This is a genomic window from Mesorhizobium sp. M2A.F.Ca.ET.043.05.1.1 (assembly GCF_003952445.1).
GTDB lineage: Bacteria > Pseudomonadota > Alphaproteobacteria > Rhizobiales > Rhizobiaceae > Mesorhizobium.
Genome location: NZ_CP034446.1, coordinates 2693735 through 2748141, shown reverse-complemented (window position 1 = coordinate 2748141; position 54407 = coordinate 2693735). Strand labels below are relative to the sequence as shown.

The window sequence follows — 54407 nt, the reverse complement described above, 5'->3', positions numbered from 1 at the left end:
TCGCCGCCTATAATTTCAACCTGCGCATCGAAGGCCTGCCGCTCGTCGCCAGCATCGTCCTTTCCGGCCTCGTGGCCGCCGCGATCGGGATCGTCTTCGGCTTGCCCAGCCTGCGGCTGAAGGGCTTCTATCTGGCGGTGTCGACGCTTGCCGCGCAGTTTTTCGTGCAATGGGCGCTGACCAAGTTCAGCTGGTTCTCCAACGATTCGGCGTCAGGCGTCATCGACGCGCCGAAGCTTTCCATCGCGGGTATCGAATTCGACGGCGCGGTCGGCCGCTACCTCTTCGCGCTTACCGTCGTCGTCGTCCTCACCTTTCTCGCTCACCGACTGGTCAATTCGCAGACAGGACGCAACTTCATCGCCATCCGCGACAACGACACGGCGGCGCGCATCATCGGTATTCCGGTGCTGAAGACGAAGCTGCTCGCCTTCGCCATCTCGTCCTTCATCATCGGCGTCGCCGGCGTCATCTGGGCGTTCGCCTATCTGAGGACCGTGGAGCCGGCGGGCTTCGATCTCGACCGCTCGTTTCAGATCCTGTTCATCATCATCATTGGCGGGCTCGCCTCGATACGCGGCGCTTTCCTGGGTGCAGCGCTTATCGTCGTCTTCCCGCTGGTGCTGTCGCGCCTCGGCGGGTTCCTGCTCGGCGACCTGTTCGATTCCGGCGTGCTCGACATGAGCCAGCGCATCGTGCTCGGCGCGCTCATCATCCTCTTTCTGATCCTGGAACCGGACGGCCTGGTGGCCCTCTGGGACAGGATCCGAAGACGGCTCTCGCTCGCCTGGCAATCGAGCTGAGACCGGTTGGCAGACCCGCGCTCCAACACTGCAAGCATTCAGAAAATGAACCTGGGCCAAACCAAGGCCCATACTGGAGAACCTCGAACCATGACCTTCCTCAGCACAGTCAAGGCGGTTGCCATCTCGGCCGCGCTGGCCGTGTCGGTGGCCTTGCCGGCCGCCCACGCGGACGAACAATATTTCCCGCTGCAGAGCTATCGCGTCGGGCCCTATGCGGCCGGCGGCACCGGCTTCTTCGGCGGCTTCATCGACTACCTCAACCTGATCAACATCCGCGACGGCGGCGTCAACGGCGTCAAGCTGACCTGGGACGAATGCGAGACCCAGTACGAGGTCGAGCGCGGCGTCGAATGCTACGAGCGGCAGAAGAGCCACGCCGGCGCGGCAGCATGGAATCCGCTGTCGGTCGGCATCGCCTACGCCATGATCGACCGCATCACCGCCGACAAGGTGCCGCTGATCACGGTCAATCACGGCCGCACCGACTCCACCGATGGGCGGGTCTTCCCCTATGTCTTCCCGCTGCTGCTCAACCCCTATAGCGAGACCTCCGGCATCGTGAACTACATCGCCGCCAAGGAAGGCGGCATCGACAAGCTGAAGGGCAAGAAGATCGTCGTGCTCTATCACGGCTCGCCCTACGGCAAGGAGACGATCCCGATCTATGAGTTGCTGGCGCAGAAATACGGCTTCACCGTGCAGCAGATCGAGGTGCCGCATCCCGGCAACGAGCAGCAGTCGCAGTGGCTGACGATCCGCCGCGCCAAGCCGGACTTCGTCGTGTTGCGCGGCTGGGGCGTGATGAACCCGGTGGCGCTGAAGACGGCGGTCAAGGTCGGCTATCCGGTCGATCACATCATCGGCAATGTCTGGTCGAACTCGGAAGAGGACGTCATCCCGGCCGGCGACGCGGCCAAGGGCTACACCGCCATCACCACGCAGGCTTCCGGCAACACCTATCCGGTGGTGCAGGAGATCGTGAAGACCGTCTACGGTGCCGGCAAGGGCAACCTCGAGGACAAGTCGCGTATCGGTTCGGTCTATCATAACCTCGGCATCGTCAACGGCATCCTCAATGTCGAGGCGATCCGCATCGCGCAGGAGAAGTTCGGCCATCGCACGCTGACCGGCGACGAGGTGCGCTGGGGCTTCGAGCACCTCAAGCTCGATCCGGCCAAGGTCGAGGCGCTCGGCGCCAAGGACCTGTTCCACTCCATCAACGTCAGCTGGGACAACCACGAAGGCGAAGGCTACGTGACCTTCCAGCAGTGGGACGGCAAGAAGTGGAACGTCGTCTCCGACTGGATCGCCCCCAACTGGGCGCTTCTGCGGCCGATTATCGAAAAGTCGGCCGAAGCCTATGCGGCCGAGAAGGGCATCAAGCCGCGCACCGCAGCCGATGCCGAAGCGGTGGCCGCCACCAACTGATCCAACGTGCCGGGCGCCGGACTGTTTCTCCGACGCCCGGTCATCCACTTCGCAGACATCAGGGAAGCGCGCGATGCCGGGCAATGACGTCATCCTCGCCGTGGACAATATCCACGCCACCTACAATCACGCCATCACGGCGTTGCACGGCGTCAGCTTCGAGATCAGGCAAGGCGAGATGCTGGCGCTGCTCGGCGCCAACGGCGCCGGCAAGACCACCACGCTGAAAGCCGTCTCCCACCTGCTGCCGGCCGAGCGTGGCCAGGTCAATGCCGGTACCATCCGCTACGATGGCGAAGACGTCTCGCGGCGGAAGCCGGGCGACCTAGTGCGCGCAGGGCTTGTCCAGGTGCTGGAAGGCCGCCACTGCTTCAAGAGCCTCAGCGTCGAGGAGAACCTGGTTTCCGGTGGCATCGGTCGCAGCGGCAGCCGCGCCGAGATCAATCGGGATCTGGAACGGATCTATGCCTATTTCCCCCGCCTGCGGGAAAAGCGCCGGACCTTGTCGGGCCTGACCTCGGGCGGCGAACAGCAGATGACGGCAATTGGCCGGGCGCTGATGTCCCGACCGCGCCTGCTGGTCCTCGACGAACCGTCGATGGGGCTTGCGCCCCTCATCGTCCAGGACATCTTCCAGACGCTCAGGAAGCTGAACCGCGAGAGCGGCCTGTCGATCCTGGTCGCCGAGCAGAATTCGGCGGTCGCGCTTGGCTATGCCGACCATGCGACGGTGCTCGAGAATGGGGTCTCGGTTCTCTCCGGCGCCGCAGCCAGCCTGCGCCAGCGCGAGGACGTGCGCGCCTTCTATCTCGGACAACAGCCTTCGCCGGCTGCCCAACCAACCCATCTCCACGCCGTCGTGTGAATCGAAATCCCAAGGAGCCATAAAATGACTGTGTCCAACCTGAAGACCGACAAAGCCGCGGCCGCCGTGCCGCCCGTCGCCAGACCCGCCGAGCCCGCGCATATCATCAAGGACGACGCCGAAGCGATCACGGTCGCGCGTCGCCTCGCGGCAGAGTTTGTCAAGGATTCCTCCAAGCGTGATCGCGAGCGGATCTGGCCGGTGGCCGAGCTCGACCAGTTTTCACAGAGCGGCCTGTGGTCGATCAACGTGCCGAAGGCGTTCGGCGGACCGGAAGTGTCCTACGCGACCTTGGCCAAGGTGGTCGAGATCATCTCCGCGGCCGACTCATCGATCGGCCAGATCGCGCAGAACCATCTCGGCGTCGTCGCGGCCATCCGCACCGTCTCCGACAAGGACCAGCAGGCGCTGCTGTTCGCCGAAGTCCTGAAAGGCACGCGGTTCGGCAACGCCTTTTCCGAATTCGGCTCCAAGCGCGCCGCCGATTTCGAGACCAAGTTCACCGACGCCGGCGACCATGTCATCGTCAACGGCCAGAAATTCTATTCCTCCGGCGCGCTGCTCGCCCATCTGGTGCCGATCGTGGCGCTCGACGACGAGGGCCGCGCCTGGTACGCCATCGCCGATCGCGGCGCGCCCGGCCTGACCGTTATCGACGACTGGTCGAGCTTCGGCCAACGCACGACGCTGTCGGGCACCGTCATCATCGACAATGTCAAGGTGCCGAAGACGCATCTCGTGCCCGGCTACAAGGGTTACGACAAGCCGACCGCAGACGGCGCCATTTTCCAGATCATTCAGGTCGCGGTCGATACCGGCATCGCGCAGGCCGCGATCGACGAAACGGTTCACTTCGTCAGGACCAGGAGTCGCGCCTGGATTGACAGCGGCGTCGCCAATGCCTGGGACGATCCCTACACCATCCAGGCCATCGGCGACCTGACGCTCCGCCTGCATGCGGCCCAGGCGCTGCTGGAAAAGGCCGGCCACGCCATCGACCGCGCGGTCGCCGAACCGACAGCTGAGAGCGTCGCGCATGCGCAGATCGTCACCGCCGAAGCAAAGATACTGTCGACTGAGATCGCCATCGCGGCGACCAACAAGCTGTTCGAACTGGCGGGGACGCGCTCGACGCTCGCAGAGCACAATCTCGACCGCCACTGGCGCAATGCGCGCACCCACACGCTGCACGATCCAGTGCGCTGGAAGTATTCGATCCTCGGCAAGTATTTCCTCAACGGCGAGAACCCGCCGTTGCACGCCTGGAGCTGATCGCGCCGGCCCGCCGAGGCCGGCAGGCCTCGGCCACGCTTTCGCCAAGCGGCGGCCGGCAGGGCGGCCCAAATGTCAATCCGGAGCACCCTTGGAGGTCCGTTCCATGTCCAGCCCAGCAATCGTCGGCTTTTCCGGCAATATCACCCGTCCGTCGAAGACGCGCAGTTTCGTCGATCTCGTCGTCCAGGACATCGCCACGCGCCATGGCCTGACGGGGCACACCTATGACATCGACGATGTCGGTCCGTCGCTAGGCGCAGCCAAATGGTCGCGCGATCTCGATGACCGGGGGCAGGCGATCCTGGCGCAGGTCATTGCAGCCGACGTACTCGTGGTCGGCTCGCCGACCTACAAGGGCAGCTATACTGGGCTGTTCAAGCATTTCTTCGACCTGATCGATCCGTCGGCGCTGAGGGGCAAGCCCGTGCTGCTGACCGCGACCGGAGGCGGTGAGCGACATGCCCTGGTCGTGGAGCACCAACTGCGGCCGCTGTTCGGCTTCTTCGAAGCCTTCATGCTTCCGACGGCTGTCTATGCCACCGATAAGGATTTTACTGATGGCGTGCTCCGGTCCGATCTTATCCTGAAGCGGGCGGCGCAGGCCGTCGATGGGATCGCCGTTCTGCTTGCCGATAAATCGGGTGTCAGAGTGGCCGCCGAATAGTCATACGGCGGTGCTGCTGCGGTAAGCCGTAGAGTCTCGCTTGCTTGGCCAAGGACCGCATCAGGGCGGATGTAAGGTCTGCCATGCTGTCGATCTCCGCAAAAGCGGCCTGACTGCTTGCGGCCCCAAACCCGACTGGCAGCTTTGCGCCCAATGTCGGTCGTACAAGCAAACTCACTCGCTCCCCTAAGCAGACGGCGGCGCTGATCATAGTCCGAGATGCTTGTAGACAATTTGTTCGCGAGAGGCCAAGATAACCGGCGTCCGGTCGCGACCCTTCAGGATCGGCTCTTCCAGGCGGATCTCGGAATGGCCAATCTGGTCGAGCGGAATCTGGCGGCCGTCCCTGCTGAATGGGAACCCATCACGGCGAGGAGGGATTCCGGGCTCACGCGTCATCGGTTCTTTCCAACCGAACTGTTACCACCGGAACCCGGAACACTATGACTTGCTGCGACGTTGCGGTGATTCCTCTCGCACTTGCTGCGGCGTTTTGCCTACCCACTCCCTGAACGCACGAGTGAAGGCGCTGTGCTCGGAGTATCCGAGGAGCAAAGCAACATCGACGATCTGCAGCCGGGGATCCCGCAGATATGACGTGGCAAGCTGATAGCGCACGAAATTGAGCTCGTCGCGAAAGCCGGTGCCGGCGGTCCTCAGGCGACGCTGCAGGGTTCGAGAGGAGCAACAGAGCTTCACGCTAACCTTCTCGATATCCGGCTCTCCCTCGAGCAGCAGGTGGGCGATCGCTTTGCGAACCTGTTCGATGACTTCCGCCTCCTGCGGAAGCTGTGACAACAGGCGGTCTGCATGCTGTTCGAGAACCAGAATCAGGCCTGGGTCGGGACTCTTCAGTGGCGACGCTAGAAAGTCGAGGCCGACGCGAATGACAGGTTCAGGTCGCTCGAATTTGACAGGGCACCCGAAAAAGTCCTCGTAGGGTCGGATGTCAGTTGGCTCGAGGTGCGCAAACTCCACCGCCGACAGATTTGCGACGCCGCGCACTATGCTGCGGCAAAACTGCGTAAAAACCGCGAACCCCGTCTCGGTGACCAACCGCCCAGGACGGTACCGGCTGATGTCCCAAACAACGTCAACCCAACCGGGGCCAGCCCGCCGGGACATCGGAACCACATCGAAGATTAGCCGCTGGTAGCGTTCCAGCCGCTGAAGCGCAGCGCCGAGATTGTCGCAGGCGAGCAGCACCGGCCCAAGGATGCCAAGATGCCGGGCCGTGATCGTTTGGCCGACATGCAGGCCCAGTAGCGGGTCGCCCAGGTGCTGCTCGGCGCACGCCAACATCCGCTCCCAGCGATCCACGTCCACTCCACCCAGGCCGGTCGGATCATGCTCCGGCCAGGGCTCCCCAAGCACCGACTCGGGGGTATGTCCGTGAGCCTCCAGATACTCGTAGAGAAGTTGGGCATACGTCTCGGGCACCACCCGTCGGTGCAACGGTTTTCCCATTCCGATTGGCATTGTCATCGTGGCGCAAAGTGTCAAGCGAGTTGTCGGGAAGTGTCAAGACTACACCGCCTGCCTCATCGAGAATTGTGGTCCGACGACTCGATGGGGACCGCGATGCCTCAGCAATCCAGACAAAACCTGGAGCCGACCGATGTTCAGTTCACCTCGGGCGGCCTGAGCTGCAGCGCCTGGCTGTATCGCCCTTTGGGCGACGGGCCATTTCCCGTCATTGTGATGGGCCACGGCCTCGGCGGTACGAAACGGATGCGGCTGCCGGCGTTCGCCGAGCAGTTCGCGGCCGCCGGTTACGCATGCCTTGTCTTCGACTATCGGCATTTCGGCGACAGCGAGGGCGAGCCTCGCCAGCTACTCGACATCGGGCGTGAGCTCGAAGACTGGAAGGCCGCGGTCGCCTATGCACGCAGTCTCGATGACGTGGACCCCGCGAAAATCATTCTCTGGGGTTCCTCGTTCGGCGGCGGCCATGTTCTGTCCACCGCCGCCGACGACCCCAGGCTCGCGGCCGTCATTTGCCAATGTCCCTTCACCGACGGTGTCGCGTCGAGCCTCGCCATGAATCCCGTCACCTTGCTGAAGCTCACAGTCCTGGCGCTGCGCGATCGCATCGGATCGTGGCTGTGCGCCAGGCCGGTAATGGTCGCGACGGCAGGCCGACCGGGCACGACGGCCCTAATGAATGCGCCGGACGCCTACGACGGGTATCTCGGAATTATGCCACCCGAAGGCGGCGTCCCCAACCATGTCGCGGCGCGTTTTGCGCTCGACATCATCCGCTACTTTCCGGGTCGCCGGACGCCGCAGATACGCAGCCCGATCCTGTTCTGCGTTTGCGACACCGATTCGGTCGCGCCGGCGAAAACCACGCTGCGCCACGCCAGCCGCGCGCCGCGACATGAAATCAAGCGGTATGTCGACGGTCACTTCGACATCTACGTGGGGAAGGCTTTCGAACGAGTGGTCCGTGACCAATTGGACTTTCTGCGCCGCACCGTTCCCACGAATTAGTTCCCGACGCCACCAACCAGGTGCCCACGAATGACGTACGACCTCAACCGAAAAGTGGTTTTAATAACTGGCGCCGCCGGCGGCATCGGCTCGGCCACCGCACGGCAGCTCTACGCGAGGGGCGCATCCCTGGTGCTTACCGACATGCAGCAGTCGGCAGTCGACTGCCTCGCCCAAGAGTTCGATGGCGCGCGCGTGTTGCCGCTGGCGCTGGATGTCACCGATGCCGGCGCGACGAAGGCAGTCGTGCGCAAGACCATCGAGAAATTCGGGCGTCTCGATGTCGCCCTAGCCAATGCAGGGATCTCCTGGCGCGGCACGCCCGGCACCATCATGGGCTGCGACGAGCGGGAGTTCGAGCACATCGTCGAGGTGGACCTATTTGGCGTGTGGCGCACCATCAGAGCCGCGCTGCCGGAGGTTGTTCGCAACGAAGGTCAGATCTTGGTAACCTCTTCCGTCTACGCCTTCCTCAACGGCGTTGCCAATGCACCCTATGCCGCCTCGAAAGCCGCGGTGGAGATGCTGACGCGATCGCTGCGGGTCGAACTCGGCGGCACCACGGCTACGGCCAGCGTTGTCTATCCGGGCTGGACCGCGACGGCGATCGCCAAGCCCGCTTTCGGCGGAAACGCTCTCGCCACACGGATGAGCGAGGTTGTGCTCCCCAGCCCTCTGCGTCGCCCCATCCAGCCTGAACAGATGGCGCGGGCGATCGTGAAGGGAATCGAGTCGCGCAGTCCCCGCATCATCGCGCCGGGCCGCTGGGCGCCCATCAATTTGCTGCGTGGCGTGTTCAACGCCGTGATGGATTGGCACTTGCGGCGACACGCGCGCTTCCAGGGACTATTGCGCGAGCTGGAAGCGCAACAGCCTGCTCGCTCGCGGGTGCCTGCCATACAGGAGCCACGGCCAACGGATGAATGGATTTCCGCGTGACTTTTGACCTCAACGACCGCACGATCCTCATCACCGGCTCAACTGGCGGACTGGGTCGCGCGTTAGCCTCTGCGCTGCGCACCAAGGCGATCATCGCCGCCGGCGTCGAACGTCAGAGTCTTTCGTGCAACGTCACGATTTGAAGCCGCTCGCAACAGGGTCTAGCGACTGCAATGGATAGATCGTTAAACCATTGGCCAACGCAACATCTCTGTACCGTCAAAAAAGACCTCATTTCCCACTCCCGGGCTTTCGCGGACCATGACGACTGAATTTTCAGACGCGCGGTGGTCGGCACCCCATTTTCGGTGCTCTCGAAGGGCAGAATAAGTTCCGGTCTGACGGTAACTTCGACCAGATCTGGCTTTCGTTTTGCAGATTGATCGAAAACATCCATGATCAGCGTGAACTTTTCTTCCGCAAGATGCTCAAGGACGAACCACTGCTTTCGCCAGAAAAGATTGGCACGGACGGCGCCGACACATTCCCATCCGCGATCAAAGCATCGGTCGATTCCGGGCTGCTGAGAGGAAGGTTGGGACCGCTCCTCCACGAGGGAACGGTCCCATCATCCTACGCCGCCTGGACGGTGCCTCGGCCGACGAGGCTGATGTCGTCCGGATTGATGAGGTCTGAACTCGTCCAGCCGGAAAGATCATATTCGCTCATGCAGTCCTTCACGATCGATTGCATCGAAGCCAGATCTCCGGTCGCGGCGGCGGCGTTCAGCGTTTCAATTCTCAGGTTCTCATAGTTGCCGGCATAGTTTCGTTCATACAGTTCGTGTCGTCCGCCGAATTCGGTTCCGATGGCGTCCCAAAGCAGTTTCAGCAGCTTGACGCGGTCGAGCGCTGCGTAACCGTTCGAACCGCGCACGAAGCGGTCGAGATAGGGCCGGATCGCCTCGCTCTCGAAATCGGCCGAACTCGACGGCAGGTAGATCAGGCCGCTGGCGACGTGCCGTTCGATAAGCTCCTTGATCCTGGGGTAAGCCACCGGTGCCAGCACGCGGTAAGCAAGCCCGGCATTGAGGTTGGGGAGGTTGTAGCCGTCGGTACCGTCCCATGGAACCGGCGATTTGACCATGGCGTCGCCGAGCGCATGGAATGTGTTGCGCCATGCGATGACTTCGCCGACGCCTGCCTGGACGCCGCGAAAGTCCTTTGATCCCGTCGCCTCGACAGCCATCGAAAACAATCCGGCGATGAAGTCCAGTTTCACCGACAGGCGCGTCAGGCCATGCAGGGTGAAGCGAGGGACGAAGCCGGATGCCGGGAAGAACTGGTTGATCTTGTCGACGTCGCCATAGATGAAGATGTTTTCCCACGGAACCAGAACCTTGTCGAAGACCAGGATCGAGTCGTTCTCGTCCAGACGGCTGGAGAGCGGATAGTCGAAGGGCGATCCGGTTGCCGCCGCGTTGAACTCGTAGGACGATCGGGCGATCAGCTTGATGCCGGGCGAGTCCATGGGCGCGGTGAAGATCAGCGCGAAGGACTTGTCCTTGATCGGGATGCCGTAATGGGCGATGAAGTTGTAGTGGGTCAGCGCCGAGCCGGTCGCCACGACTTTCGCGCCCGACACCACCACCCCCTTGTCCGTTTCCTTGTCCACATGCATGAACACGTCGCGGACTTCCTCGATCGGGCGGTCCCGGTCGATCGGAGGGTTGACGATGGCGTGGTTCCAGTAGTCGAGACGTTCCTGGGTGCGGGCATACCAGTTGCGGGCGTTCCCGGCATAGTCTCCGTAGAAGGCCGAATTGGCGCCGAGCGTGCCAAGGAAAGAAGCCTTGTAGTCGGGCGAACGTCCCATCCAACCGTAGGAAACCTTCTGCAAATCGGCGATCGCATCGCGCGACCTGACCAGATCCTCGGTGGTCTTGGAGCCGAGGAAAAAGGGGTGCGTCAGCTTCCCCGAGCCGGTGTCCGTCAACACGCCGATCTCGTTCTTCTTTTCGTGGAAGCGGTCGTACCAGCGCGCAACCATGCGGGCCGAGTTGCGGAATGCCGGATGTTGGGTGACATTCTTGACGCGCTCGCCATAAATATAGATTTCGCGGCCGTCCTGGATGCTCTCCAGGAATTCGGAACCGGTGTAGGCATCGGTTCCTGGTGCTTGGGTATCAAGCACCGGCTTGGTAGCCAGATTATGCATATCCTGTACTCCTCCATTGGGCCGGACCGGGCATTCGCTAGCCGGTGTCGGGCTTAGAAAAGGGTTCCTCTTCCCTTTCGAGGCCGGAGGCTACGCGCCGATGAAGTGCTAATGATAGGTATCATGCGATACCGGATCGAGTATCGCTGGCGTCGCGACCTAGCATTAGATTTCTTACGTCGCGGGTGCCGAGAGGATGGCGCCCCGGTCGCGAACATGGGAGGAGACCATGGTTCACCCCAGACAAATCGAGACGTCCGTCCATCGTGAGAACGTGCTCAGGCTTCCCGCCAGCGTCCTGACGATCGGGTCGTTCGACGGCGTGCATCGCGGGCATCAGGAACTGATCGGAACGGCGGTCATCGCGGCCCGCACGCTCGGTGTCCCGTCGGTGGTCTACACGTTCGACCCGCCTCCCAAGGCGCTGCTGTGCGGCGTCCGGCCGCTGACGTCGATCGAGGACAAGTTGGCGAGGATCAGCCTGCTGGGACCGGACCACATCATCGTCGCTCGCTTCGACGCGGCGTATCGGGCCCGCACCGCAGGCGACTTCGTCGGCGAGATCGGCGCACTGACGCCGCGGGTCATCTGGGTCGGAGCAGACTTCCGGTTCGGTTCCTGCAAGAGCGGCGATCCGCTGCTCCTCGCTCGCTACTTCGACACCCGCATCCTTCCGGCCGTGCGTTGCCAGGCCGGAGAGATCGTGTCGAGCTCGCGTATCCGCGCCCTGATGGCCGCGGGACGCTCCGTCGAGGCCGAGATACTCGAAGGCTGGTCCGGCCGGTCATACGCGCCTGCTGTTCTTGCAAGCGGGGGTTCACATGTCACCGCTTGAGCAACGGACGTTCCGCGATGCATGCGGGCTTTTCGCCACGGGGGTCAACGTCATCACCACCCATTGGGATGGACACGACCACGGGATGACCGCCAATGCATTCATGTCGATCTCGCTCGACCCGCCGCTGATTGCGATCTCGATCGCCGAGAAGGCGCGCATGCTTGGAAAAATACAGGCCTCGGGCCGATTTGCTGTCAGTGTTCTGGCGTCCGGCAAGGACAAGATCGCCTGGCATTTTGCAGGCAAGCCCAATCCCGAGCTTCACGGCCTCTTCGATTCGCTCGACGGGCTGCCGGTCGTCCGCGGCGCGCTCGCCACCTTTTCGGCGGAAGTTCGCGACGAGATCCTTGCCGGCGATCACACGATCTTCGTCGGCCACGTCCGGGCGCTCAACTGGGACAGCAATGCCGATCCGCTGCTGTTCTTCAAAGGCAAGTTCGGCGCGCTCGAAGACACCCGCAAGGCCCCTGCAGGCATGCTGCAGATCGAAACTGAACTCATGTGGTGACGCCAAAAAGAAACCCACGCTGCCATTCAAGGAGGAAAATATGCGCAATGTGACCCAGCAAAACATCTCGGACGTTGTGATCGCAGCCTTGTCTTCGGATATCCCGGCGCGCAATCGCCAGATTCTTGAGAATCTGATCCGGCACATCCATGCCTTTTGCATCGAAACCAAGGTGACGCATGCCGAACTGATCCAGGCCTGCCAGTTCCTGGTTCGCGCCGGCCACATCTCGGATGACGCCCGCAACGAATTCATCCTGCTTTCCGACATCCTCGGAATAGAGGTCCTCGTCGACATGCTCGACCACACCATCACGGACGGCGAAAGCGAGTCGACTGTGCTTGGGCCATTCTATCGCGAGAATCCGCCGGTGCTGCCGAAAGGCGCCTCGATCGTCCAGAAGAGCTTCGAAGGCTGTCAGAGCGTGCGCGTCAGCGGCACAATCAGCGACACGTCGGGGCGGCCCATTCCGGGCGTCATCATCGATGTGTGGGAAGACGCGCCGAACGGTCTCTACGAACAGCAGGATCCGGAGCAGCCCGATTATAATTTGCGGGGCCGTTTCCTCACCGATGAAGAGGGCCGGTACGAATTCGTCGGTATCCGCCCGGCGCCATATCCAATTCCCTACGATGGGGCGGCCGGCGAGTTGCTGAACTATATGGGCCACCATCCGTGGCGGCCGGGGCATATCCACTTCATGATCCAGAAGGACGGTTACCAAAGCCTGGTCTCGCAAATCTACGACGCCGACACGAAGTACCTCGACAACGATGCGGTCTTCGCCGTCAAGGAAAGCCTGATCGGCAAGTTGCACAAAGCGCCTGCCGGCTCGGACACGGACCTGGTCATGGAATTCGACTTCAAGCTCAAGCCGAGGGCTGCCGAAATCGCCGTCGCGGCCGAATAACAGTCAGCAATCGACCCGCCTGGTGCTTGCCCAGGCGGGTTCTTCCGAGGGCAGTCGGTATGTCGATCAACGTCACCGAGAACATTCCACCGCGCGCCGCTCCCATCGAGCTTGGGCGCGACACGCGGATCAGATCGATTGTCGCGACCATCATCGAGGCGCCGACAGTCCGTCGCCACAAGCTTTCGAATACCGAGATAGCGCACCAAGGGTTCGTCCTCGTACGCGTCCAGCTTGAAAACGGCGTTACCGGGATTGGCGAGGCCTCCACGCTGGGAGGACCGCGCTGGGCTGAAGAAAGCGTGGAATCCATCTGGGCCGCCATTGCGAACTACCTCGAACCTGCGCTCGTTGGTCAGAACGCCATGCTGTTCGAAGCCAATGCCGTGCGCATGGCCAAGGCCGCAACGCGCAATTTCGCGGCAAAAGCAGCGGTGGAATCGGCGCTGTTCGACGCCGTCGGCCATACGCTCGGCCTGCCCGTCAGTGCCTTGCTTGGCGGACAGGTCAGAGATCGCATGGGTGTCATCTGGGCGCTTGCTTCGGGCGACGCCGGGCAGGAACTCGAGGAGGCGAGGGAAAAGCTCCGCCTGCGCCACCACAAGGATTTCAAGATCAAGCTCGGCTTCAACTCGCCGGAGGCCGACATCGTGCGCTTGCAACATCTTCGTGCCGGCCTGGGTGACGACGTGAAGCTGATCGTCGATGTCAATCAGGCTTGGACCGAGGCGCTTTGCATCCGGCTTTTTCCTGCGCTTGAGGAACTCAATGTCGCGCTGATCGAGCAACCCGTTCAAGCAAGCCAACGCGAAGCGATGGCGCGCGTCGCGGCCCGCACGCGCATTCCGCTTCTCATCGACGAGGCTGCGTTCACCAATTCGGAGCTGGCCAGCGTGGCGATGCAGGCCTGCGGCAGCGTCTATTCGCTGAAGCTGGTCAAAAGCGGCGGCCTCCTGGAACTCAAGCGTGCCGCCGGCATCGCCCAGTCGTTCGGAATCGAGCTCTACGGCGGTTGCCTGCTGGAGAGCAGCATCGGCGCCGCGGCCCACATGGCCGTCTTCTCGACACTCCCTCGCCTCGAATGGGGGAGCGAACATTTCGGCCCGCGAATACTGGTCGAGGATCTCGTCGCTACGCCGCTGGTGTTCGAGGAGTTCGAAATACGCGTGCCGGCCGGGCCGGGGCTCGGTGTGACGCTGGACGAGGACAAGGTGCGCATCATGGCGCGTAACATGTGAGACCGACCATGCCGCGCGTTCGAAACTTACGCCAGCGACTCGACGACATGGCGGCCGCCCTCGAGCGGAGACCTCATTTGCTGCGGCTTGGCCGCCTCTTCAACGAAACCATTCTGATCGAGGTCGACCAGGACGAATTCTACCTGACCTTCGAGAAGGGAAGGGTTGTCGAGATCAAGGAAGGTCCGAGCAAGAAGCTTCCTTGGCGGTTTGCGCTGCGAGCGAAGGGCGATGCATTGCGCGAATTCTGGCAACCTCTGCCTAAGCCGGGTTTCCATGACATTTTCGGCCTGGTGAAATACGGAAACGGCAGCATCGACGGCGATATCCTGACGCTGGTCAAGAACTTGCGATATTTCAAGGAATTCATGGCGTTGGGACGCAAGGAGGGTTTCCCATGAAATCTTCGATCGAGCCGATCGTCGGCCGCTATGTCAATGTGACGGTGGGAAATACTCGGCAGCGCATCTACTTCGAGGAAGCCGGCCAGGGCCGTCCGGTCGTGTGCCTTCACACCGCGGGCGCCGATACGCGGCAGTGGCGGTCCGTCCTAAACGACCAGGCATTTACCAGGTCCTACCGGGTCATCGCCTTCGACATGCCATGGCACGGAAAGTCGCTGCCGCCGGAGGGGTTCGAGACCGAGGAATATCTGCTCTCGACCGAGACCTACATGGAGACGGTGCTGGCATTCTGCCGTGCGGCAGGGCTGGAAAAACCTTTGCTGGCCGGATGTTCGATGGGTGGGAGGATTGCGCTGCAACTGGCAGCCCTCCATCCTGAATCCTTTTCGGGTTTCATCGCGATCGAGGCGTCCGATTTCCAGCCGGCATGGTATGACATCGACTGGTTTCACCGCCCCGATGCGCATGGCGGCGAAATGGGCGCCGCTTTGGTCTCGGCCAACATCGCGCCGCAGGCGCCCGACGCAGAGCGCTGGACCACACTGTGGATGTTCATGCAGTCCGGGCCAGGCGTTTTTCGGGGAGACCTCAGCTTTTACACGTCCGATGACAGCCTCGTGGGCCGGCTCGGGTCCATCGACACGCGGCGCACGCCCGTCCATATCATGTGCGGCGAGTACGACATGACCTGCACCCCTGAAGACGCGCAACGCACGGCAGCCGCGATCAAGGGTTCCACTCTTGCGATCATGAAGGATCTTGGTCATTTTCCGATGAGCGAGAACCCCACTGCCTTCAGGGCCTATTTCAAGGAGGCACTGGAAAGGGTCACTCGGGTGCCTGCGCGGCTGATGGATGCCTGACAAACGGCCATGGACTTCAAACGGCTGAGCTATTTCCTGGCAGTGGCCGAAGAACTTCATTTCGGGCGCGCCTCGGCGCGGCTCGGAATTGCTCAGCCTCCATTAAGCCGACAGATCGCCCAGTTCGAACGGGAGATCGGTGCGGTCCTGTTCGACCGCAGCCGCAGCCAGATTCGGCTCACCCAGGCAGGCGAATTGCTGCTGGAGCGGGCAAGGGAAATCCTCGAACGCGTCGACCAGACGGAACGCGAGGTGATGCGGATCGGGCAGGGCGTCGCGGGACGCCTGCGGATCGCGTTCGTCGGAACGGCAACCTTCGGTGTTCTGCCCAACATCATCAGGGCTTTCCGGGCCGCGCATCCGGATATCGAACTGGCGCTTTCGGCCATGAACAATGCCGAGTTGCGACGAGCCCTGATTCAGCGGGAAATCGACATTGCGGTGGCGCGCCCGTCGATCGAAGACGCGGAGGTCAAAGCCGAAACGCTCATGAAGGAACCGCTCGTGCTGGCGCTTCCTGACAGCTATGCCAATCGTGAGCAACCATTCCATCTCGCAGATTTCAAGAATGCTACTTTCGTCCTCTTTCCGCGGCGCCCACGGCCAAGTTACGCGGACTATGTGCTCGACGTATGCAAGGTCGACGGCTTTGTTCCTGCCTTGCAGGTCATGGCCCAGGACTATCTTACAGCGATGAGCTTGGTTTCGGTTGGCGTCGGCATCTCGGTCGTGCCAGCATCGGTCAGTGAAAATCAGCGGCCCGGCATTGTCTATCGGAAATACGAAGGTCACAATCCGGGAACCGAGCTTTCACTCAACTATCGACGAGACAACCGCTCGCCGCATTTGTTCGGCTTTCTTGAATTGGCTCGGAAAATAGCGCGGGCTTCGCATTCGGATCCGCCGGTCTGAATACGTCGCCTCGGTAATGCGATGATTGCGGACATGGCCGAAGCGGAATCAAGGCGTTGTCTATCGATGAATTGACACCAGATGGCGGCTCAACCGGTCCTCAGCGCCAACACCAGACAGTCCGCAGTCGGCTCCAAATCTGACATTGTGCTATCGGAGGTTTGAAATCTAAGACGCGCCCGACCCCGCGCTGGGGCACCGGCTCGGGCGATGCGGAGCTACGGTCATCTGCCATTCGGCTATGGTCATTTGGGTTTGTTCCGGGCAAAAAAATTCGGGAAACTTGCGCGCGTAAAAACCTCGGGCAGGCGCCGGTCTAGGCGGGCGGCGCCCGTGACTTTCCGCCCGCCCCCCGAGTGTTGCGCCACTTCCACTCGCGGCGCTGCTCGATCGCATGGGCATGCCGGCATGGTCGAGAACAGAAGACTATCGGCCGTCCCTTCGAGCGCGACCTGCAGGTCGCGAACGGCTTGCCCCAATGCCTGCAAGGCTCGGGCGGACTGCAAACAATTCGCTCGGTGCGGGTCAAAAATGGTTCGTTTTCGCCGGTTTCGCGGACATTGCGGTCAGACAAGCAATTGATTTTGTTTGCATTATTGTCTGACACTGCTATCCAATTGGAGGTTGGAAGGTCCTGAAATTCGGCCGCGCTGGAAAAAAATCTCCGAATGAGGGGGACGCGGGTCCCGGCCGACGGTTCCTGGCGACTTTCTCCCTCCCCCCTCTCGCGCACGCGCTCTCTCTCAATTCGTTTTGAAGGGGTCGTTCTAAAGGGGTCGTTCTTAGCTGCCGGTTCTGGGCGGGCAGGGGGTGCCGGCTCTAGGTGGGCAGGGGGTGCCGATAGACCGGCAGGGGGTGCCGGTATATCGGCAGGGTGCTCCGCGTCCTCGAATATGACATGATAAAGGTGCGCGCCATCGCGGCCATTGTCTGCTTCCTGCACGTAGCATTCGACGTACCCGGCCCAGACCAGACGATTTATTGCGCGAAAGATCGTCGACCGTGAGCAACCAATCTCCTTAGCCATTTTGACCTGGCTACGCGAACACCAGCCGGCGCGGTCGACGTGGCGGCCGAGTAGACACAAAATTCGAAGGTCACTTCCCTTCAGCGAACTGTCCGTTGCCGCGCGAAACGGAATGATCGAAAGCCGGGCTTTTGTTATCTGCCGGTTGGGAAAGCGCGAAAATTCACTAGCGTTTTCAATGGCGGGTTTTTCGTGGTTGGGAAAACTAACGTCTTGCTTTTGTTTGGACATGGCACGCCTGCCGGGATCGCCAATCTATTCAACGGGTTACGAGATCTGCCTGACTCCGGATCTAAACCTCAGCCAGCAACTCTACCACGAACTCCACGAACGCCCGCACCTTGGCGGTGCGGTATTGTCGCGAGGGGTAGATCGCGTGGAGCGGGAAGAGCTCGTCGGACCAGTCCGGAAACAGGTCGATCAGCCGGCCGTCGCGCACCTGCTCGCGCGTGGCGAACTCCAGCACCTGCGCGATGCCGGCGCCGGACAGGCAGGCGTTGAGCATGGTCGGTGCGTCGGAGGTCATTAGCCTGGTCTGGACGCTGACTGGCAGCGCCTCGTTGCCGCGGCGAAATTCCCACTCATAGGCGCGGTTATGCGCGGCGTCCCAGAAATCGATGGCGTCGTGGTCGGGCAGGTCGGCAGGGTGCCGCGGACGGCCCCGGCGCTCGATATAGGCGGGCGCCGCGACGGTGAGTATGCGCGTCTCGAACAGTTTGCGCGCGGTGAATGAGCCGGCCGGCGGATCGCCGAAGCGCAACGCAAGATCGAATCCGTCCGCCACCAGGTCGCCCACCGCATCGCGCATGATGAGCTCGAGGCGAAGCTCCGGATAGAGCGCCAGGAACCGGCCGGCGTGCCCGGCCAGCACCAGTTGCGAGAAGAACGGGTCGACATTGACGCGCAGCCTGCCGCGAACCACCGAGGTGGCGCCGGTGGCCTCGACCGCAGCCTCCTCGATGCCCTCGAGGTGAGGGCCGACCCGCTCGTGGAAGCGCCGCCCTTCGTCCGTCAAGTGCATGGTGCGGGTCGTGCGGTCGAGCAGCCGCACCCCGATGCGGGCTTCCAGCCGCTGGATGGCGCGTCCGACGCCCGAGGCGGTCATGCCGAGAGAGTCCGCTGCCCGCGCCATCGAACCGGCTTCGACCACCGCCATCAGCACCGTCACGCCGGACAGCAATCTTCCATCATAGGGCATTCGCCATTCCCAACCTGGAGTCCGGATTATGATGACATATCGGCGCTGGGATCAGCAAGCCAAGGGTGTGAAAAGACCGGCCAGAGACCGCCGGCTAGTCGTGGCCGCCGGCCGTGATCCCGTTCAACCACCACAAACGAAGGAAAGATCATGTTCGCAGTTACCGCCATTACCGGCCGCGTCGGCGGGGTTCTTGCCGAAACGCTGCTGGCATCAAGCCACAAAGTTCGGGCCGTGGTCCGCGACGAAGCCAAGGGCGCGCCGTGGCTGGCCAAAGGCTGCGAGGTCGCCGTCGCCGACCTCGGCGATCCCGGGCCTCTGGCCGCGGCACTTTCGGGCGTCGAGGGCGCGTTCATCCTGTTGCCGCCGGTCTATGATTCCGAACCCGATTTCCCGGACTTGCTGCCGAAGATCGCCGTCGTCCGCGAGGCGCTGCACAGGGCGCTGCCGCCCAAGGTTGTCGTGCTGTCGACGATCGGCGCGGACGCCACGCAGCCCAATCTGCTCAATGTGTTGCGCCTGCTGGAAGAGGCGCTCGCCGATCTGCCCGTGGCCGTGACATTCCTGCGCGCCGCCTGGTTTATGGAAAATGCCCAGTGGGACCTCGCCTCGGCGCGCGATCAGGGCGTGATCGACAGCTACCTCCAGCCGCTCGATCGGCCGGTCGCGATGATCTCGGCCGCCGATGTCGGCAGAACCGCCGCGGAACTCTTGCTCGAGGATTGGAGCGGCCACCGGGTGATCGAACTGGAAGCGCAACACAGGGTGTCGCCGAACCAAATCGCCGCCGCCTTTGCCAAGGCGCTCGGCCGCGAGGTCGAGGCACGCACCGTCCCGCGCGAGCGCTGGGAGACGATCTTCCGCGAGCAGGGCATGCGCCATCCCGAAATGCGCATGCGCATGCTCGACGGCTTCAACGAAGGCTGGATCGACTTTCGCGATCCGGATGCGCAAAGGCTCAAGGGCAGCATTGGGATAGACAAGGCGATTGCGAAGCTCGTCGGCGCGCCCAGGCGGTAAGCGGACTCCGCGGAATCGGCTTTGACGCGGATGGGTAACGCGCAACGCTTAGAAGTCTTGCACCACCCTGCCGCTGGTGCCGCCAAGATATTTATCCCAGACATAGTCGCGGATCAGTTTTCGATGGTCCGTAGTTCTGCGGTGATAACTGGGACGGTCGGGGTAGGATACGCCGGCGACATGGAAGAATGCTTCCTCGATGATCTCGTGGCGCCCGACCGCCCCCGCCATCGTCATCAGGGTTTCCCGAGCGACGGCAATGGCAACGTCGCTTGCCCTGTCCAGATTCGTGTAAAGGACGTTCCAGTTTGCGCCGCCAGTATCAAGCCCCATGTTCAAGCGTGGTTCGAAGTTCAGCTTGCACCCCACCGTGGCGGAGAAGCGATAGAAGCAGAAGCCTGCCCATAAATTCCAATGCCGATCGGTCGGCTTCGGCTTGTGGATATGATTTTGACCTGGAAGGAACAGCTTGCCGTACACAGCCTTGCCTTCCATCCTGGATGGGATGTCAAATGGCACGACCGGGAAACAGTCATGATCAATGAAGCCGAAGAGCTCGGGCTCCAGATGCCGTATGATGTTGTGATAAGCCCAGGTTATCGCGGTTCCGTGCGATCTCGACAGATGTTTTTCCACCCGCATCGGAAGCGCCAAATAAGGCACGCCTCTCACCTTGCAGATGTTTTCTATTGCTTCTCTCGATGCCTGATCGGTCGAATTGTCGACGACTGCCAGGGTCATTCCCGGCGGATGCATTTCCCAGGCCTTGGCCAGTGCGTCTATGACCCAGGGCGTATTGAACGCCACCGTGAAGCAGACACGCGACGTATCAATTGCCTTGAGATGATCTGCAAAAGCACGTCCAGCAGCTCGGCCACGATATTCGAAGGCCTTGTATACCAAGCCATTTCTGACTTCCTTCGCCGCGATGACTGCCGGCGATCTGGTTATGATATCGACAATCTTCAGACCCATCTGGCGTGCATAGCTTGAGGCCAGTACAAAGGGAAGTCCGCGTTCAATCCCCCTCGGCTCGATATGGGATAGACATCTAAGGCGCCGCGACGGACCGAATGTCTCTCCGGCCACCTCAGGCGATGGTCGTGCCTTGATCAGCGAGGTTTTTGTCTGCGGTAGTCCTCACACCAGCTTAAAACGACCACCTATCCCGCTGCTGCCACAGGTCCATGGGAGTTCGCCACAAGCGATACCAGCCGGCCCTCTTTACCTGATCGGCTATCGGAGAGTCGCCATACATGTCGAAGAACTTCAGCACGCGAGGGCTGGCGAAAGCCTTTTTGCCACGTGTGTTGTAGTCGCTGACCGGAAGGCGATGTCGGCTGAGAGACAGGCCATTTCGAGACAGTGCGACACCGATGCAAAACTGCTCGGGTGCGTCTGTATTGGTCAATTCACGTACGGCCAGCATCGCAGAATAAGCCTCGGTTAACGACCCGACATTGGCTCGGTGAATGCCAAGGATTCCGCTTTGCCACATCGGTTCGTGGCCTGTCAGGGTGTAGTCTCCGATCTTGACGCCTTTGCCCGTGAGAACCGGGTAAAGCCGATGCTCGCCCTCGCACTTCCGCATGAAGGAACGGGTCGGCGAAATCTGTCGGAACCCTCTGGATGGATTGACATAAGGATAGTGGTCGGAGTCCATGAAGATCAGACGGTCCGCCCGCTGCAGGATCTCGATCAGGCACGCGGCCTTGATGCCGAAATGATAGCGCCGGCCGAAAGACATCTGCTCCTTCTGGTCGGCGGTGATGGCCATCGTTTCGACCGGGTATCGGCGAAAAAGCTCGGGCCTGTCGGTTGCGATAATTATTTTGGCGCCAGGGCAATTGTGCAAAAGCTTAAGCGCGCTGAGCAGCGCGCCGAAGTGATAAACCTCGTTATCGCCATAGGCGATATAGCCGAAAACGTCGTTCATTCGATCGAAAGGGGAGAAGTGTCCGGGATCCTTCCCCTATCAACACACGCATTCGCGATCCACCCAAAAGTTCCTCCCATGCCGCCTGTCCGAAGTTCCTGGTTGATGGCCCGGCCGATCCGGGGCTATGTCGGCGGGAGCGTCGGAGAGGTAACTGGATGTCAGCGTTTTCCAAGTGGCTGAGGGGCGCGCGTTCCAAGTTGCCGGAGCATGTGACGGTTGGCCGCCACACTTACGGCGTGACATGGCGAAAGGTCCTGTTTCCCTCAAGGGAGGCCCCGCTGCGGGTCGGGGCCTTCTGCTCGGTTGCCGGCCGGGTGCTTTTCATTTGCTCCGGCCAGCATCCGACCGCGAGCGCTACCACGTTTCCGATTTACAGCCGGCTGCTGAAGCAGCCGGAGCCGATCGCGGAAGACAGCAAGCCGGCTGGCATCACCGTGGGCAATGACGTCTGGATCGGCAATGGCGCCATGATTTTGCCGGGCGTCGAGATCGGCGACGGCGCTGTCGTCGGGGCAGGGGCGGTGGTCACGAAGAACGTGCCGCCTTACGCGATTGTCGGCGGGTCGCCGGCAAGGCTGATCAGATATCGCTTTTCGCAGGACGTCATCTCAAAGCTGCTCGCCATCCAATGGTGGCGTTGGGACGATGACAAGGTCAAACGCGAGGCGGGTCTGCTTACCGGCCCGATCGAGACTTTTATCGAGAGGCATTCTGTGGCAGGCACCGCAACGAAATGACGGGCGGCGGTTAGCGGAACGATGAAGTCGTGTTTCTTCCTGGCGACGGATGCCGGCTACTTCCCATATGCCTGCCTGACGGCGCGCCGGATACTGGATGTCTCCACCCCGATCGACGGCTTTCTGCTCTACACCGGCGCGAGCCAGGCGGATCTTGAAGTCGCCCGGCATCTGCTGGAAGGCAAGGTCGAGCTGGTCGATGTCGCCGACTTCATGGCGAATTTCGGGTTTCGCTTCGGAACCTACAGCATTGCCGCTTACACTCGGCTTTTCGCCGACCGGCTTGCGGTTTTCGAGCCTTATGACCGCATCGCATACACGGACTGCGACGTTCTCTTCAACCGGGACATCAATGACCTTGCCAGGCAGCGGCTGCGCGCCCCGCTGCTCGCCGCTCACGACGACTACATGTATTTCCGGCCCTCTTACCGGCAGAAGCTCAAGCTGGCGCCAGGCGCGCCATATTTCAATTCGGGCGTCGTCGTCTTCGATATGAACGCTGTCCGGGAGAATGCGCTGCTGGAGCGCACGCGAAAGACCGCTATTGACGGAAGCATGAACGACCAAAATGCCCTGAACGTCGTCTTCGAGGGCAAATGGCAGACGATGCATCCAAACTGGAACCTGCAGTCGCTCGGAGAATTGCGCTTCTCGCAAGCCTGGGCCAGGCATTTCGCCGGCGGCAAGCCGTGGGGCAATCAGGTCGGGGTCGAGTTGGAAGCGCTGCGCATCTGGCGGGATCTGGCAAGGGACACGCCCTGGGGCAGGCCTTTCGAGCAGCGCATACCCTTCGAACGCGGCGTGGTGAAGCGCTTCCTCCGGCGCTTCGACGCGGTTGCCGGCCTGTTCGGCAAGGACGTGCAGCGCCGCAGGGCCAGATATGACGGCAGCAGGATGCACGCGATCTATGCCAGGCAGGCGAATGAAGGCGCGATGGCCGTGCAGTTTCCGGAAGTGCTTGGGGGTTTCGCCTGAAAAGGCCGTCGTCTGCCTGCTGGCTCGATCGGACATGCGCTGTGGATAGTAACCTGGCGTTTACCATGCTCCGGCGCTTGCGTTGCGGCCTGGCGCCCGACTCGCCGAAATGGAAAGGCCTGAACCCGTCAGGCAGCCCCTAAGCCCAGCGGCCGGCGTTTTCATGTACCCCACGGGATGCGTGCTTGAACGCGTTCCGCAGTATGCGCCGGCCGTAACTTCCCTTGTCTGGAAAGGAAAACCCGCCGCAGCAATGGGAATCCGCGACGGGCTTGGCGACGCCCCAACGGGACGCCATGGGAAATCGAGGCTACGCCAGTAGTCCGGCGATCTTCGCCGCCTTGCGCAGCGTCTTGCGGGCTTCCACCGGGCTGCGCAGGCCGTCAAGCGCGTCGCGGCAGACGCGGCTCGCCGAGCGCCAGGCGCCGTCGCGCGCCTGCCCCGGCCAACGCAGGTCGAGGCATTCCATCGCCTCGAAGCAGCTCGATACCTTGCGCTGGCCGTTTGGCTGGAAATCGATCACGACCGGTTCGGAAAACCAGACATCGTTCATCACTTTCTCCGTTGTTATGATCGTCTTTTGGGCTAGCAATCAGCGCCGGATGGCGCCGATGCAGGCCGAGGGCGATTGCCGACCCGCGCGTTAACCAACCATCCCGCATTAGGTTCCGAAGAATTTCGAGGCGACGATGGGCAGCGTCGGGATGGTCTCCTCAGCGATTCCGGAGGGCTGAAAATCGTGTGACCAAAGTCACTGCAGCGCCCTCGCAGGCTGCGCTAATGAATCCGCCAGGCTGATGAAACCATGCCCTACTCGACCAGCACATGCGCTTCGCGCGCGGCGACGACGAAGGCCTCCCTGGCGGCATCGGCCGTGACGTCGCCGCGGATCGCGCGGCGGCAGGCCCGCAGCGCCTCGCCATGCAGCGCACTGCCGGCATCGCGCCATTGGCCGGTCAGCAGCTCGGCGGCTTGTTCGGCGTTGGAGATGTGGCGGATCGACCCGGAAAGGCCGACGGCGACTTCAACCGGCTTGGAGAACCATCCCTGGATCATCGCGAAACCTCCCGAACATGTCGGAACACGATATTCTGCCGTTGCGTTCCGTGCCGGAACGTCAACTCACCGTGAAGCCGCCTCGCGTGGGCGGACCACGTTGCTCATCTTCCAAGCGGCCTGCGCGAAAGCTCGATCAACTCCGCCTCGTCGGTGATGCCGGCCATGTAATTGGCCAGAATGCGCGAGGCGCGTGCTTCCTTCTGCTCGGTGGTCTCGCCCTCGATGCTGCCATTCTCATAGACACGGCCAAGCATGGCCGTCTCGTCGGGAGTGAATGTGTTGCGGGCATTGGACGCGATGGACATGGCTTCCTCCTTGAGCCGGGCTCCTTTTTTGCCCGGCTAATATTAGCATGTTCCAAGGTTGAGCGTGAGTCGCTGCAAGGTTCCTTGCCATGCGCTTCGGCTGACGCCGCTCTTGCCTGAGGCTGGCCGCTGTTTTGCCGGCCTCGTTATATTCTTGCCGAACGAGCGCTGCGCTGATACGTATTAGCAGCGCGGAATTTTTCCGAGTCTGCATTGACTTGAGCCCGAAAAAGCGCCGCGCGTTCTGTCCGAGACCAGCAACCTCGACGTGGTGGCAACCGGGTTACGAAGGGGTTCTGGTCGAAAAGAAGCAAGGCAGGTCCCGCGTCCAAACCGGGGCAGGCTCATCAACGCTCTGGAATTCTGAAGCCATTGCCCCCATGGCCTTCGGAAGAGCATGAACCATGGGGAAATCGATGGTTACCAAGAAACTTACCGCCAACGCAGAAAGCGCGGCAGCCTTTCTTGCGGTGATGGGCAACGAAAAGCGTTTGCTCATCATGAACTACCTCGCCGAGGGCGAACTCTCTGTCGGCGTGCTCGCCGACAAGGTCGAACTCAGCCAATCAGCGCTGTCGCAACACCTGGCCAAACTGCGCAGGTTTGGCCTTGTAGAAACCCGCCGTGATCGTCAAATGGTCTATTATTCCTGCAAGTCTTCGGCAGCGCGCGAACTTCTGGCGTTGCTCGATGGCCTGCTGGCCACTGACAAGCCGCTTGCCGGACCGGCAAGGCAGGCCTTCGTCGAGAGGATGCGGCGGCCGCAGGCCGCCTGAACGGACTGCTCCGCACGGGCGAGGCCGGGGGGCCTTCGCCCGGTGCGGCGCCTTGATGGCGCAGACTGCTATGAAGCGGGCCGCGTCGCGACGCCGCCCGGTTCCCCTGCGTTTCCAAGCCGCTCCGCCGTCCCGCCGGTTGGACAGACGGTTCATCACGTTTCTTTGAAAAGCGCTGTCTCGATGTCGGATGTTCTCGGCAAGCCGCTGATAGAACAGGCTTTTCCTGGCCGGTTGGGCACGCAGACCGACCGGAGATTACGGATTTGTAAGTCGCTCGGCTGAGCCCTGTTGGCTAGATTTCGAGTCGATCCACACCCCCGGATCACGACGGTGCCGAGCTTCCACTTCGGCTCCGTAAAGAGGCTCGCCGCTCCTGGCGGGCCTCTTTTTCCGTGAACGCAACCGCTCTACGGCGACGCCTTCTGTCTGGTGATCACGCTCCTCACCGCCAGCACCAGCACCGTGATGACGATCAGGATCACCGAAAGCGCCGCGATCGCCGGATCGATGTTGTCGCGCAGGCCCATCCACATCAGGCGAGGCAGCGTGATCGCATTCACCGATGTGATGAACAGCGTCACGCCGATCTCTTCCCAGGAGAGCACGAAGGAGAGCAGCGCCGCGGTGACGATGCCGAACTTGATGTTGGGCATGATGACGCGCGTCGCGCGTTCCCACACGCCGGCGCCAAGGCCGCGCGCGGCAAGATCGATGCGCCGGTCGAGCTGGCTGAGCGACACCAGGATGAGCACCGTGGCGAATGGCACCGTCATCACCGAATGCGCCATGGCGACACCGAGCCATGTGTCATAGCCGAAGAACGAGGTGAGGCCGGAGACCGAGGTGAGCAGGAAATAGAGCGTCACCGCCGAGACCACTGGCGGCACCACCATGGGCAGCAGCACGAAGCCGACAAGGGCCGCGGTGAAGCGCGGCTGGAACATCCAGATGCCGAGGCTGAAGGTGAGGGCAAGCACCGTGGAGAGCGCGCTGCTCACCACGCCGATCCGGATCGACAGCAGGATGGACTCCAGCCAGCGCGGATCCTCGATCAGTGAGCGGTAGTGGCGCAGCGACAGCTCACCCGTCGGCATGGTGAGCATGCGGCTCGGCGTCAGCGACACCGGGATGACGGCAAGCAGCGGCATCAAAAGGAATAGCGCCACCAGCACGGCAAGCGCCAGCGAGACGGGGCCGGGACGATAGGTCGGCATCTTGGCTACACCAGTTGCTTCGGTTTGACGTAGCGGAAAAGCAGCGCCATCAGCGTGCCGACGAACACCACCAGCACGACGCTGATCGCCGCGCCCAGCCCCCAGTCCGGGCTCTGGAAGATGCGCAGATAGATCAGCTCCGCGATCATCACGCTGCGGCCGCCGCCGAGGATTGCCGGCGTGACGAAGAAGCCCAGCGAGAACACGAAGGTCATCATGGCCGAGCCGATGATGCCGGAGCGCGTCATCGGCACGAACACGGTCCAGAAGGTGCGCATGCGGCTGGAGCCCAGCCCGCGCGCCGCGAGCAGCACGCGCTCGTCCAGGCTGCGCATGGCGGACGCCAGCGGGAACACCGCGAAGGGGATCAAAAAATGCGACATGCCGACGATGACGCCGAATTCGTTGCGCACCAGGGTCAGCGGCTCGGAGATGAAGCCGATCGATTGCAGCCAGGTGTTGATCAGGCCGCGATTGGAGAGCAGCGCCACCCAGCCGAAGGCGCGGGTGAGTACGGAAATCCAAAATGGCACCAGGATGCAGAATTCGGCCAGCACGCGCTGCACGGGTGAGCCGCGCACCCACACCACGGTGATGGCGTAGGCGGCGGTGACCGACACGAGTGTGACGATCGCCGCGATGCGCAGCGTGCGGATGAACACCGCCTGCACCAAATCGTCAGTGAGCAAAGCGTGGTACTGGCCGAGGCCGGGCGTGGGAAGCGTAAAACTCCACTTCACCACGCCGAGGAACGGCCAGGCATAGGCAAGGACCAGGAACAGGAGCAGCGGCGCCATCAGCAGCGCCGCGCCCATCCTGTCGGAGAGGGTGCCTCTCATCAGTGAGAAAGTCTCCGCCCTGATCAGGCGGAGATGATCTTGGTGTATTCGTCGAGCGCGGCGCCGTAGTTCTTGGCGTACCATTCCATGTCGAGCGCGATCTGCTTCTTCATGTTGTCCGGATCGACCGGGTTGATGCGCTTCTTGTCAGCCGGGATCAGCGCGTCGGCCGCCGGATTGGCCGGGCCCTGTCCGAGCTTGTCGAACATCACCAGTTCCTTCTGCGGATCCTGGGTGCTGGCGATGAACTTCATCGCCGCGTCCTTGCCGCCGGGGTTGTTCTTGAGCACCGCCAGCGCGCCGGGCGAAATCAGGCCCTGGTCCCAGATGAACTTGATCTGGCCGCCCGAGTCCTGCTCGATCAGCGAGGCGCGGGTCGACCACACGATCGCCATCGAGGCCTCGCCGTTGAGCAGCACGCTCTGGCTCTCGGCGCCGCCGCCCCAATAGGAGACGACGTTTTCCTTGAAGGCGGCGATCTTGTCATGCGCGCGCTTCAGATCGAGCGGATAGAGCGAGGCAGGCGCGACGCCGTCGGCGAGAAGTGCTGCTTCCCAGCTCGACACGCCCCATTTGTAGAGCGAGCGCTTGCCTGGGAATTTCTTGACGTCGAAGAAGTCGGCCATGCCGGTCGGCGCGTTGGAGCCGAACTTCTGCGAGTCGTAGGCGATCACATAGGAGAAGAAATAGGTGGAGGCCGCATATTCCCAGCCGAAGCCCGGCCGCATCTTGCTCTTGTCGACGATCTTGTAGTCGATCGGCTCGAGCATGCCCTGGCCGCCCAGCGTGATCGCCGAGAACGGGTCGACGTCGACCAGGTCCCAGGTCGGCGCGCCGCTCTTGAACTGCGCGGCGATGGCGCCTTCGGTCGGGCCCGAGCCGTCCATCTTGACCGGAATGCCGGTGTCCTTGGTGAAGGCCTGGCCATAGGCGGCGTCGTAAGCGGTGATGGCGTCGCCGCCCCAGTTCACCAGCACCAGCCCTTTGGTCTCGGCGAAGGCGCCGGTCGAGCGCAATAGCATCGGCGTGCCGGCGAGCACGAGGCCGGCAAGCTGCGCGAACTGCCGGCGCGAGATCTCGCCGCGCTTGGTCCGCTCGGCGAGGGATTCGATCGTCTGTTTCTTTGTATCGCTCATGTCAGTTCCCCTTGTTTGTCGTTGATTTGAACCGGAAGCCGCTGCGGTGATGTGTCTGGCCGCGACGGCGGTGCTTAATGTCCTCCATCCGGAAGGAGGAAACCCTTCTCCGCTGGCCATGTAAGCCAGACCGAATTGCCTTTGCTGAGCGCCGCCGCAGCCACTTCGTTCGGCACCGAAACGGTGACCCTGGCGCCCTGGCGCGTGGTGAGGTCTAGCTTGGTCGCGGCGCCCAGATATGTCGAGGCGACGGCCGTCGCGGCGATGCCGTTCTCATTGACTGACGCTTCCGGCGCGATCGACATGTCCTCGGGGCGGATGGCGAGGATGGCGTCGCCTTTGATCGCCTCCGCCTTGCAGCGCATGTTGACCGCGCGGTCCTCGCAGAGTCCGGTGGCGCCATTGTCGGCGGGGCGCACGCCCTTCACCGGCAGCATGTTGATCTCGCCCAGGAACTCGGCGACGAAGCGGTTCGCCGGCCGGTCGTAGACCTCGTCCGGCCTGCCCACCTGCAAGAGCTTGCCGTGGTTGAAGATGGCGACCCGCGACGACAGCGCCAGCGCTTCGCTCTGGTCGTGGGTGACGAAGACGAAGGTCGTGCCGGTCTCCTGGTGCAGCCGCTTCATCTCGGCCTGCATCTGGCCGCGCAGGCTCTTGTCCAGCGCCGAGAACGGCTCGTCGAGAAGCAGCACCCCCGGTTCGAACACCAGCGCGCGGGCCAGCGCCACGCGCTGCTGCTGGCCGCCGGAAAGCTGCGCCGGCAATTTCTTCTCGTGGCCTTTCAGCCCGACGCGCTCGACCATCTCGCCGACACGGCTCTTGATTTCCGAGGCGGATTTCTTGCGCACCTTGAGCGGGAAGGCGATGTTCTGTTCCACGCTCATATGCGGGAACAACGCATAGCCCTGGAACACCATGCCGGCGGCGCGCTGCTCCGCCGGGCGGTTGGTGATGTCGACACCGTCGCTGAAAAGCTTGCCCTCGCTCGGCTGCACGAAGCCGGCCAGGATCATCAGGAAAGTGGTCTTGCCGGAGCCGGAAGGGCCGAGCAGGGTGAGAAACTCGCCGCGGCCGATATCGAGCGACAGGTTGTCGAGCGCCCGGAACGAGCCGAAGCTCTTGCCGATCCCGTTCGCTTTGATTTCTGCGGCCCGGCCGGGTTGCTGCATCCTGGCTCTTTCCTCAGTTCCCAATGAAATCGTAGGCATGGCTGCGGCTCACCGCAACCGAATAGTTTTCGCCTGATCGGCAAATTTGATTCACGGGTGCGTGCACTGATGGCGGCGCGATCACAAACGTTTGTGATTGGTAGTAGCGCCCACGCACTTCGTCATTCTAGGGCGGAGCAAGGAGCGAAGCGACGCGCGCAGACCCTAGAATCCATTCCGTGACCTCTGGGAGCTGCAACGGTGCAGAATTCTGATAGGCCATGCCCTTCGCGATCGTCACGGCATGGATCCTCGGGTCAAGCCCGAGGATGACGACCGGAGAGGGCGGCAGCACTCAATCTAATCCCTGCTCTCCGACAGCTTCGCCCTCAACCAGTCGCCGAAGGCGTTGAGCACCGGGTGCCCCGCCTTGGCGTGCTCGAAGACGAGGAAATAGGAGCGCGGCGAGGGGACGGTCGCCTCGAAAGGCTTGACCAGCCGGCCTTCGCTCAGCGCCTGGCGGCCGGTCAGCTCGTCGCCCAGCGCAATGCCCTGGCCGGCGATCGCCGCCGAGAAGACGAGGTTCATGTCGGAAAAGAAGATGCCGCCTTCGGTATCGGGATTTTCCACCTTGGACAGCGCCAGCCAGCGCGCCCAGTCCTCGGTGTCGCTGAGATGGAGCAGGCTGGCGCGCAGCACATCGGCGGGTTTGGAAAAGCCGCCCACCTTGTTGAGCAGCCTTGGACTGCAGAGCGGCGTGAAGGAGACTTCGCAGAGCAGTTCCACCGCCCGGTTCGGCCAGTTGCCGACGCCGAAGGCGATGAAGGCATCGGCGTCCGGATTGCTGACATCGTCGAGTCGCCGCGGCGTCAGCACCGACAGCGCCACATCCGGATACATTTGCTGGAACTCGCCGATATGGGTGCACAGGAACATCGAGGCAAAGCCCGGCGGGCAGGAGATGGCGAAGGAGCCGCCGACGCCGGCGCCGCTGTTCTGCGTTCCCGCGTCACCGAGCACGGTCAGCGCCTTCCTGACGTCGGCCGCGTAGCGCTGGCCGCGCGGCGTCAGCGCCACGCCCTTTCCGATGCGCTGCAAGAGATCAAAGCCGAGGTCGCGTTCGAGCAGCCGAAGCTGATGCGAGACGGCGCTACGGGTAAGGTGAAGCTCGTCGGCGGCGCGCCATACGCTGCCGTGGCGGGCAAAACTGTCGAGGGCGCGCAGCGCCTGCGTGGACGGTATTCGCAAGAGGCCTCAGGTGAACCGAATTTGCACGAGCCGGGAAAACATATCACTTTTTGACGAGCCGCTTCACTGCTTTTCTTGGACCATGGACAAACCGGTGACGACTTCGGCGCAAGAAACCGCGCTCGCCTGCATCGACGGCATCCAGCCGCTGCTGTCGGCCTGGACGCGCACCATTTTCGATTTCGGCGAGACCGCCTGGCGCGAGTACCAGTCGGCGGCCTGGTATGTCGAGCGGCTGAAGCGCGAGGGCTTTTCGGTCGAGGAAGGCTCCGGCGGCATGCCGACGGCGTTCTGCGCCCACTGGACGAATGGCGACGGCCCGGTGATCGGCATGTATGGCGAGTATGACGCCGTGCCCGGCAACTGCCAGGACGCCGCGACGGTGAAGGAGCCGCGAGAAGGCTTGGGATTTCAGGCCGGCGGCCATACCGACCCGCATTCGGGCCTCGGCATCGGCAGCCTTGGCGGGCTTCTGGCCACCAAGGCGGCGATGCTGGAGCATGGCATCAAGGGCACGCTGCGTTTCACCGGCGAGCCGGCGGAGAAGGTGAGGGGCTCGAAGCCGATCCATGCGGCAAAAGGCTATTATGACGGCCTTGCCGGCATGATCTCCTTCCATCCCTTCTACATGCTGCCGCTCTGCAACACCGCACGCTGGGACACGCATTGTGGCGCCGCCTATTCGATGATCTACCGCTTCGTCTGCGACGAACCCGAGAACTGGGGCCGCGCGGCAAGCGACGCAGCACCCATCCCGCAAGCGCATTCGGCGGTCAGGGCGCCGGGCGCCAATGACGCGCTGATGATGATGTACATGGCCTCCAAGGCGCTGCGCGATTCCATGCTCACCCATCAGGGCGGCTGGTCGATCAGCGAGGCGATCCTGACGGCAGGGCAGGCGACCGCCGACAATCTGCCGGCCAGCCTGGCCGAGATCCAGTACATGATCCGCGTGCCGACCATCGCCATGGCCGAGCAGGTGACCGCGGTGCTCGACCGTAACGCCGAAGCCGCTGCCAGGATGAGCGGCTGCCGCTACGAGCGCCACTGGGTGTCGAAGTCGCGGCCGGGGCTCGCCAACCACGCCATGGCCGAGATCACCTATCAGGCGCTGTCCACCGTAGGCGCGCCGCGCTGGGACGAGGCGGCGCGGGCGATCGCCCGCGAGGTCCAGGTCAATGCCGGCGGCGAGGCGACCGAAAATCCGTTCATCGACGAGCTGGAACAGCTGATCGCGCCGCGGGAGGCCGAGGCGATCCTGCGCCGCGATCTGCCGCCGTCGCAAGTGAATTCCACTTCCGACGACTACACCGATATGAGCTGGCACGCGCCGACGTCGCGTTTCTATGTCGCCCGCCCGGCGCTGCGCGCGGCCAAGGGCCATGTCTACCCGTCCTGGGCGATGAACGCGCTGGGCGGCATCCCCGCCACCATCGATCCGATGGTCACCTGCGCCGCCAAGACGGTCGCGCTGACGGCACTGCGCCTGCTGGAGGACAAGGCCGCGCGCGATGCCGCTATGGACGAGTTCGTCAAGCGAACCGGCGGCGGCATCGGCGGCTCGAACTGGATCGCGCCGCTTTGCGACTATGAACCGCCGATCAACTTCCGCTGGCCGGAATATGTCACCACGCCGCGCGGGCGCGACTGGTGGATCCCGGCCACTTCCACCGCATGACCGATCAACAGAACAGTCCAGAGGAGAACCCCATGACCGTCCATGACCGCATCGTCGCCGAGCCGTTCTCGCTGCAGCGCCGCAACCCCAATGGCGGCACCAAGCCGCTGACCGCCTGGGGCTTCGCCAACGAGACCGACGTCCTGACCGACGTGCTGCTCGGCTCGCCCAATTTCCTGCGCCACCTGTCGACCAGCTCGCTGTCCAGGAAACATCTGCGCGAGGCGCCCTGCAACATCCAGATCGCGCAGGCGCAGCACAAGGACCTCGTCGCCGCCTACGAGCATTTCGGCGTCAATATCCACTGGCACGAGCCGACGCCGGAACTGCCGATGCAGGTCTATTCGCGCGACTCCAGCGTCATGACGCCCTACGGCGCCTTCATCACCGCCATGGCCAACTGGTGGCGGCGCGGCGAGAACTACGCCGCCATCCGCACCTATGAGAAGCTCGGCATCCCGATCTACGACATGGTGACGGCCGGCACCTTCGAAGGCGGCGACTTCAACGTCATCGAGGACGGCGTTGTGCTGATCGGCTGCGGCGGCGCCCGCACCCAGGAAGAAGGCGCCCGCCAGGTGAAGGAATGGTTCGATAAGGAAGGTTGGGAGACGCGTCTCGCCTTCATCGACGAATATTATGTCCATATCGACCTGATGGTGGTGCCGATCGCCGAAAAGCTCACCGCCGTCTGCCTCGCCTGCACCGAACCCGGCATCGTCGACTGGCTGAAGGGCAAGGGCCACGAGATCATCGACGTGCCCTTCCAGGACACGATGGCGCTCGGCTGCAACTTCATGTCGCTCGGCAAGGACAGGGTGATCGCGCCGACCTCCAGCAAGACCTTGATCGGCCAGTTGAAGGCGCGCGGCTTCGAGGTCGCGGCCGTCGACATGAGCGAGATCTCCAAGACCGGCGGCGGCATCCACTGCATGGCGCAGGCGCTGAAGCGCGTGCCGGCGTAGCGGGCTTTCAAGGTCCGAAACCACCAAGGGGATGCTTACCCCCTGGCTGTCGGCCAGGGGGGCTTTTGTTGGCCCGGCCTGTCAGGAGACTTCGCCATATCCGTTCCGATCGACCCGGCCCTGCGCTAGGCTCCCTCCAGCCGAAACAGGATTGCCGCAAAGATGATCGTCCAGGCTTGCATCAATGGCGCCCGTACCGCCGACTTCCATCCCGCATTGCCGCTCGATCCTGTGGCGGTGGCGCGCGACGCTGCGGCCTCGGTCGCTGCGGGCGCGGCCGAGCTGCATGTCCATGCGCGTGGCGCCGACGGCCAGGAGAGCCTTGCGCCGGAGGCGATGGACAGGACGGTCGCAGCGCTCCGCCGAGCCTGTCCGGGCACGTTGATCGGCGTCTCCACCGGCGCCTGGATCGAGAAGGACGATCTTCGCACGCTAGCGGCCATCGCCGGGTGGAATGAACTGCCCGACTACGCGTCGGTCAATCTCAGCGAGGCGGCGGCGCCTGAGGTGATGGAGGCCCTGCGCCAGCGCGGCATCGGAATCGAGGCGGGGCTGGCCTCGATCGGCGACGCGCTCAGGCTTGCCAGTCTCGACCATGGCCGGCGGGTGCTGCGCATGCTGATCGAGATTTCGGAACAGGCGCTGGACGAAGCCTTCGCCGTCGCCAACGGCATCGAAAAGGTGCTGCAGCGCGAGGGTATCCACCGCTCGATCCTGCTGCATGGCGAGAACGCGACCGTGTGGCCTTTTGTTCAGCGGGCGGCGCTGCGGAAATTCTCGACGCGGGTCGGGCTGGAGGACGGAAAGGAGTTGCCGGATGGGAGTGTCGCGGACGGCAATGCGGCGCTGGTTGCGGCGGCGGTGGGGATTTATCGCGGAGCGTGACCCGGTTCCTCGCCCCCGCCAAAGGCGGGGGAGAGGTGTCCGCGAAGCGGACGGAGAGGGGGCCTTCGTAGGGCGCTCCCCCCTCTCCGTCTCGGCTTCGCCGAGCCACCTCTCCCCCGCCTTTGGCGGGGGCGAGGAAAGCGCTACTGCGTATCCGCCTTGGCCCTCAACTCCGCCCGCTTCTCATCCGACACCACGGCGAGGTCCAGCACTTTCTGCAGGCCCGCCGCGTGGCGGAAGGTCGGCTCGATCTGCACGCCGCTCTTCACCGCTTCGACGAAGCGCTGGTAGTTGGTCGGCACGGTGCCTGCGTCGAGCTCTTCCCATTTGGCGTTCTCGACATCGCCGCCGATACAAGCCCTCAGCATCGAGCCGTCGAGATTGTGCACCACCTCGACGGCGCCCTTGTCGCCATGGATGCGCAGGCGCAATTCGTTGATATGGCCGGTGGCCCAGCGGCTGGCATGCACCACGCCGAAGGCGCCATTGGAAAAATCGAGCGTCATGGCGAAGCTGTCATTGGCGTCGAGCTGGTATTCGCCGATGCGGTTGCCCGGCGCCTTGTCGAAGGCGCGCAGCCGGCAGAAGACATGGTCGATGTCGAGCGCGGCGCCATAGCTGGCGAAATCGAGGATATGGATGCCGACATCGCCGAGCACGCCGTTCGAGCCGTGGCCGCGCGACAGCCGCCACAGCCATTTCGGATCCGTGCGCCAGTCGCCCCAGAATTTCGACACCAGCCAGCTCTGCAGATAGGATGCCTCGACATGGCGCACCGTTCCGATCTCGCCGGCCTGGACCATCAGGCGCGCCTTCTGCAGCGCGGCCACGTTGCGATAGGTGAGGTTGACCATGTTGACGATGCCGGCGGCCTCCGCCGCATTGGCCATCTCGTTGGCCTCGCCGAAATTCTCGGCCAGCGGCTTCTCGCACAGCACCGGCTTGCCGGCGGCGACCAACGCCATGGTGGTCGGGTAGTGGATGCGGTCGGGCGTGACATTGGCGACCGCGTCGAAGTCGCCCCAGTCGAGCGCCGCCTCAAGCGAGGTGAAGCGCTTCGGGATCTTGTAGGCGTCGGCATACTCGCCGACGCGAGCCGCATCGACGTCAACCGCGCCGACGATGTCGACACCCTCGATGGCGCCGAAGCGGCGGGCATGTTCCTGCGCCATCCAGCCGGTTCCTAGTATCAAAAGCCGCATTTCCTGCTCCTCCGAGCGATTTGGTTCGATTCAATCTTGCCAGCCGAATGTGACCCAGGCGCTGTTTCCCCGCAATCCCTAGCAAAGAGGGAAGCGCTCTTTTAGCGAAAGCCGGCCTCGCCATGCGCGTGCAGCTTGGGCCCGCGCTCCTCGATCGGCTCCAGCGCCTTCTCGACCGGCACGTTCGGCGCGTCGAGAATGGCGGGCTTGGACCCTTGCGGGTTGTGCGCCCACTTCACCGCGTTGCGCAGCACCTTCTGCACGGTGGCGTCGTGGTAGGTCGGATAAGTCTCGTGCCCGGGCCGGAAGTAGAAGACATTGCCGGCACCGCGCCGGTAGGTGAGACCCGAGCGGAACACCTCGCCGCCCTGGAACCAGGAGATGAAGACGGTCTCCAGCGGCTCCGGCACGGCGAACTGCTCGCCATACATCTCCTCGTTCTCAAGCTCGAAGAACTCGCCGACGCCCTCGGCGATCGGATGGCTGGGGCTCGTTACCCAGAGCCGCTCGCGCTCGCCCGCCTCGCGCCATTTCAGCGTGCAGGGCGTGCCCATCAGCCGCTTGAAGATCTTCGAGAAGTGCCCGGAATGGAGCACGATCAGCCCCATGCCTTCGAAGACGCGCCGGGCGACGCGCTCGACCACCTCGTCGGCGACCGCGCCATGATCCTTGTGGCCCCACCAGACGAGCACGTCGGTCTCGGCGAGGCGGGATTCCGGCAGGCCGTGCTCCGGCTGCTCCAGCGTCGCGGTCGAGGCGGAGATCGCCTTGTCCGCATTCAGCGCCTTGGCGATGGTCGCATGCATGCCTTCCGGATAGATGGAGGCCACCACCTCATTGGTCCGCTCATGGATGTTCTCGCCCCAGACGACAGCGCGAATTGTCATGGATTGCCTCGTGAGTGATTGGGAGCCGCCCCGCGCCATAGATAGCGCCTTCATCCGCTATTGAAAGTGGTTTTCGGCCTTCGCTTCGCTGTGCATGGAGGCCGGCGCGAAAGTCTCGTTGCCGGCCAATGATATACATTCTTATGCTTTGGCGCTGATTCAACCGCCGCGCAGCCAATTGGCAAGCGCCACGCCTCGGCTACAATATCAGCCATGGGCGAAGTGCTTGTAGGGACAGCGATCTTTGCTTGCCTGGCCGGGGCCTCGCTGGTCAGCCTGATGGTGCACGAGCGCTTCCCCACTCACCATCTTGGGGACGACACCAGCGCGGTGGTGCGGCTTGCAGCGAACCTTTTCGTGGTGATGTCCTCGCTTATGCTCGGCCTGATGATCAACTCGGCCAAGAACACATTCGAGTCTATCAACGGCAACGTGCACACCTTCGCTACCGATCTCATTCTGCTCGACCGAACGCTCCGACACTATGGGCCGGAGGCTGACAGCGCCCGGCAGTCGCTCACGGCTTATGTCCAGCGCGTCGTCGAGACCTCCACGGCCGACAGCGATACGACCGTCGTCCCGAACAGGCTGTCGGAACTGCTGCTCAATCAAGTCGGCGACCTCATGGCCGGATTGACGCACACAAATGCCAGGCAGACCGCCACGCAGCAGGCCGCGACGCAGCAGCTGCAGAAGCTGGTCGAGCAACGCTGGATACTTGCCGAGCAGTCAGAGGGCGCCATTCCCGCTCCGGTGATCGTCCTGCTCGTTGCCTGGCTGACGCTGATCTTCGCCAGCTTCGGTTTCAGGGCGCCGCGCAATGGAACCGTCGTCTTCACATGCCTCATTTCCGCGGCGTTGGTGGCCGCGGCGATCTATCTGATCATCGACATGAACTCACCCTTTTCAGGCCCGATCCAGATCTCGCCGGCGCCCCTGCAAAGGGCGCTGGCGGAACTGACCACGCAATGAGTTCACCGGCTGGATTGGCCGAGCAGTTCAATCAGCAGCCTTGCCGCCACCTCGGCGCCGTCAGCGCGGATGTTGCCAGCCACAACCGCCGCGCGAGCGTGGGTTTCGGGCGCCAGCGTCACCTCCAACGCAGCCGATAACGACTCCACCGTAGGCATGGGGCCGTCGTGCGCGGCGCCGATACCGAGCTCGGCCACGCGCTTGGCCCAGTAAGGCTGGTCGCCGATCTGCGGCACGATCACCTGCGGCGCTCCCGCCCGCGCGGCGGCGACCGTGGTGCCGGCACCGCCGTGATGAATGACCGCGGCGACGCGGCCGAACAGCGCCTGCTGGTTGATCTCGCTGACTTCGAAGCAGTCATCGCGATCATCGATGAGGCCGAGCCCGGCCCAGCCCTGCGCGAGCACCGTGCGGAGACCCCTGGCGCGGATCGCTTCGATGGCGGCGCGGCCGGCTTCCTTGGCGACCGATATCGAGCCGAAGCCGACATAGACCGGCGGCGGACCGGCATCGAGGAACGCGTCGAGCCGATCGGGGAGGGGCCGTTCGTCTGGCAGGATCAAGGCGCCGGTCTGCACGGCGTCGATCAGGTCCGAGGGCAGCCATGGCCCCAGCACCGGGTCGCAGGCGAGCAGGACGGGATTGCCGTAGACATAGTCCCGGACATTTTGCACGGGAGGTAGTCCGAGCGATGCGCGCTGGCCGTTGACCGCCTCGCCGAACAGCGCGTTCTTGGTCCGGATGTCTGTCTCCCACAGCAGCCGGTTGTCGATCACGCCGACCGGCAGCGGATGTCCAGGATATTCGTGCGGCCGGTTGTGCTGCGACGGCAGCCAGATGGGGCAGAACGTGCCGAGCATGTAAGGCATGCCGCGTTGTTCCGCGACCAGCCGCGCGGCGGCGCAGGATGGGAAAAGGCCGAACGCCACCACCGCGTCGCAGCCTTCGGCGGCCGCGCTCAGCGCCTCATATTGCCTGGCGGCGATCTCGGCCGCCTGGCCGGAGATGAGCCTGGCCCGGTCCTCGGGCGACGCCGATCGCGACCGGTTGACCATTTCCTTCGCCCATTCGCGCACCGGCGCGAAGGCCGGCGCAAAAGCCACGCCGGCGCGGGCGGCCAGCGCCGCAAACTCCGCGTCGCCCGGCGCGCTCACCCGGGCCTCGACGCCATGCGCCTGCAAGGCCGCGCCCAGCGCCGCCAAGGGCTCGACGTCGCCGCGCGAGCCGTAAGTCGATAATAAGATCCGCATTCAGTGCTCCGTTTTCTTTTTTCGGAGCAGCGTTGATACGCCATGCCCGGGGGCTTGCCGCAAGTCCGGGCTGCGCCATATCTACATCCTGGGAAGGGTCGTTATCGCTCCCAGGTCAGATTGTCGCCACGGCTGCAAGCCGCGACGGCATGGCCACAGCGGCGCACATTTTGGCGCCCTTCGGATCAGCAAGTGGGGATGACACAAATGCCGGCGACACGTTCGCCGGCAGAGAAGGATTAACCCTGGCGGCCTTCCTGGGCGACCTGGGTGGGGGACCTTGTCAGGCGCGGGACGACGACAAGGCGCTTGATCTTGCCGCTTTTGTAGGCGGCAAGGAAGCGGTGATAGTCCTTGAAGACGACGCAGCCATTGGATTCCGCACGGCCGCCGCGCAGCATGTAGGTGTGGGCAAGCAAGCCGTTGCGGCCGTATTTGTTGCTGCCGCTGGCCGGCGTGAGCCTGATGGCCTCTACGCCATGGAAGCGCGATTCACGCATCGACAGATTGTAGGTGTCCGGCGGCGTCGGGCCGACATTCTTGCGGTTGACGAAGCGCGGCTGGTCGACCATCGAGCCCAGTCCCGAATGCGCCTCCAGCTTCGAGCCGTCGGGCATGTAAACGGTCCTCGCCGAAATATCGTAGACGGCGACGCCATTGCCCGTCGACGGGCCGTTGAACAGGCTGCGGAAGGCGCTGCCCAGCCCACCGCGCTCCGGCGTGTCCGGCTTGGCATAGGCGAGCATTTCCGACGCCTGCGCCTTGCGCTTGGCGGGCTTGGAATCCGCCACCATCGGCTTCGAATTCTCTACACCCGGCAGGGCCTGGTCGCCGCTTCTCGGCGAGGCCGCCGCCGGCGCGCTCTGCGCGGTGTCGGATTCGGCCGGCTGCGGCTTGCCCTTGGCGGCCTGAGGCTTCACGGCCTCCGGCCTCTGCGGCTTGGCCGCATTCTGCTCAGGCGCCTCGGTGGCGCGCTCGAGCGTGGTGCGCGGCCGAAGACCAGGCACGGCAATGCTGTCGGGCAGATCGTCCTGCGGCGGCAGCGAGGCGAGCTGGTACGCGCCGTCCTTGCCATCATTGTCGGTATTGCCGTCGACATCGGGCGCGTCGCTGTTCTGCAGCGCGACGGCGGTCGGAACATCCGCCGTATCCTCGGGCGCGACGTTGGCAAGCGCCAGCGCCAGTTCGGAAGCGCCGGGGGTCTCGGCCGGCTGCGGACCGAAGCGGGCCTCGATCGGAGCGTCCGGCTGCGCGCCGCCGAAGCGGCTGGCCGAAGGCAGGCTTGCAAGCAGGAACGGCGCGCTCTCGGCACGGGCAAAGGCATCGGCAAGCTTCTGCGGCGAAAGCGCCGCGCGCTTCACCACGCCATCGAAGCGGTCGGCGGCTCCGGCGGCCGAAGCCACCACCACGGCCTTTTCATGCGCCACGCTGTCGGGCGCCGGCAGCTTGAGCCGCGCCATCTTGCCGTAATGGCCATTATTCTTTAGTTTTTCAATGGCTTGGCCGTCATGCCTGAAGCTTGTCGCAAGGCTGAAGCACCCGACATCGCAGCCGCCGGTGAGCGAGGCGGCCTTGTAGCCGCCATTGACGCCAAGATGCGGCGCCCAGGCATTGGCGATCTGCCGGCGCTGGTCGCCAAGCGCGATGGTGCGCGGCGAAAGCATGCCTTGCGGCAATCCGTTGGAAGCGGCGGTCAGTGAGGTGCTCACAGAATAGAGCCCCGCCAAGGTGGCGGCGGACCATAAAGCGAGGGCGGCGCCGATAGCAGGCACCAGAACCCAACGATGACCAGACTTTTTCGAAGTTACCTCCCCCTGAGGAGCGTCACCCCGGTTTTTCAAACGCAAAAACGCCATACGACCACTCTCAATCGGCATGCCGGTTTTCGCACCTGGCACCCGTCACGATCACAGTTCGCCGGTGCCCCCTGCACCTTCACGCGTCTGTTGCCGATTGATTCAAAAGATGGACAAAGATGGTTAACCAATCCCTCCACCAATCGCCGATTTGGCGACGGTCCACACGAAAAAAGAGCCCTCCATGGTCTTCGCCACGGTAAAAATGCTCTCCCTCACCCGCTTTGCTGCCCGTTTTTCCGGCCTCTGTCAAGAAACCGTGAACAACGGAACCGCGACATCTTCAGCCGGCTAGAGGCCGATTGGGGTCAAAATGCGACTATTCGGCAAACCTTGAAACAGGCAGGCCGGAAATGTTGTGGACCAGCCGATCGGGCGGCGGTCCAGGACCGCTTTTTGCACCATACGGACAAACACCCCCAAAAAAAGTCACCGCGATGGGGGCAGCTTCCGCCCGCGATATCCCTCTTGACCTTCCAGTTACTGGAACCAGTAGCGTTCGCATAGGATCGTCCCGGCGGCGTCCTTCCCAATCGCGATCCAGGAGAAAAAGATGCTGACGGTCGATGTTTCCGAAACGCCGGCCGAGGCGATGCCGCCGCTGCCCGGAAGCCTGCGGCCGATCGCGCCGCTTGGGGTTCCCACCGTCAGCCGCCGTCTCGTCCTCACCGAGGCCATGACGATGAATGCCGCGAGCGGCGAGACGGTGCGGCGGCTCACGCGCCAGGAGCGGCCGGGAGCGCGCATGTACCACTGCCACATCCTCGAGCATCAGCAGCTCGGCATGATGGGCATCGTCGACGTTAAGGCATGAGGTCTCGCGTCATTCTGAGGGTGGTTTTGCTGGCGCTCGCCGGCCCGTTGATCCTTGCTCCGTCGCTGGCCGCGGGGCCCGCCCACACCATCGTGGCCGCTCGCCAGGCCTCGATGAAGGAGATGGCGGCCGCCGCCAGGGCGATCGCCGAAATGTTCGACGGCAAGCGCGCCTATGAGCCGGCGGCCTTCAAGGCGGCGGCGGACACGCTGAGCGCCCACGTCGGCGGCCTGACCGGCGAATTCCCGCAAGGCACGCTTGGCGCGCCATCGGCCGCCAAACCGGAGATCGACCAGGCCCGGCCGGAGTTCGAGGCGCTCGCCCGCCATATCGGCCGGCTCGCCGACGCGCTCGCGATCAAGGCGGGGAACGCGCCGCCGGGGATCACCGCCGACATGCGGATGACCGGCCCGCCGATGGATGGCGGCAGCCTGCTCGGCAAGCGCCCGGGCGCGGCTGAAGCCGATCCGGCCAGGATGCCGGCGGAACATCTCCTGCACCTCATCCTGCAGGACTGCACGAGCTGCCATTCGAAGTTCCGGCAAAAGCAACAGTAAACGCGGCCACCGACACGCGCTTTTCCGCACAATCAAATCAGTTTGTGCTAATATACTGAGGCCATGCTCATCCGTGCATGACAGGTTTAGGGAGGATGCGATGAAGACGATGAATCGCAGGTCTGCAATCGCGCTCGGCGTGACGGCCGCAACGGTTGCTCCCCTGTTCGCAACGGCAACATTTGCGAAAACCAAGAAGTACGGTGCGAACGAAGGCAAGGAGATTGCGCCGGGCGTCAGAGTGGTCGAGGTCGGCGCCGGCAACTCCGACATTCCCGCCTACAAGAGCATCTCGATTGTTGACGTGGTGTTTCAGCCCGGAGCGCACGCTCCTCAAAGTGTGATGGATAACGACATGGTATGCACCATTACTTCCGGCGCATTCACCATCAAGAAGGCGGACAAGGAGTTCAAGCTCAAGGTCGGTGACATGTACACCTGCTCCAAAGGCAAGACCGACGAGGCGACGAATACCAGCAAGGAAGTCGGCGTGCATCGCATCGCCGTCCTTGTGCCCGCGTAAAGGATAGAGCGACCCAGCTCTTTGATAGAGCCCCCGAACCGTTCAACGGAAGGCCTTGGCGATTTGCCAAGGCCGGCCCCGTAAAGACATATCGCGGCGGCCTTGGCCGTGCGGCTTTGCTATGGCGAGAATTCACCGCTGGATGCCTGCACCATGAGGATCTTTAGGCTAGAGGCCAAGGGTTGCGGCCGCCACAGCCAGGTACCGGCCGGCCTTGGCAACGGTGACGATGGCGATAAAGCTCCATAGGGGCTCGCGCAGCACGCCGGCCATCACCGTCAGCGGATCGCCGATAAGCGGAGCCCAGCTCAGCAGCAGGCTCCATCGTCCGTAACGGTGATAGCGCGCCGCCGCGCGGTCGAGCGCGGCAGGCTTTATCGGAAACCATTTGCGGTCGCGGAAGCGATCAATGCCGCGGCCCAGCAGCCAGTTGACCACCGAACCAAGCACGTTCCCGATCGTCGCGGCCAGAACCAGAGCGGCCGGCGAATGGGTCCCGACCAGGAGAAAGCCGACCAGAAGTGCTTCCGATTGCAGCGGCAGGATGGTCGCGGCGGCGAAGGCGGTCAGGAAAAGTCCGCCGAAGGCGGCAAGGTCACCAAGCATTGCCGCCCGTCAGTTCGCCTTTGGCCATTTCGGCTCCCTATATCTTCGGCGTGGGTCGTGGAGACAGCCGACCAGCTCCGGTTTTGGCCGGCGCGTATCACAAAAGTGACGCGCTCGCTCCCCTATATGCTAGGCTTATGTCGTCAAAACAGGGTCATCGTCATGGATGCCAGCGAATTGCAGGCCATAGGCGACACGCTGATGCGTCTCGTCACCCCCGGCATGACGCCGAAGGATCTGGTCAAGGCGGTGCGCAAGGAGCATCCCGGCGCCAGGAAGAAGGACATCGCCCGCGCCGCCTTCCACGCCATCATCGCCAATGCCGACCAGGACCCCGGCAAATCGCGCAACCTCCAGGCTTTCGCGCTTGCCGAGCGCACCCAGCAATCGGAATAAATTGCCGCGAATTGTAACATTGGGCTTGCTGGAAACTTAATAAGCGACTTCTAATTTATGGCTCCGCCGGCAACTAGCCCCAACCGGTACTAAGCCCATGACCAAAAACCTCGGCAATGCCAAACCCAGCGCTCCAGCCAAGGAGATAAGCGCCTCGCTCTTTGGCAGGGCGGCGCCGGCGCTGTTTCCGCTGGTGGTCGCGGCACTCGGCTATCTCGTCGGCCGGCATTATTTCGGCTTTTGACGCGCGGCCGGCTTCAGTTGGTTTCCAGTCTGATTGTGATTGGTCCGTCTCGGCCCCTGCGCTTGCAGCTTTGGTCCTAGGGCCTAGGTCGTTCTTGCCCTCGCATGGGCGCGAGCGCATCCTTTCCTGTAGCCGGCGGCCTCGCAAACTCCGGTCAGGCCCGGCCGCCGAACCCAGTATCACCCCCCAAGGCAGCCGGGCCGCCCATCGCTCCCCACCATTCCGCGAGTTTTCTAGTCTTTGCTCCGGATGAGGCGACGTGGGCGCCACAATCGTTTTTGTCCGTCAGATTTCAAAAATCTATTGAGTATCGGCGAGTGCCTTCGCACTAAATGTCGATCAGCTCCGCTTTCGGCAACTTAAGGCGCTCTAGATCGTATTGGGTCTAGGCACCAGATACTTGGGCGGACGGGCAGGAGCCGTATGATAACAAGCGAGCCAGACAGTGTCCGTGTAAAAGGCGTCAATGGCCAATGGATCGTGCGCGTCGTCGACGGTGGCAGGCTGACGCAGCAAGTGTTCGACATTCACGAACAGGCCGAGAGCTTCGCCGAGGAGGAGCGGCTGCGATTGGGGCTTCCCGGCGAGCCACCGGCGGCGGAGCCTGCCGGGCCGCCGCAGAGCGGACAGGCTGGCTGAAGATCGTCGACTGTGAAAATGCGAGACAAATAGGCGGACGCAGGTGTGCATTTGCCTCGACGCATTGGCCACGCAGGGCCGCCCGCTGACCCAAGCGTTTGAACACAGGTCGCCGGCGGCGCGCGGTGTTCCGACTTCGCTATCCCATATGTTGCGCCCTGAGCGTCTCCTTCATCCGCTCGAGCGCCGGCTCGCCGCCGGCCGCGAGGTCATTGGCGATTTGGGCAAGCTTGTCGTCGGCCTTGCGGTGTTTGCTGCCCCAGGCGCCTAGTGTCGCCAGCAACGGCAACAGGTCGATGCCGGCATCGGTCAGCCGGTAGATCGCCTTCAGGCCATGGCTGGGGTCGTCGCTGCGGGTGAGGATGCCTTCGTCCTGCAGCGTCTGCAGCCGCTCGGCCAGCGTGCGCGACGAGATGCCTTCGTCTGACTGCAGGAATTCGCGAAAATGCCGTTTCCCGGCGAAAGCCAGGTCGCGGATGATGAGCAGCGTCCAGCGGTCGCCGAGCAATTCGAGCGAGAGGCTGATCGGGCAGCCGGACCGTCCCTTGGTCGCCATCAACATGCTTCCATTTGTAAATCACTTTACTATTGACACCATTGCCGCTTTGCGTCAACAGTTCCAAAAGTAAATCATTGGTGAGCAGAACGAAGATGAAGAAGCTGATCCTTCAGATGCAAATGTCGGTGGACGGCTTTGTCGGTTCCGATGAGGACCGTCGCTGGCAGCTTTGGGAATGGAGCGACGACAGCGACTGGGACGAGGAGCTCAAACAGGATTTCAATGCCGTCTTCACGACCGTCGGCACCATCCTGTTGAGCCGCAAGATGGCGGAAGAGGGCTACCTTACCCATTGGGGCAATGCGGCGAAGAAATATCCGAAGGATCGCTTCTATGCTTTCGCGCAGCGCATCGTCGAGGCCGAGAAGGTCGTCGCGAGCGACAAGCTTGCAGCGTCGCGCTGGGAACGGACACGGGTCGTAAGCGGCGACCTGCCACGCGAGGTCGACGCGCTGAAGCAGGGCGAAGGCAGCGACATCGCCGTGTTCGGCGGCGCCGGCTTCGCCTCGGCGCTGATCGCCGCCGGCCTGGTCGACGAGTTCCAGCTCTTCATCAATCCGGCGGTTCTGGGCAGCGGCCGCCGCATCTTCGACAAGAGCGGGTTTGCCAGGCTGACGCTCCTCGGCTCGAAGTCCTATGCCTGCGGCATGGTGGTGAGCCGCTACGCGCTCGCGCAATGAGAAGCGGCAACCGAGCCCGCGCCGCCTTGAATCAATCTTGCGGCGCGCCTTTCTGACTGGCCCCCGGCCTCAGTGCCCCGCTTGGTCGGCGTCGGTCAGCGTGCCGAGGAAGGCGACGATGTCGTCGATCTCGGCATCGGTCAGCGCCGGCTTGTCGCCGGGCTTTCTGCCGTTGAACGGCGGGTCGGTGTTGAGGTTCGGCCAGTAGGCTTTCGGCAGGTCGTCGAATTTGTCGACCGTGCCGTCGGTCTTCTTCGGATACCAGCGCGCGGGGTCGCTGTCGCGGCTGGCGTAGAAGGCGACCGCGTCCCGCAATGTATGGAAGTAGCCATTGTGGAAGAAGCTTTTGCGCAGGGCCACGTTGCGCAGCGTCGGCGTCTTGAACAGGCCGCAATATTCGGCGCGGCCCTTGAAGTCGGTGCGCAGCGGGCCGCACAGGCCGAGGTCGAAATAATCAGGATCGGCATTGGCGGGGATCGCCGGATTGCGCGGCACGGCAATCGCGATCAGGCCATAGTCGGTGAATTGCGGCGGCTCGCCGTCATTGGCCGGCTTGCTCAGATGGCAGCTCGCGCAATTGCCCTTCGCCTCGTCCTCGAACAGCATGCGTCCGCGCAATTCCTGCGCCGAAAGCTGCGCCTTGCCGGCGAGGAAGGCGTCGTAGCGGCTGGAATAGGGATAGAAATCGGCGCTGCTCTGCTCGAAGGTGCCGAGCGCTTCCACCGCGGCGTCGAAAGCGTCCTGCGGATGGTCGAAGACATCGGCGCCAAAGGCCGCCTTGAAGGCTTCTTCATAGGGCGCCTTGCGCAGGCTGGCGGCCACCTCAGCCTCATCCTTATTGCCCATCTCGAAGGGCGACAGCAGCGGGATCCTCGCCTGGTCCTTGCCGTGGTCGGCGCGGCCATCCCAGGTCAGGCCGCCGGTCGGGCCGTTGTCGACGCTCTCGTCGCCTTCGTCCTCGGAGTCGTAGAAATGCTCGGTGAAGGCTGGCGCCGCCTGCAAATAGCGCAGCGACGGCACGGCGCGCACGCCGGGCTGGTCGAGCTTGGCTCCGCCCATCTCGACCGGCGAGGCCGAGGCCGGTCCGAAAGCGTGGTTGGGATCGTGGCAGGTCGAGCAGGCCTGCTTGCCGGAAGCAGACAGCGAAGGGTCGAAGAACATCTGCCGCCCAAGCGCCGTCAGCGCGTCGGCGCGGGCGAAGGCTTGCGCGCGCGTCATTGGGCCGGGATGGACGCGCAACGGCTCCGCGGTATTGGCGGGTGCGGTCAAGCCGACGATCGAAGCTGCCAGCAGGGCGATCGCGTGATTCCTCAATCCCATCGTCTTCGGCGACATCCTTGATTTCTTTCGCCAAGTTTCCTTCGCGACGTAAGGATCGAGTGCAACGGATTGATGACCGGCTTTCTCGCTCACGAAACCGTGTTTGACCGGGACGGAACTGTCACAAAGGTGACAAGGCGTCGAAGTAGCTGGGCATTGATGCAGTTGCGTTCCTGCGTTGCCGTCCTCCAGCCATTCCCCAGCCACGAGGCATCCTTCAATGACCCGGTCCCTTCTCTCCCTTTGCCTCGCCACCACGGCGCTGGCATCGCTCTCCGCTGCTGCCCATGCGGCTCCTCCCGGCTACGACAAGATCGACACCGTCGTGGTTATCTACGCCGAGAACCGCAGCTTCGATAACCTCTATGGCGGCTTCCCCGGCGCCAACGGCCTGGCCAACGTCTCGCCCGGCCAGGCGCGCCAGCTCGACCGTGACGGCAAGCCGCTCCCCGAACTGCCGCCGGCCTGGGGCGGGCTGACCGGCAAGGGCGTCACGCCGGCGGTGACGGAAGCGCAGACCGCCCATCTCGCCAACGCGACCTTCGCCATCGACGATCCCAAGGGCTTCAACGAAGGCACCAACGTCGTCACGCATGATCTCTGGCACCGCTTCTACCAGGAGCAGATGCAGATCGACGGCGGCAAGAACGACAAGTTCGTCGCCTGGGCCGATTCCGGCGGGCTGGTGATGGGCCATTACGACGGCTCCAACCTGCCGATGTGGAGCATCGCTAAGAAATACGTGCTGGCCGACAATTTCTTCCAGGGCGCCTTCGGCGGCTCCTTCCTCAACCACTTCATGCTCGCCTGCGCCTGCGCGCCCTACTACCCGAATGCCGATACCAGCCCGGTGAAGGGCCAGATCGCCATCGTCGAGCCGGATGGCGTGACGCTGAAGCCGGCCGACAATTCGCCCGCCTCCGCACTTGGCGGCGTGCCGAAATTCGCCAATGACGGCGCCATCACCCCAGACTTTTATGCCGTCAACACCATGCAGCCGCCCTACCAGCCGAGCGCCAACAAGCCGGCCGAGGGCGGCGACAAGGCGCTCGCCGACCCGGCTGCGCCGACCACGCTGCCGCCGCAGCACGAGATCACCATCGGCGATCTCCTGTCGCTGAAGGGCATTTCCTGGGCCTGGTACTCTGGCGCATGGCAGGCGGCGCTCGACGGCAAGAACGCGACGCCCGTGCCCAACTTCCAGTTCCACCACCAGCCCTTCAACTATTTCGCGGCCTATGCGCCCGGCACCGCCGCGCGCGCCGAGCACATCAAGGACGGCGGCCTCGGCGGCGAAGAGTTCATCAAGGCGATCGACGACGGGAAGCTGCCGCAGGTCTCCTTCTACAAGCCGCAGGGCAACCTCAACGAACATGCCGGCTATGCCGACGTGACCTCGGGCGACCAGCATCTGGCCGACATCGTTTCGCATCTGGAGAAGAGCCCGCAATGGGCGCATATGCTGGTGGTCGTCACCTATGATGAGAATGGCGGCTTCTGGGATCACGTCGCGCCGCCCAAGGCCGACCGCTGGGGCCCCGGCAACCGCGTCCCGGCCTTCATCATCTCGCCCTATGCGAAGATGGGCATGGTCGACCACACGCAGTACGACACCACCTCGATCCTGCGCTTCATCACCAACCGCTACGACCTGCCGGTGCTGCAAGGCATCGTCGCCCGCGACAAGGCGCTGCGCAACAACGACCAGCCGCCGATGGGCGACCTGACGGCGGCGCTGGATCTGACGAAGTAGCCGTTTCCTCGCCCCGCCAAAGGCGGGGAGCCGCGAAGCGGACGGAGAGGGGCCTTCGTGGGGCGCCAAGTTTAACTGCCTGGCACCGCTTTACCCCTCATCCGCCCTTCGGGCACCTTCTCCCCGTGAACGGGGAGAAGGCCAGGACGTGACGCCCGCGACAAGCCCTTTCTCCCGTCACTGTACGGGGAGAAATGTCCGGCAGGACAATGAGGGGCAGCGCTGACATTGCAGGTTGTCCTTGTCAAACCCCGTCAGCTATCAATAGCCGCCAAACTGGAGACGACACGATGGCGGACCTCAAGGTCAGAACCCGCAAGGCCGGCGCGCTCGCCGTCCTGCCGCCGGGCGGTCTGCCGGCAATCACGACGCCGACCGGCGGCGCGGTCGGTGTCGTCACGCAGGTCAGCGCGCCCGGCTTCAGCCCGCTTGACCTGCTCTATGCCTCCTTGGCCGCCTGCATGGTGCTCAGCGCCCGCATCGCCGCGACCCGCCTCGGCGTCGCCGACAGGCTCGGCGAGGTGAGGGCGAATGTGAGTGGCGACAAGGCGAAGGATGAGCCTTCGCGCATCGAGACATTCACGGTCAAACTGGAGATCACCGGCGACCTCGACGCGGCGACCAAAGAGCGCATCCTGGCCGACGCCGAAGACATCTGCACCGTCTCCAACACGCTGCGCGGCGCGCCGGTGCTTCACGCGACGCTCGGATGAGGCCGATGGCGCATCTCTCCGCGATCGACTACGCCACCGCCTCCGACGACATCCGCGCCGAGCACGACCGCGAGTTCAAGCTGCGCGGCCGCATGACCAACATGAAGCGCATCCTTCTGCATTCGCCGGCCGCCCACCGCATCTACGCCGAGTGGTTCACGCTGCGCGACCTTCTCAAGCCCGCACTCGACGATCGCGCCATCTGGCTGTTCTCGAAAGCGATTGCGGAGACGATGCTCGCCGAGATTCCGGTCACCTTCTTCCGCAGGGCGCTGATCGAGGCCGGGCTCGATCCCGAAGCGATCGATCCCACCGCGGACGAGGCGCTGCTGATGTCCTTTGGCAAAGCGGTTGCAGCCGACGCCAATACCGTTCCGGACGAGACCTGGGCGGCGCTCAGGGCCCGCTACGACGAAACGCTGCTGGTCAACCTCACCGCCTTCGCCGGCATCATGGTGGCGACCTGCGTGTTCACCAATGCGGTGAAGGTGGATCTCGACCCGGAGCTGGAGGGGTATCGGAGGCGGTGAAGCGCGGCCTTTCCTTCTCCCCTTGTGGGAGAAGGTGGATCGGCGCGTTAGCGCCGAGACGGATGAGGGGTGTTCCAGCTTGGCGATAAGCGCGAAGCCTCCGCCGCCTCATTCCTTCCAGCACCCCTCATCCGACCTCGCTTAGCGAGGCCACCTTCTCCCACAACAAGGGGAGAAGGTGAGGCCGCGCTACCTCCGCAGGAATCGGGTGGCCGAGGCGCCTCCTTCGCCCCACCTTGGTGGCAAGCAAGGAGCCATCCCGATGACCGTCCACTCCCTGAACACCAAGCGCGCTACTCGCTCCGCCGAATCCCGCGTCGCCGCGCAGGATTGGCGCGCGCTGGTATCAGACCTCAACGCCCATGGCAGCGCCGTCATGCCCGGCCTGCTGTCGGCGGAAGAATGCGCTGATATCGCCGGCCTCTACCCGCATGAGGAGCATTTCCGAAGCCATGTGGTGATGGCCCGCCATGGTTTCGGCAAAGGCGAATACCGCTACTTCAACTATCCGCTGCCGGACCTGATCGAGGGTCTGCGCACCGCGCTCTATCCGCGCCTTGCCACGATCGCCAATGACTGGAACGAGAAGATGGGCGTGGCGCTTCGCTATCCAGCCGACCACGCCGCTTTCCTGAAGCGCTGCCACGACGAGGGCCAGACCAGACCGACGCCGCTTCTCCTGCAATACGACCCCGGCGACTTCAACTGCCTGCACCAGGACCTCTACGGCGCGCTCGCCTTTCCGCTGCAGGTGGCGGTCCTGTTGTCCGAGCCCGGCGAGGATTTCACCGGCGGCGAATTCGTCCTCACCGAGCAGCGCCCGCGCATGCAAAGCCGCGCCGAGGTGGTGCCGCTGAGAAAAGGCGATGCGGTGATCTTCGCCGTGCACAACCGGCCGGTGCAAGGCACCAAGGGGTACTATCGAGTGAATTTGCGCCATGGCGTCAGCCGCCTGCGGTCGGGGCGGCGACATACGGTTGGAATTATCTTCCACGACGCGAAGTAGGGCGCAGCGCTGTTCCTCGCCCCCGCCGAGGCGGGGGAGAGGTGTCCGCGAAGCGGACGGACAGGGGGTCTTCGAAGGGCGCTCCCCCTCTCCGTCTCGGCTTCGCCGAGCCACCTCTCCCCCACTTCGCGGGGGCGAGGAACCTTCATCCTGCGGCGTTTGCGCTCTTCCCCTCGCACCCTCATTCGCGTACACGCCGGGCCAAATCCCGCCACATCAGCGCAGTTTCCCGGACCGTCCCATGATCCGTCTCGAAAATATCGGCAAGCAGAACGGCCGACAGATCGTCTTCATCGAAGCCTCGGCCGCCTTGCAGAAGGGCGAGAAGGTCGGGCTGGTCGGCCCGAACGGCGCCGGCAAGACGACCTTGTTCCGCATGATCATCGGTGAGGAACAGCCGGACGAAGGCCAGATCTCGGTCGATCGCGGCATCACCATCGGCTATTTCAGTCAGGATGTCGGCGACATGGAAGGCATGAGCGCCGTCGCCGAGGTCATGGAAGGCGCCGGGCCGGTGAGCGCGGTGGCGGCCGAGATGCGCGAGCTCGAGCAGGCCATGGGCGATCCCGAGCGCGCCGACGAGATGGACGCAATCATCGAGCGCTATGGCGAATTGCAGCATCGCTTCGAGGAGCTCGACGGCTATGCGCTGGACGGCCGCGCGCGCGAGGTGCTGGACGGTCTCGGCTTCAGCCAGGAGATGATGGACGGCGACGTCTCAAAACTTTCCGGCGGCTGGAAGATGCGCGTGGCGCTCGCCCGCATTCTCCTGATGCGGCCCGACGTCATGCTGCTCGACGAGCCGTCGAACCATCTCGACCTCGAAAGCCTGATCTGGCTCGAAAAATTCCTGAAGGACTATGACGGCGCGCTTTTGATGACCTCGCACGACCGCGAGTTCATGAACCGCATCGTCACCAAGATCATCGAGATCGATGCCGGCGCGCTCACCTCCTATTCCGGCAATTACGAATTCTACCAGGAGCAGCGCGCGCTGGCCGACAAGCAGTTGCAGGCGCAGTTCGAGCGCCAGCAGGCGATGCTGGCCAAGGAGATCGCCTTCATCGAGCGCTTCAAGGCGCGCGCCTCGCACGCCGCCCAGGTGCAGAGCCGGGTGAAGAAGCTCGACAAGATCGACCGCGTCGAGCCGCCCAAGCGCCGCCAGACGGTGGCCTTTGAGTTCCAGCCGGCGCCGCGCTGCGGCGAGGACGTGGCGACGCTGAAAGGCATCCACAAATCCTATGGCAGCCGCTCCATCTATTCCGGCCTCGATTTCCAGATCCGCCGCCGCGAGCGCTGGTGCGTGATGGGCGTCAACGGCGCCGGCAAGTCGACGCTGCTGAAGCTGGTCGCCGGAGCCTCCGAGCCCGACGAGGGCTCCGTCGCGCGCGGTCCGAGCGTCAAGATGGGCTATTTCGCCCAGCACGCCATGGAACTGCTCGATGGCGAGCGCACCGTCTTCCAGACGCTGGAGGACAATTTTCCGCAGGCCGGCCAGGCGCCGCTGCGCGCGCTTGCCGGCTGCTTCGGCTTTTCCGGCGACGAGATCGAGAAGAAGTGCCGCGTGCTGTCGGGCGGCGAGAAGGCCAGGCTGGTGATGGCGCTGATGCTGTTCGACCCGCCCAACCTCCTGGTGCTCGACGAGCCGACCAACCACCTCGACATCACGACCAAGCAGATGCTGATCGAGGCGCTGTCGCAGTATGAAGGCACGATGCTCTTCGTCTCGCACGACCGCCATTTCCTGGCGGCGCTGTCGAACCGCGTGCTGGAGCTCACGCCCGACGGCATCCACACCTATGGCGGCGGCTACACCGAATATGTCGCGCGCACCGGGCAGGAGGCACCGGGGCTGAGAAGCTAACGCATGTCTCCCGAAAGTGGGAACCGGTTTCAGGATAAAGACATGCGTAAAATCAAAACCCTAAAGCGCATGGAGCGAATCTGAAAGATCGCGACGCGCTTTTAGGCATCTTATTCAGAGCGCGTCGTAGACGGCGTCGATCAGGGCCTTGCGACGCGGGTCCATATCGTCGAACCCCAGCATGCGGTTGGTGACGTAACCGAACCCGACGCCGGCGCCGGGATCGGCAAAGCCGATGGCGCCGCCCCATCCGGTGTGGCCGAAGCTTTGCGGCGACGCGCGGCCGGCGTAGACGGGATCCTCGATCTGATAGCCGGCGGCGAAGGCGGCCGGCAGCGCGAAGCTGTCGTCCATGCCGCGAAAGCGCGGCCTCGCTGCCTCTTCGATCGCCGCGCGGCCGATCCGGCGCTTGCCTTCAAACGTCCCGCCCGCCGCCATCATGCCGTAGATACGGGCCAGCGCATGCGCCGTTGACTGGCCGTTGCCGCCCGGCACCTCGGCGGCGCGCCAGGCGCGGTCGTTGGGTGCCAGGGCGCGCGGCGTCGGGTTGTCGCATGCATGGGGAAAGGGCGAGGCGCGCACGAACTCCACCCATTCGGAAGCTTTCGGGCCCTCGATCATCTCGGCGGTTCGGAAATCTTCCGTTTGCGGCAGGCCGACATGGAAATCGGCGCCAAACGGGTCGGCGATCTCTTCCGCGATGAAGCGGCCGACGCTGCGCCCGTCGACGCGCCGCAGCACCTCGCCGGCAAGGTGGCCGTAGCTGAGCGCATGATAGACGCAGCGGCTGCCGGGCTCCCACAGCGGCGCCATGGCGGCAAGCGCATCGACATAGGGCGTCCAGGCGAGCAGGCCTGCCTCGTCCATCGGCACGGCAAGGCCGTTCAGCCCGGACTGGTGCGACATGACCTGATCGAGGGTGATGCGTTCCTTGCCGCCGGCCGCGAATTCCGGCCAATAGCGCGCGACCGGCGCGCCATAGTCCAGCTTGCCTCGCTCGACCAACATCGCGATCGCCAGCGCCACGACGCCCTTGGTGCAAGACCAGACATTGATCAGCGTGTCACGCCGCCACGGGCGGGTGCGCGCCGCATCCGCATGACCGCCCCAAAGCTCGACGACGTCTTGCCGTCGGCCACGACCGAGACGCCGCCGCCATGTTCGAGGCCTTGGGAGAAACACCAGGCGAACGCGTCGCGCACGCCGGCGAAACGCGGATCGCAGAAGCCTTCTATGGTCATGCGCGGATTCCCACCAAATGCGCCTCAGCCGAACAGCTTGGTCACAAAGCCGCTGAACCAGGCAAGCTGCGCCACGTGGTGAGCTTCCATCAGCCGGTCCTGTTCGTCCCGGTCCTGCGCGCCGAGCGTCCCATAGGGCGCGCCTTGGCGCTCCTGCCAGCGCTTGAAGCCTGCCGGGCCTTGCTCGGCATGGAACTGCAAGGCGTAGGTCTTGTCGCCGATCCGAAACGCCTGGTTGGGGAACGTCTCGCTCGAAGCCAGGTGCACGGCGCCCGCCGGCAGGGCGAAAGTATGAAAATGGTTCTGCGGAAGGAACAGCGGCCGGTCGAGGAAGTCGCCGGCT

General features: G+C 63.5%; 59 protein-coding genes and 1 pseudogene (2 of these 60 running past the window's edge). 36 read left to right on the top strand and 24 right to left on the bottom strand.

Going from position 1 to position 54407, the window contains the following annotated elements; translation table 11 throughout:
* From EJ069_RS13605 to msuE, 5 genes are all read left to right on the top strand, one after another.
* Nucleotides 1–803, top strand: partial view of a branched-chain amino acid ABC transporter permease gene (locus EJ069_RS13605; protein ID WP_126061726.1) — the 3' portion only. 238 nt of this gene lie to the left of the window's left edge; 803 of the gene's 1041 nt are visible here — the last part of the coding sequence; the start codon falls outside the window, past its left edge; its stop codon occupies nt 801–803.
* Between the two features lie 90 nt (nt 804–893).
* Complete coding sequence (locus EJ069_RS13600) at nt 894–2234, top strand: ABC transporter substrate-binding protein (protein ID WP_126061725.1); 1341 nt, start codon at nt 894–896, stop codon at nt 2232–2234.
* Nucleotides 2235–2307: 73 nt separating this feature from the next.
* The gene (locus tag EJ069_RS13595) at nt 2308–3099 is read left to right on the top strand and encodes an ABC transporter ATP-binding protein (protein ID WP_126061724.1); all 792 of its coding nucleotides are present in this window, start codon (nt 2308–2310) and stop codon (nt 3097–3099) included.
* Between the two features lie 24 nt (nt 3100–3123).
* The gene (locus EJ069_RS13590) at nt 3124–4371 is read left to right on the top strand and encodes an SfnB family sulfur acquisition oxidoreductase (protein ID WP_126061723.1); all 1248 of its coding nucleotides are present in this window, start codon (nt 3124–3126) and stop codon (nt 4369–4371) included.
* Between the two features lie 106 nt (nt 4372–4477).
* Nucleotides 4478–5038 carry an FMN reductase gene (msuE, locus tag EJ069_RS13585; protein WP_126061722.1) on the top strand — a complete coding sequence of 187 codons (561 nt, stop codon included), beginning with the start codon at nt 4478–4480 and terminating at the stop codon, nt 5036–5038.
* Between the two features lie 207 nt (nt 5039–5245).
* Here msuE and EJ069_RS13580 read toward each other — a convergent pair whose 3' ends face one another.
* Nucleotides 5246–5437 carry a hypothetical protein gene (locus EJ069_RS13580; RefSeq protein WP_126061721.1) on the bottom strand — a complete coding sequence of 64 codons (192 nt, stop codon included), beginning with the start codon at nt 5435–5437 and terminating at the stop codon, nt 5246–5248.
* A 42-nt stretch (nt 5438–5479) separates the two neighbouring features.
* Nucleotides 5480–6358, bottom strand: a complete 879-nt coding sequence (locus EJ069_RS13575) for an AraC family transcriptional regulator (protein WP_210211331.1) — start codon at nt 6356–6358, stop codon at nt 5480–5482.
* Between the two features lie 261 nt (nt 6359–6619).
* Between EJ069_RS13575 and EJ069_RS13570 the strand changes: the two genes are divergently transcribed.
* The 4 genes and pseudogenes from EJ069_RS13570 to EJ069_RS13560 form a co-directional block, all read left to right on the top strand.
* Complete coding sequence (locus tag EJ069_RS13570) at nt 6620–7531, top strand: alpha/beta fold hydrolase (protein WP_210211330.1); 912 nt, start codon at nt 6620–6622, stop codon at nt 7529–7531.
* Between the two features lie 30 nt (nt 7532–7561).
* Complete coding sequence (locus EJ069_RS13565; RefSeq protein WP_126061719.1) at nt 7562–8470, top strand: SDR family NAD(P)-dependent oxidoreductase; 909 nt, start codon at nt 7562–7564, stop codon at nt 8468–8470.
* Nucleotides 8455–8613, top strand: a complete 159-nt coding sequence (locus tag EJ069_RS32760) for a hypothetical protein (RefSeq protein WP_189476361.1) — start codon at nt 8455–8457, stop codon at nt 8611–8613. Before EJ069_RS13565 ends, EJ069_RS32760 begins: the two co-directional genes overlap by 16 nt.
* 263 nt (nt 8614–8876) lie before the next feature.
* Nucleotides 8877–8996 (top strand): annotated as a pseudogene (locus EJ069_RS13560) (IS6 family transposase); the annotation flags it as partial.
* 47 nt (nt 8997–9043) lie between these two features.
* Here EJ069_RS13560 and EJ069_RS13555 read toward each other — a convergent pair.
* Complete coding sequence (locus EJ069_RS13555; protein WP_126061718.1) at nt 9044–10627, bottom strand: 4-hydroxyphenylacetate 3-hydroxylase N-terminal domain-containing protein; 1584 nt, start codon at nt 10625–10627, stop codon at nt 9044–9046.
* Nucleotides 10628–10856: 229 nt separating this feature from the next.
* On the opposite strand from EJ069_RS13555, the gene EJ069_RS13550 reads away from it, so the two are divergent.
* The 7 genes from EJ069_RS13550 (at nt 10857) to EJ069_RS13520 (ending at nt 16300) form a co-directional block, all read left to right on the top strand.
* A complete protein-coding gene (locus EJ069_RS13550) occupies nt 10857–11462 on the top strand; it encodes an FAD synthetase family protein (protein WP_189476359.1) in 606 nt (201 codons plus the stop codon).
* Nucleotides 11449–11973 (top strand): flavin reductase family protein, encoded by a 525-nt coding sequence (locus tag EJ069_RS13545; RefSeq protein ID WP_126061716.1) that lies wholly within the window; start codon nt 11449–11451, stop codon nt 11971–11973. The genes EJ069_RS13550 and EJ069_RS13545 overlap by 14 nt, the downstream gene beginning before the upstream one ends.
* Nucleotides 11974–12013: 40 nt before the next feature.
* Nucleotides 12014–12883, top strand: coding sequence for a dioxygenase (locus EJ069_RS13540; protein ID WP_126061715.1), 870 nt, complete (start codon nt 12014–12016; stop codon nt 12881–12883).
* A 59-nt stretch (nt 12884–12942) separates the two neighbouring features.
* Nucleotides 12943–14121 carry a muconate/chloromuconate family cycloisomerase gene (locus EJ069_RS13535; RefSeq protein WP_126061714.1) on the top strand — a complete coding sequence of 393 codons (1179 nt, stop codon included), beginning with the start codon at nt 12943–12945 and terminating at the stop codon, nt 14119–14121.
* A gap of 77 nt (nt 14122–14198) precedes the next feature.
* The gene (locus tag EJ069_RS13530) at nt 14199–14522 is read left to right on the top strand and encodes a hypothetical protein (RefSeq protein WP_245456546.1); all 324 of its coding nucleotides are present in this window, start codon (nt 14199–14201) and stop codon (nt 14520–14522) included.
* Nucleotides 14519–15388, top strand: a complete 870-nt coding sequence (locus EJ069_RS13525; RefSeq protein WP_126061712.1) for an alpha/beta hydrolase — start codon at nt 14519–14521, stop codon at nt 15386–15388. The genes EJ069_RS13530 and EJ069_RS13525 overlap by 4 nt, the downstream gene beginning before the upstream one ends.
* A gap of 9 nt (nt 15389–15397) precedes the next feature.
* The gene (locus EJ069_RS13520; RefSeq protein WP_126061711.1) at nt 15398–16300 is read left to right on the top strand and encodes a LysR family transcriptional regulator; all 903 of its coding nucleotides are present in this window, start codon (nt 15398–15400) and stop codon (nt 16298–16300) included.
* A gap of 316 nt (nt 16301–16616) precedes the next feature.
* On the opposite strand, the gene EJ069_RS13515 is transcribed toward EJ069_RS13520, so the two are convergent.
* Complete coding sequence (locus EJ069_RS13515; protein ID WP_126061710.1) at nt 16617–17558, bottom strand: helix-turn-helix domain-containing protein; 942 nt, start codon at nt 17556–17558, stop codon at nt 16617–16619.
* Between the two features lie 61 nt (nt 17559–17619).
* Nucleotides 17620–18525 (bottom strand): LysR family transcriptional regulator, encoded by a 906-nt coding sequence (locus tag EJ069_RS13510; RefSeq protein ID WP_126061709.1) that lies wholly within the window; start codon nt 18523–18525, stop codon nt 17620–17622.
* 150 nt (nt 18526–18675) lie between these two features.
* Between EJ069_RS13510 and EJ069_RS13505 the strand changes: the two genes are divergently transcribed.
* Nucleotides 18676–19545: an NmrA family NAD(P)-binding protein gene (locus tag EJ069_RS13505; RefSeq protein ID WP_126061708.1), complete on the top strand. Its 870-nt coding sequence runs from the start codon at nt 18676–18678 to the stop codon at nt 19543–19545.
* Between the two features lie 48 nt (nt 19546–19593).
* Here EJ069_RS13505 and EJ069_RS13500 read toward each other — a convergent pair whose 3' ends face one another.
* Nucleotides 19594–20520 (bottom strand): hypothetical protein, encoded by a 927-nt coding sequence (locus EJ069_RS13500; protein WP_126061707.1) that lies wholly within the window; start codon nt 20518–20520, stop codon nt 19594–19596.
* Nucleotides 20521–20695: 175 nt separating this feature from the next.
* Entirely contained in the window at nt 20696–21481 is a 786-nt protein-coding gene (locus EJ069_RS13495; protein WP_126061706.1) for a hypothetical protein, read from the bottom strand.
* A gap of 158 nt (nt 21482–21639) precedes the next feature.
* On the opposite strand from EJ069_RS13495, the gene EJ069_RS33755 reads away from it, so the two are divergent.
* Entirely contained in the window at nt 21640–22221 is a 582-nt protein-coding gene (locus EJ069_RS33755) for a CatB-related O-acetyltransferase (protein WP_126061705.1), read from the top strand.
* A gap of 21 nt (nt 22222–22242) precedes the next feature.
* Nucleotides 22243–23196: a glycosyltransferase gene (locus EJ069_RS13485; RefSeq protein WP_126061704.1), complete on the top strand. Its 954-nt coding sequence runs from the start codon at nt 22243–22245 to the stop codon at nt 23194–23196.
* Nucleotides 23197–23506: 310 nt separating this feature from the next.
* Here the strand turns inward: EJ069_RS13485 and EJ069_RS13480 are convergent, their stop codons facing one another.
* From EJ069_RS13480 to EJ069_RS13470, 3 genes are all read right to left on the bottom strand, one after another.
* Nucleotides 23507–23749, bottom strand: a complete 243-nt coding sequence (locus EJ069_RS13480) for a DUF982 domain-containing protein (RefSeq protein ID WP_042638153.1) — start codon at nt 23747–23749, stop codon at nt 23507–23509.
* Nucleotides 23750–24006: 257 nt separating this feature from the next.
* Complete coding sequence (locus tag EJ069_RS13475; protein WP_126061703.1) at nt 24007–24252, bottom strand: DUF982 domain-containing protein; 246 nt, start codon at nt 24250–24252, stop codon at nt 24007–24009.
* A 104-nt stretch (nt 24253–24356) separates the two neighbouring features.
* Nucleotides 24357–24560 carry a hypothetical protein gene (locus tag EJ069_RS13470; RefSeq protein ID WP_126061702.1) on the bottom strand — a complete coding sequence of 68 codons (204 nt, stop codon included), beginning with the start codon at nt 24558–24560 and terminating at the stop codon, nt 24357–24359.
* A gap of 416 nt (nt 24561–24976) precedes the next feature.
* On the opposite strand from EJ069_RS13470, the gene EJ069_RS13465 reads away from it, so the two are divergent.
* A complete protein-coding gene (locus EJ069_RS13465) occupies nt 24977–25336 on the top strand; it encodes a metalloregulator ArsR/SmtB family transcription factor (protein ID WP_042638109.1) in 360 nt (119 codons plus the stop codon).
* A gap of 410 nt (nt 25337–25746) precedes the next feature.
* On the opposite strand, the gene EJ069_RS13460 is transcribed toward EJ069_RS13465, so the two are convergent.
* The 5 genes from EJ069_RS13460 to EJ069_RS13440 all read right to left on the bottom strand — a co-directional run bounded on the left by EJ069_RS13460 (nt 25747) and on the right by EJ069_RS13440 (nt 30924).
* Nucleotides 25747–26553: an ABC transporter permease gene (locus tag EJ069_RS13460; RefSeq protein WP_126061701.1), complete on the bottom strand. Its 807-nt coding sequence runs from the start codon at nt 26551–26553 to the stop codon at nt 25747–25749.
* A gap of 5 nt (nt 26554–26558) precedes the next feature.
* Nucleotides 26559–27392: an ABC transporter permease gene (locus tag EJ069_RS13455; RefSeq protein ID WP_126061700.1), complete on the bottom strand. Its 834-nt coding sequence runs from the start codon at nt 27390–27392 to the stop codon at nt 26559–26561.
* A 23-nt stretch (nt 27393–27415) separates the two neighbouring features.
* Nucleotides 27416–28528: an ABC transporter substrate-binding protein gene (locus EJ069_RS13450; RefSeq protein ID WP_126061699.1), complete on the bottom strand. Its 1113-nt coding sequence runs from the start codon at nt 28526–28528 to the stop codon at nt 27416–27418.
* A 74-nt stretch (nt 28529–28602) separates the two neighbouring features.
* Nucleotides 28603–29697, bottom strand: a complete 1095-nt coding sequence (locus EJ069_RS13445; RefSeq protein ID WP_126061698.1) for an ABC transporter ATP-binding protein — start codon at nt 29695–29697, stop codon at nt 28603–28605.
* Between the two features lie 339 nt (nt 29698–30036).
* Entirely contained in the window at nt 30037–30924 is an 888-nt protein-coding gene (locus EJ069_RS13440) for a LysR substrate-binding domain-containing protein (RefSeq protein ID WP_126061697.1), read from the bottom strand.
* 82 nt (nt 30925–31006) lie between these two features.
* On the opposite strand from EJ069_RS13440, the gene EJ069_RS13435 reads away from it, so the two are divergent.
* From EJ069_RS13435 to EJ069_RS13425, 3 genes are all read left to right on the top strand, one after another.
* The gene (locus EJ069_RS13435; RefSeq protein ID WP_189476356.1) at nt 31007–32602 is read left to right on the top strand and encodes an amidohydrolase; all 1596 of its coding nucleotides are present in this window, start codon (nt 31007–31009) and stop codon (nt 32600–32602) included.
* 32 nt (nt 32603–32634) lie between these two features.
* On the top strand, nt 32635–33567 hold the full coding sequence (locus tag EJ069_RS13430; RefSeq protein ID WP_126061695.1) for a dimethylarginine dimethylaminohydrolase family protein: 933 nt from the start codon (nt 32635–32637) through the stop codon (nt 33565–33567).
* Between the two features lie 162 nt (nt 33568–33729).
* Nucleotides 33730–34452, top strand: a complete 723-nt coding sequence (locus EJ069_RS13425) for a 3-keto-5-aminohexanoate cleavage protein (protein ID WP_126061694.1) — start codon at nt 33730–33732, stop codon at nt 34450–34452.
* Between the two features lie 143 nt (nt 34453–34595).
* Here EJ069_RS13425 and EJ069_RS13420 read toward each other — a convergent pair whose 3' ends face one another.
* Both EJ069_RS13420 and EJ069_RS13415 read right to left on the bottom strand, forming a co-directional pair.
* On the bottom strand, nt 34596–35654 hold the full coding sequence (locus EJ069_RS13420) for a Gfo/Idh/MocA family oxidoreductase (protein ID WP_126061693.1): 1059 nt from the start codon (nt 35652–35654) through the stop codon (nt 34596–34598).
* A gap of 101 nt (nt 35655–35755) precedes the next feature.
* Complete coding sequence (locus EJ069_RS13415) at nt 35756–36541, bottom strand: ThuA domain-containing protein (protein ID WP_126061692.1); 786 nt, start codon at nt 36539–36541, stop codon at nt 35756–35758.
* Between the two features lie 213 nt (nt 36542–36754).
* On the opposite strand from EJ069_RS13415, the gene EJ069_RS13410 reads away from it, so the two are divergent.
* Complete coding sequence (locus EJ069_RS13410) at nt 36755–37513, top strand: DUF4239 domain-containing protein (protein WP_126061691.1); 759 nt, start codon at nt 36755–36757, stop codon at nt 37511–37513.
* A gap of 2 nt (nt 37514–37515) precedes the next feature.
* On the opposite strand, the gene EJ069_RS13405 is transcribed toward EJ069_RS13410, so the two are convergent.
* A complete protein-coding gene (locus EJ069_RS13405) occupies nt 37516–38763 on the bottom strand; it encodes a glycosyltransferase (protein WP_126061690.1) in 1248 nt (415 codons plus the stop codon).
* 239 nt (nt 38764–39002) lie between these two features.
* Nucleotides 39003–40472, bottom strand: coding sequence for a tlde1 domain-containing protein (locus EJ069_RS13400; protein ID WP_245456544.1), 1470 nt, complete (start codon nt 40470–40472; stop codon nt 39003–39005).
* A 700-nt stretch (nt 40473–41172) separates the two neighbouring features.
* On the opposite strand from EJ069_RS13400, the gene EJ069_RS13395 reads away from it, so the two are divergent.
* The 3 genes from EJ069_RS13395 to EJ069_RS13385 all read left to right on the top strand — a co-directional run bounded on the left by EJ069_RS13395 (nt 41173) and on the right by EJ069_RS13385 (nt 42513).
* Nucleotides 41173–41433, top strand: coding sequence for a multicopper oxidase domain-containing protein (locus EJ069_RS13395; RefSeq protein WP_126061688.1), 261 nt, complete (start codon nt 41173–41175; stop codon nt 41431–41433).
* The gene (locus EJ069_RS13390) at nt 41430–41990 is read left to right on the top strand and encodes a cytochrome c (RefSeq protein WP_126061687.1); all 561 of its coding nucleotides are present in this window, start codon (nt 41430–41432) and stop codon (nt 41988–41990) included. Before EJ069_RS13395 ends, EJ069_RS13390 begins: the two co-directional genes overlap by 4 nt.
* A gap of 100 nt (nt 41991–42090) precedes the next feature.
* On the top strand, nt 42091–42513 hold the full coding sequence (locus tag EJ069_RS13385) for a hypothetical protein (RefSeq protein WP_126061686.1): 423 nt from the start codon (nt 42091–42093) through the stop codon (nt 42511–42513).
* Nucleotides 42514–42681: 168 nt separating this feature from the next.
* On the opposite strand, the gene EJ069_RS13380 is transcribed toward EJ069_RS13385, so the two are convergent.
* A complete protein-coding gene (locus EJ069_RS13380) occupies nt 42682–43119 on the bottom strand; it encodes a YqaA family protein (RefSeq protein WP_126061685.1) in 438 nt (145 codons plus the stop codon).
* Between the two features lie 162 nt (nt 43120–43281).
* Here EJ069_RS13380 and EJ069_RS13375 point away from each other — a divergent pair, with 162 nt between their 5' ends.
* From EJ069_RS13375 to EJ069_RS13370, 3 genes are all read left to right on the top strand, one after another.
* Nucleotides 43282–43515, top strand: a complete 234-nt coding sequence (locus tag EJ069_RS13375; RefSeq protein ID WP_126061684.1) for a hypothetical protein — start codon at nt 43282–43284, stop codon at nt 43513–43515.
* 97 nt (nt 43516–43612) lie between these two features.
* Complete coding sequence (locus tag EJ069_RS32755) at nt 43613–43759, top strand: hypothetical protein (protein WP_189341637.1); 147 nt, start codon at nt 43613–43615, stop codon at nt 43757–43759.
* Between the two features lie 423 nt (nt 43760–44182).
* Complete coding sequence (locus tag EJ069_RS13370; RefSeq protein WP_126061683.1) at nt 44183–44398, top strand: hypothetical protein; 216 nt, start codon at nt 44183–44185, stop codon at nt 44396–44398.
* Between the two features lie 139 nt (nt 44399–44537).
* On the opposite strand, the gene EJ069_RS13365 is transcribed toward EJ069_RS13370, so the two are convergent.
* A complete protein-coding gene (locus tag EJ069_RS13365; RefSeq protein ID WP_126061682.1) occupies nt 44538–44954 on the bottom strand; it encodes a helix-turn-helix domain-containing protein in 417 nt (138 codons plus the stop codon).
* A gap of 95 nt (nt 44955–45049) precedes the next feature.
* Here EJ069_RS13365 and EJ069_RS13360 point away from each other — a divergent pair, with 95 nt between their 5' ends.
* On the top strand, nt 45050–45637 hold the full coding sequence (locus tag EJ069_RS13360; protein WP_126061681.1) for a dihydrofolate reductase family protein: 588 nt from the start codon (nt 45050–45052) through the stop codon (nt 45635–45637).
* 69 nt (nt 45638–45706) lie between these two features.
* On the opposite strand, the gene EJ069_RS13355 is transcribed toward EJ069_RS13360, so the two are convergent.
* Nucleotides 45707–46972: a cytochrome-c peroxidase gene (locus tag EJ069_RS13355; RefSeq protein WP_126061680.1), complete on the bottom strand. Its 1266-nt coding sequence runs from the start codon at nt 46970–46972 to the stop codon at nt 45707–45709.
* Between the two features lie 205 nt (nt 46973–47177).
* On the opposite strand from EJ069_RS13355, the gene EJ069_RS13350 reads away from it, so the two are divergent.
* The 5 genes from EJ069_RS13350 to EJ069_RS13330 all read left to right on the top strand — a co-directional run bounded on the left by EJ069_RS13350 (nt 47178) and on the right by EJ069_RS13330 (nt 52823).
* Nucleotides 47178–48710, top strand: a complete 1533-nt coding sequence (locus EJ069_RS13350; protein WP_126061679.1) for an acid phosphatase — start codon at nt 47178–47180, stop codon at nt 48708–48710.
* A 290-nt stretch (nt 48711–49000) separates the two neighbouring features.
* Nucleotides 49001–49423 (top strand): OsmC family protein, encoded by a 423-nt coding sequence (locus EJ069_RS13345; RefSeq protein WP_126061678.1) that lies wholly within the window; start codon nt 49001–49003, stop codon nt 49421–49423.
* Nucleotides 49424–49428: 5 nt separating this feature from the next.
* Entirely contained in the window at nt 49429–49953 is a 525-nt protein-coding gene (locus EJ069_RS13340; RefSeq protein WP_126061677.1) for a hypothetical protein, read from the top strand.
* A 262-nt stretch (nt 49954–50215) separates the two neighbouring features.
* Nucleotides 50216–50959 (top strand): 2OG-Fe(II) oxygenase, encoded by a 744-nt coding sequence (locus tag EJ069_RS13335; RefSeq protein ID WP_126061676.1) that lies wholly within the window; start codon nt 50216–50218, stop codon nt 50957–50959.
* A 241-nt stretch (nt 50960–51200) separates the two neighbouring features.
* Entirely contained in the window at nt 51201–52823 is a 1623-nt protein-coding gene (locus EJ069_RS13330; protein WP_126061675.1) for an ABC-F family ATP-binding cassette domain-containing protein, read from the top strand.
* A gap of 114 nt (nt 52824–52937) precedes the next feature.
* Here EJ069_RS13330 and EJ069_RS13325 read toward each other — a convergent pair whose 3' ends face one another.
* Together EJ069_RS13325 and EJ069_RS13320 are read right to left on the bottom strand one after the other, a co-directional pair.
* Complete coding sequence (locus EJ069_RS13325; RefSeq protein WP_245456543.1) at nt 52938–54005, bottom strand: serine hydrolase domain-containing protein; 1068 nt, start codon at nt 54003–54005, stop codon at nt 52938–52940.
* Between the two features lie 83 nt (nt 54006–54088).
* On the bottom strand, nt 54089–54407 hold the 3' portion of the coding sequence (locus tag EJ069_RS13320; protein ID WP_126061674.1) for a gamma-glutamyl-gamma-aminobutyrate hydrolase family protein. The gene runs 362 nt beyond the window's last position; the window shows 319 of its 681 coding nt (coding positions 363–681); its start codon lies beyond the right edge, outside the window — the gene reads right to left on this strand; its stop codon occupies nt 54089–54091.

Bases quoted from the DNA above. Each gene is read 5' to 3' on its own strand.
- EJ069_RS13600 (WP_126061725.1), top strand. From the start codon at position 894: ATGACCTTCCTCAGCACAGTCAAGGCGGTTGCCATCTCGGCCGCGCTG.
- EJ069_RS13595 (WP_126061724.1), top strand. From the start codon at position 2,308: ATGCCGGGCAATGACGTCATCCTCGCCGTGGACAATATCCACGCCACC.
- EJ069_RS13590 (WP_126061723.1), top strand. From the start codon at position 3,124: ATGACTGTGTCCAACCTGAAGACCGACAAAGCCGCGGCCGCCGTGCCG.
- msuE (WP_126061722.1), top strand. From the start codon at position 4,478: ATGTCCAGCCCAGCAATCGTCGGCTTTTCCGGCAATATCACCCGTCCG.
- EJ069_RS13580 (WP_126061721.1), bottom strand. From the start codon at position 5,437: ATGACGCGTGAGCCCGGAATCCCTCCTCGCCGTGATGGGTTCCCATTC.
- EJ069_RS13570 (WP_210211330.1), top strand. From the start codon at position 6,620: ATGCCTCAGCAATCCAGACAAAACCTGGAGCCGACCGATGTTCAGTTC.
- EJ069_RS13565 (WP_126061719.1), top strand. From the start codon at position 7,562: ATGACGTACGACCTCAACCGAAAAGTGGTTTTAATAACTGGCGCCGCC.
- EJ069_RS32760 (WP_189476361.1), top strand. From the start codon at position 8,455: ATGGATTTCCGCGTGACTTTTGACCTCAACGACCGCACGATCCTCATC.
- EJ069_RS13555 (WP_126061718.1), bottom strand. From the start codon at position 10,627: ATGCATAATCTGGCTACCAAGCCGGTGCTTGATACCCAAGCACCAGGA.
- EJ069_RS13550 (WP_189476359.1), top strand. From the start codon at position 10,857: ATGGTTCACCCCAGACAAATCGAGACGTCCGTCCATCGTGAGAACGTG.
- EJ069_RS13545 (WP_126061716.1), top strand. From the start codon at position 11,449: ATGTCACCGCTTGAGCAACGGACGTTCCGCGATGCATGCGGGCTTTTC.
- EJ069_RS13540 (WP_126061715.1), top strand. From the start codon at position 12,014: ATGCGCAATGTGACCCAGCAAAACATCTCGGACGTTGTGATCGCAGCC.
- EJ069_RS13535 (WP_126061714.1), top strand. From the start codon at position 12,943: ATGTCGATCAACGTCACCGAGAACATTCCACCGCGCGCCGCTCCCATC.
- EJ069_RS13525 (WP_126061712.1), top strand. From the start codon at position 14,519: ATGAAATCTTCGATCGAGCCGATCGTCGGCCGCTATGTCAATGTGACG.
- EJ069_RS13520 (WP_126061711.1), top strand. From the start codon at position 15,398: ATGGACTTCAAACGGCTGAGCTATTTCCTGGCAGTGGCCGAAGAACTT.
- EJ069_RS13515 (WP_126061710.1), bottom strand. From the start codon at position 17,558: ATGTCCAAACAAAAGCAAGACGTTAGTTTTCCCAACCACGAAAAACCC.
- EJ069_RS13510 (WP_126061709.1), bottom strand. From the start codon at position 18,525: ATGCCCTATGATGGAAGATTGCTGTCCGGCGTGACGGTGCTGATGGCG.
- EJ069_RS13505 (WP_126061708.1), top strand. From the start codon at position 18,676: ATGTTCGCAGTTACCGCCATTACCGGCCGCGTCGGCGGGGTTCTTGCC.
- EJ069_RS13500 (WP_126061707.1), bottom strand. From the start codon at position 20,520: ATGGGTCTGAAGATTGTCGATATCATAACCAGATCGCCGGCAGTCATC.
- EJ069_RS13495 (WP_126061706.1), bottom strand. From the start codon at position 21,481: ATGAACGACGTTTTCGGCTATATCGCCTATGGCGATAACGAGGTTTAT.
- EJ069_RS33755 (WP_126061705.1), top strand. From the start codon at position 21,640: ATGTCAGCGTTTTCCAAGTGGCTGAGGGGCGCGCGTTCCAAGTTGCCG.
- EJ069_RS13485 (WP_126061704.1), top strand. From the start codon at position 22,243: ATGAAGTCGTGTTTCTTCCTGGCGACGGATGCCGGCTACTTCCCATAT.
- EJ069_RS13480 (WP_042638153.1), bottom strand. From the start codon at position 23,749: ATGAACGATGTCTGGTTTTCCGAACCGGTCGTGATCGATTTCCAGCCA.
- EJ069_RS13475 (WP_126061703.1), bottom strand. From the start codon at position 24,252: ATGATCCAGGGATGGTTCTCCAAGCCGGTTGAAGTCGCCGTCGGCCTT.
- EJ069_RS13470 (WP_126061702.1), bottom strand. From the start codon at position 24,560: ATGTCCATCGCGTCCAATGCCCGCAACACATTCACTCCCGACGAGACG.
- EJ069_RS13465 (WP_042638109.1), top strand. From the start codon at position 24,977: ATGGTTACCAAGAAACTTACCGCCAACGCAGAAAGCGCGGCAGCCTTT.
- EJ069_RS13460 (WP_126061701.1), bottom strand. From the start codon at position 26,553: ATGCCGACCTATCGTCCCGGCCCCGTCTCGCTGGCGCTTGCCGTGCTG.
- EJ069_RS13455 (WP_126061700.1), bottom strand. From the start codon at position 27,392: ATGAGAGGCACCCTCTCCGACAGGATGGGCGCGGCGCTGCTGATGGCG.
- EJ069_RS13450 (WP_126061699.1), bottom strand. From the start codon at position 28,528: ATGAGCGATACAAAGAAACAGACGATCGAATCCCTCGCCGAGCGGACC.
- EJ069_RS13445 (WP_126061698.1), bottom strand. From the start codon at position 29,697: ATGCAGCAACCCGGCCGGGCCGCAGAAATCAAAGCGAACGGGATCGGC.
- EJ069_RS13435 (WP_189476356.1), top strand. From the start codon at position 31,007: ATGGACAAACCGGTGACGACTTCGGCGCAAGAAACCGCGCTCGCCTGC.
- EJ069_RS13430 (WP_126061695.1), top strand. From the start codon at position 32,635: ATGACCGTCCATGACCGCATCGTCGCCGAGCCGTTCTCGCTGCAGCGC.
- EJ069_RS13425 (WP_126061694.1), top strand. From the start codon at position 33,730: ATGATCGTCCAGGCTTGCATCAATGGCGCCCGTACCGCCGACTTCCAT.
- EJ069_RS13420 (WP_126061693.1), bottom strand. From the start codon at position 35,654: ATGCGGCTTTTGATACTAGGAACCGGCTGGATGGCGCAGGAACATGCC.
- EJ069_RS13415 (WP_126061692.1), bottom strand. From the start codon at position 36,541: ATGACAATTCGCGCTGTCGTCTGGGGCGAGAACATCCATGAGCGGACC.
- EJ069_RS13410 (WP_126061691.1), top strand. From the start codon at position 36,755: ATGGGCGAAGTGCTTGTAGGGACAGCGATCTTTGCTTGCCTGGCCGGG.
- EJ069_RS13405 (WP_126061690.1), bottom strand. From the start codon at position 38,763: ATGCGGATCTTATTATCGACTTACGGCTCGCGCGGCGACGTCGAGCCC.
- EJ069_RS13395 (WP_126061688.1), top strand. From the start codon at position 41,173: ATGCTGACGGTCGATGTTTCCGAAACGCCGGCCGAGGCGATGCCGCCG.
- EJ069_RS13390 (WP_126061687.1), top strand. From the start codon at position 41,430: ATGAGGTCTCGCGTCATTCTGAGGGTGGTTTTGCTGGCGCTCGCCGGC.
- EJ069_RS13385 (WP_126061686.1), top strand. From the start codon at position 42,091: ATGAAGACGATGAATCGCAGGTCTGCAATCGCGCTCGGCGTGACGGCC.
- EJ069_RS13380 (WP_126061685.1), bottom strand. From the start codon at position 43,119: ATGCTTGGTGACCTTGCCGCCTTCGGCGGACTTTTCCTGACCGCCTTC.
- EJ069_RS13375 (WP_126061684.1), top strand. From the start codon at position 43,282: ATGGATGCCAGCGAATTGCAGGCCATAGGCGACACGCTGATGCGTCTC.
- EJ069_RS32755 (WP_189341637.1), top strand. From the start codon at position 43,613: ATGACCAAAAACCTCGGCAATGCCAAACCCAGCGCTCCAGCCAAGGAG.
- EJ069_RS13370 (WP_126061683.1), top strand. From the start codon at position 44,183: ATGATAACAAGCGAGCCAGACAGTGTCCGTGTAAAAGGCGTCAATGGC.
- EJ069_RS13365 (WP_126061682.1), bottom strand. From the start codon at position 44,954: ATGGCGACCAAGGGACGGTCCGGCTGCCCGATCAGCCTCTCGCTCGAA.
- EJ069_RS13360 (WP_126061681.1), top strand. From the start codon at position 45,050: ATGAAGAAGCTGATCCTTCAGATGCAAATGTCGGTGGACGGCTTTGTC.
- EJ069_RS13355 (WP_126061680.1), bottom strand. From the start codon at position 46,972: ATGTCGCCGAAGACGATGGGATTGAGGAATCACGCGATCGCCCTGCTG.
- EJ069_RS13350 (WP_126061679.1), top strand. From the start codon at position 47,178: ATGACCCGGTCCCTTCTCTCCCTTTGCCTCGCCACCACGGCGCTGGCA.
- EJ069_RS13345 (WP_126061678.1), top strand. From the start codon at position 49,001: ATGGCGGACCTCAAGGTCAGAACCCGCAAGGCCGGCGCGCTCGCCGTC.
- EJ069_RS13340 (WP_126061677.1), top strand. From the start codon at position 49,429: ATGGCGCATCTCTCCGCGATCGACTACGCCACCGCCTCCGACGACATC.
- EJ069_RS13335 (WP_126061676.1), top strand. From the start codon at position 50,216: ATGACCGTCCACTCCCTGAACACCAAGCGCGCTACTCGCTCCGCCGAA.
- EJ069_RS13330 (WP_126061675.1), top strand. From the start codon at position 51,201: ATGATCCGTCTCGAAAATATCGGCAAGCAGAACGGCCGACAGATCGTC.